Origin of the sequence: Mesorhizobium sp. M1C.F.Ca.ET.210.01.1.1 (genome assembly GCF_004791585.1) — a bacterium.
In the GTDB taxonomy this organism is placed as follows: Bacteria; Pseudomonadota; Alphaproteobacteria; order Rhizobiales; family Rhizobiaceae; genus Mesorhizobium.
Window position 1 is genome coordinate 56,830 of record NZ_SRUU01000018.1, and the last position, 56,737, is coordinate 113,566.

The window sequence follows — 56,737 nt, forward strand, 5'->3', positions numbered from 1 at the left end:
CAGATCGGCTACTACGTGCTCGACCTAAAGGAACCGGTCGAGGCCAGGGTCAGCCATCTCGCCGCCTATCTGCGCGCCTTCACCGGCCAGGAGCCGACCGAGGCGGATGTTGCGCATTTCATGCGCTTCATCGCAGCGCGGTGATAGAGCTCCAAATATTTGCTTTTTGCGCAATTACGGACGGAAAACCGGCGCACACCTTTCGTGGAATTGCTCCAGGCAAAATCAACCTTGGCGTTCAACAAAGCTTGGGTGTGGCTTCGCTGCCCTTGTGAGCGGTGCTAAAATGGCCGATTAGTCTTGCAGGGGTGGCGCCCGAAACTGTCCATGCGGGTTTCGGTCGAAAGCGCGTTGGGGCGGAAGTCTGGAATGGCAAGTCCTTCGAAACCACGCAAGAGGAGAGGCCGGATCGCCTCGGCGGCTCTCGCTGTCGACGCGTGGCTCGATTCGTCTCTCTATGAGATCGGCTTCAAGGCGCGCGAATTCTGGGAAGCGGCAACCATCTTTTCCCGCCGTTTCCGCCTGCACGGCTGGCGGCGCGCCATCATCGAGGTGCTGAGCGAGGGCTTCACCATGGGCGCCGGCGGCTTCGTGGTGCTTTTGGCGCTCGCCATGCCGGCCTTCGAGATTACCGGCGGCGACTGGCGCAACCAGGGCGACTTCGCCGTCACCTTCCTCGACCGCTACGGCAACGAGATCGGCCAGCGCGGCATCATCCAGCGCGATTCCGTGCCCGTCGACGAGATGCCGGACATCGTCATCAAGGCGGTGCTGGCGACCGAGGACCGGCGCTTCTTCGATCATTACGGCATCGACGTGCTCGGCCTGTCGCGCGCGATCTTCGAGAATGTGCGCGCCAATTCGGTGGTCCAGGGCGGCTCCAGCATCACCCAGCAACTCGCCAAGAACCTGTTCCTTTCCAACGAGCGCACCTTGGAGCGCAAGATCAAGGAAGCGTTTCTCTCGCTATGGCTTGAGGCAAACCTCTCCAAGAAGGAGATCCTGCAGCTCTACCTCGACCGTGCCTACATGGGCGGCGGCACGTTCGGCATCGAGGCGGCGGCGGATTTCTATTTCGGCAAGAGCGTCAAGGACCTGAACCTCGCCGAGGCGGCGATGCTTGCCGGCCTGTTCAAGGCGCCGACCAAATACGCGCCGCACATCAACCTGCCGGCCGCCCGCGCGCGCGCCAATGTTGTGCTCTCCAATCTGGTCGATTCCGGCTTCATGACCGAGGGACAGGTGCTGCAGGCGCGGCTGCATCCGGCCGATGTCGTCGACCGCGGCGAACAGAAGAGCCCCGACTATTTCCTCGACTGGGCCTTCGACGAGGTGAAGAAGATCGCCAAGCCAGGCCAGCATTCGCTGGTTGCCCATACGACCTTCGACGCCAATATCCAGAAGGCGGCGGAAGAGTCGGTCGAGTACCACCTTCGCCAGTTCGGCAAGGAATACAACGTCACCGAAGGCGCGGTGGTGGTGATCGAGACCAACGGCGCGGTGCGCGCCATCGTCGGCGGCCGCGACTATGGCGCAAGCCAGTTCAACCGCGCCACCAAGGCACTGCGCCAGACCGGGTCGTCGTTCAAGCCTTATGTCTATGCCACGGCGATGGAGCATGGCTTCACGCCGGACTCGGTGGTTTCCGGCGGCCCCGTCAGCTGGGGCAACTGGTCGCCGCACAATTACAGCGGCGGATCGGCGGGCAATGTCACGCTGCTGACCGCAATCGCCAAGTCGATCAACACCGTGCCGGTGCGGCTCGCCAAGGATCATCTCGGCATCGCCCCGATCAAGGCTATGGCGGAATCGATGGGTGTCGAATCGCCGCTGGAATCGCACAAGACCATGGTGCTCGGCACATCCCTCATGACGGTGATGGATCAGGCGACGGGCTACAGCGTCTTTGCGCAAAACGGCTTCGTCGGCTCCAGGCACGGCATCACCCAACTCGTCACCCGCACCGGCGACGTGGTCTATGACTGGACCAAGGACGCGCCGCCGCCCCACCGGGTGCTGTCGGAAAAGGCGCTGAAATACATGAACACCATGCTGGCCGCGGTGCCGGTGATCGGCACGGCCAGGCGCGCGCAGCTTCCCAACATCGTCGTCGCCGGCAAGACCGGCACCACGCAATCCTACCGCGATGCATGGTTCGTCGGTTTCACCGGCAACTACACGGCCGCCGTCTGGCTCGGCAATGACGACTTCACGCCCAGCAACAAGATGACCGGCGGTTCGCTGCCGGCGATGGTGTGGCAGCGGCTGATGGTCTATGCGCACCAGAACATCGACCTGAAGCCGATCCCAGGTATCGATCATCCGTTCGTCGACCCGGAGGTGGCGGCCAAGGCCGAGGAGGCGGCGAAGAAGGAGGCCGCGGATGCCACTGCGCAAGCGGAGGCCGAGCGCCCGCCGGTGCTTTCCAGCCGCACCACCCAGATGCTGAGGGACATGACCAAGGCATTCCAGGCAGCGCCGGTCCTCGACGCGCCAACCCTGCCGGAGACGCTGTCGGCGCTTTAGGTTTTGATCGTGCGCACGTCCTTGTCCCGAAGCCGTTAACCGGGAGACATGTTTTATATCCTGCGCATATCTTTGTCCCGAAACCCGGTTCCCACTTTCGGGAGGCATGCTTAGTGGAGACTGGGCAATCTGAGACGGGCCCATTCGCCGGGTGGGATCTCAGCGCCGACACGGAAGTTGAATGACAAGACCCTCGTCGCATCGGCGTCGACCTCACACCGGAAGCTTAGGCGGTACCATGTGGTTGTCGTGCTGAAGGCGGCCTCTGGAGGGCTAAGAACATTGCCCACCTTCAGCGGAATCGATGGCAGCCATTTGGGAGAATAGGAGGCGTCCCGCAATTCCTGGTTCAAAACGCTGCCGCAAAGGTTGGCAACCCGCTGGTCGCGAGACACACCAGTCGTGGAGCTTGCGGCCAGCGCATCACCGGTAGCGCCGCGCGAGTACAGCTTTCGAACACCCGGGAGGCCCGCATAGATCGGCGATGCAGACACGGCGGCACTGGTGGAACTTGGCGCCCCGGCACTCTTGCTTCGGGACTTCGAGAGCCTCGCAGGCCTGAACTTCAGCGCATTTGCGAGTTTGGACTTTGGCTTTTCGGTTGCAGCCGGAAGCTCGACTTTGCCATCGCTCTCAGCACCCAACGGCGTTGGCGCCACGGCGGTCTGCTTTTCGGCGATTTGCGCTCCTGCCTCTTGTTTGTCTGCCTGCTGCTTATCCGCGTCCTCAGTTGCCTGCTTCTCCTCACTCTGTGTGGGTTTGGCATCCGCGGCGGCGGTTGCCGGCTTCTCGAGGTCTGCCGGGCCGGCAGGCTGGCTGTCCGCAGGCTTCGGCACGGCAGGCGTCTTCGAATCGCTATCCTTGGCCGGCGGCGCGTTGTCTCGATCACCGCCCCCATCCGGGGATTTCCTCGGCCCGGTATCCTTGTCGCCGTAATGAAAAACCGGCTCCAGCACAGCGATTGGCGGTGGCTTCGGTGGTTGCTTTTCCGGCGGAGGCGGCTTTTCGACTTTCTGCTCGGGCGGCTTTTCCTTTGGCTGCGGTGCGGGCTGAGGTTTCGGTTTCGGCGGCTCGGGCGGAGGCACAAGCGCGACATTGATCGGCTGTTCCTGGTCCGGCTGCTGGGAAGGTCTCGGCAGGCCATAGACCAGAAACGCTGCCATGCAGGATCAGCGACGCGGGCAAGGCCCAAGCCAAATTCCAACGCCGTTCTTCTGTCTCGCCCTTCATCCCGATCGATGTGGAGCGAAATGGCGGCGGCTTCAAGCACAGGCCTCGGATTGGATGGCCACCCACGGCGCCGCAGGAGGAAGCCGCCATTTGCATGCCGGTATCACCTGAATATCGCCACGCCATAGAGCGAGCCGGCTTGCCACGAGGCCCCGCGCCGCGATATCCCCGAGCAACTCCTCTTTTTCCGGCCTCATGCTCAGAAACGCATTCCTCACGCTGCTATCGCTTGCCATAGCCATCGGGCTGGGCGGCGGCAGCGTCTGGTATGCGTTGAACGCGCAGGACGGCGTCGGCGCGATCCGCATCGGCCAATGGACCGCCTTCCCCGAAATCGGCACCCAGACCGCCGACCCCTATTCGAAGGCGCGAGTGGCCCGCGAGGGGGTGCTGGCGCTCGGCCGGGCGGAGGGGCTCACATTCGTCGCCGAGCGCGACGAGACCGGCGAGCCGCTGAAGCGGCAATGCGCCTATACGATCGAGGGCAGCTATCCGACCGCCCGATTCTGGACGCTTTATGCCGCCGACCAGTCGCTGGGCGTCATCGGCACCGGCAAGGCGAGACAGGCAGCGTTGCAATCCTACGAGGTGCTGCGCCAGCCCGACAATGCGGTCGCCATCTCGGTCGGCGACCGCCCTGCCCCCGGTAACTGGCTGCTTACCAGCGGTTTCGGCAGGATGTATTTCGTGCTGACCTTCTACGACACGCCGATCGCCTCGAGCACGGGCCTCTCCGACGTGACGCTGCCGCGCATCCTGAAGGCGGGCTGCCATGCGTAGGCTGCTGCACGCCCTGATCCTCGGCCTGCTTGGCGCCGGCATCGTGCATATCGTGGTGCTGTTCCTGGTGCCGGAGTTTTCGGAACGCGATGCCTGGTCACGGCTGGCGATGGCCTCCGACCTCTACAAGATGACGCGTCTGGACGCCGAAGCCGGCGGCGCGCCGGTGGTGAAGTCGGTCGACCCGATGTTCTACGCGGCCGCCTGCCGCTTCGACCTCGCCGACGGGCTGGTGCGGATCCGGGCGCCGGGCGACGTGCCGTTCTGGTCGGCTTCGGTCTATGACCGCAGCGGCCACAACATCTATTCCTTCAACGACCACAACGCGAACAGCGAGAAGCTCGATGCCGTTGTGCTGACGCCGGCGCAGATGATCGACGTGCGGCGCGATCTTCCGGAGGAATTGCAGGGCGCGATCTTCGTCGAGGCGCCGATCGAGGAAGGCATCTTCGTCGTCCGCGCCTTCGTGCCGGACGACAGCTGGAAGCCGATCGTGTCACGCTTTCTCGAGCAGAGCGCCTGCGAGTTGCAGGACTACTGAGTCAGCATCAGTGATGCGGCACTGGAGGCCGCGGCGACCCCGGCTTGTCCGGCCCGTCCGGGCGCGCCGCGCCGGCTTGCGGCTGCTGCTCGTAGCGGACGCCGGGGAAGATGATGACCGCGGCCGCCGTATCGGCAGCGTGATTTACTCGATTGACCGGTGCCGTTCTCGGCACAAAAGACAGGACCATGCCCATGGTTCGCGCATTCCTCTCGGTTGGACCGGAGCACAACGCAACGCCTCCAAAGTTGATTAAGGCGGGCAGAGGGTTAACGGAGCGCTAACGGATCGCGGCTAATTTGATCTTTGTTCCCTGGAGACGCGTAACCCGGCCAGGCCGGATGGCGCGAAGCAGGGTCTGTGTCGAGTGTCGGGCGTATCCTCCGTGTCTTCTTCGGATTTCAGGCAAATCGCTATCCGGACCGAAGCGGGAAAAGCTGAAAGGCTGTTCCGCGCCGCCGTGTCGGCCTTCTGCTCGCTGACGCGGCCCTCGCGCCGTGAGATCGCCCAGCTTGAGGATCTGACGCTGCCGCTGTTCGACGAGGTCTCGGTCGAATCGCGCCGCTATGTTGCCGCCGCCCTTTCCGAATGCGAGTACGCGCCGGCCGCGCTGGTGCGGCGGCTGGCCGAGGAGCCGGTCGAGATCGCGGCGGCGCTGCTCACCCGCTCGAAGGCGCTGAGCGACATCGACCTCATCGCGCTGATCGGTCGCCACGGCCTGCCGCACGCGCGCGCGATCGCCCGCCGCAAGGAGCTCAATCCGACCATCGCCCAGCTGATCCGCGCGCTGGAGAAGCCGACGCTGGTCAAGACGCGGCCACCGGACACGGTCACCAAGCTCGCGCCGGCGAAAACGGAGCCCGCTTCCACGACGCAAGACCGCCGCCCGGATCCCGGAGTCGCCGAAGAGGATGCGCGACGCCGCCTGCGTTCGATGATGCGCCCCGCCGGCGAAGGTGTCGCCGTCAACCTTTTCCTCGGCCAGCCAACCTATGTGAGGCTGCGCGAGACGGCGCTGACCGGTAACGCCGCCTTCTTCCAGACGGCGCTTGCCGATGCCCTGGACATCGATTTCGCCACGGCCCGCTCGGTGACCGAGCAGTCGAGCTACGCCGCGCTGCTTGCGGCGCTCAAGGCGCTCGACCTCAGCGAGGACAGGGCCTTCCTGATCGCGGTTGCGGTCTACGCGAGCGAGTTCCCGCATCCGCAGGCGATCCGGCTGTTCCTCGACCGCTACCGGCTGCTGCATCGCGAGGCGGCGCTCGACAAGGTGCGGGCCTGGAAGGCCGAGACCCTGTCGCGGGCGATCCGCGGCAACGCCGCCGAGACGGCAAGCGCCGAGCGCCAGGCGTCGAACAGCGGCGGCACGACCCCCAGCCTCAAGGCATCCTGACCGGCTTAAAGCGCCTCGCGCTGAAAGATCCAGGCGACACGCTTTAAGTCTTTGTTTTGATGTCGTTGTCCCAGAACCGCAGCACACATCCGGGCGACATGCACTAGGCCGTGAACCCATAGATGCGGCATGACCAACTTTGGGTGATATGCGGTCAGGCCGCTTCAGGGCTGGCAGATGATAAAGCGGCGCTCCGGTGTCGCAAAAGTCGTCGCGTAGGGCCGACTTTTCTACCTGACATTTGCGACAGATTTTTCGCTTGAAAATCAACGAGCCGATGTCGTCGCGACTCGGTATTTCCGCGACACGACAAAGTGACAAGCACCTCTTGACTTAGAGCGCACTCTAACTCGTAGCTTTCTGAGCGTCGTGACGAAAGAAGGGCGTTGATGAAGATTGGCGAGCTGGCGAAGCGTTCGGGACTGTCTGCCTACACTATCCGTTACTATGAGCGGATCGGGCTGTTTCCCTATGCCGACAGGGACCAATCGGGCCAACGCGACTACGACGCATCAATCCTGATCTGGATAGAATTTCTCGATCGTCTCAAAACGACCGGGATGCCTATTCGGGAAATGCTGCGTTACGCGGCCTTGCGGGAGCGCGGCGTCGACACGGAAGCGGAGCGCAGCGCGTTGCTCGAAGAGCACCGTGAGCGTGTCCGTGCGCATGTGGCCAAACTGCAAGCCTGCCTTCTCGTCCTCGACACCAAGATTGCCGGATATGCCGGCAAGGAACAGAGGATGAAGGACCATGACGCACCAATCCCCGAACGTCGGCGAAAGCCGGCTGGAACGCGGCAAGCGGGCGCTCGCTGAAATCGACGGCCAAGCCGGGCACAATGTCATTGCCGCTCTGGCTGACATTGCACCCGACTTCGCAAACTACGTGTTCGAGTTCTCGTTTGGCGACATTTACAGCCGCCCCGGCCTCGATCTGCGCGCCCGTGAGATCGCGACCATCGCGGCGCTGACAGCGATGGGGACCGCGACCCCGCAACTGAAAGTCCATATCGAGGCGGGACTGAATGTCGGGCTGACCAAGGACGAAATCACCGAAACCATCATACAGATGGCGGTTTATGCCGGCTTTCCAGCGGCGCTCAACGGGCTGTTTGCGGCCAAAGAAGTCTTCGCCGCCCGGTTTCCCATCCAGAAGGGGGAAGCGGCATGATTGCGGGGCGGCACGGTCGAGCGGACCGCTCAAGACGGACACGCTCGACCGTTCTGGAAGGTATCGGAACCTGATCGAGCGTTCTTTTCTAAGCTCAAACACTTCCCGCTGCGTCGCCACCCGCTACTACAAGCTGGCCGCCAACTTTCTCGCAATGGTCCAGCCTGCCTCAGTGCGGCTGTGGCTGGCGGGCTTATCAGTCGACGGCCTAGTCGGTCTTCACCGAAAGAAGCTCTTCGACCGGAACAGTCCCTGCCTCGATCTCGACAACCCAAATGTCGGGGTCGAATTTCTTCTCCCGCTCCAGCCGCGCATCGAACGCCGAGCCATCCTCGCTAGTATCGAACTGGATGAAGAAGCGCTCGTCGGGTTTGGCCGAATCGTAGCTCGTCTGCGGCGCCGGCCCATAGAGGACTACCTCTCCCATCCGCCCGCGCGACAGCACGAAGACGGCGCCCGCCTCGGTGGCGCCGCGCTTGACCACGGCGGCAAAGCCGCCGGCGCCGAAGACGCGGCGCACAAGGGCCGACACCCAAAGGTCGGTGGTTACGCGCATGAGAAGGTTCCGGGCGACATGCGCGGTCCTTACAGCATCGGCGGCGGAACCGGAATGGCCGGAGAAGGCCTCAGTTCGTCAGGCCGATCTCGCGCATCTTGACGTAGACCGCCTCGTCCGGCTCGCCGGTCTCGGGCAGGCCGAACAGCGCCTGGAACTCCTTGATGGCGGCCTTGGTGCGGGCGCCGACGACACCGTCGAGCTGCATGTCGTCATTGCCGAAGGCTTTGAGCCCGGCCTGGATCTTGACGATGCGGGCGTCGGGCGCCTGCGTTGCGCCGTCGGCAGGCGCGGAGACCGGAACTGGAGCCGGCGCGGCCGCTGGGACCGCGGCTGCCGGCCGGGGCGCTGGATGCGGGATGGCCGAGGTCGTCTGCCGGGCGCCGAGCTGGTCGAGCAGCGCGCCGTCGATCTCGCCGGATGACGGCAGCCCGACCTTGAGCTGATACGCCTGGATGGCCTTCCGCGTGGCCGGGCCTGTGAGGCCGTCGACGGTGCCGTCGTAGAAGTTGAGGTCCTTCAGGATGCCCTGCACCTGCTGGACGACCGGATCGGGCTTGGGAGCCGGCTGCGCCGGCGCCTGCCGCACGATGTTGATTGTCGTCTCCGGCTCGTCGGAGACGACGTGCGGGAAATTTTCGATGCTCCTGGTGGCGAAGAAGGCGCTCGTATGCGGAAAAGGCTGGTACCAGAGCGCATTGGCCGAAACGTAGAAGAGCGTCACCAGGAAGGCGGTCGAGCCGCCGACCATAACCGGATTGCGCGAGATCATCTGGCCTACGGCCACAGCGCCCTCTGCAAGCACGCCGCGCTCGGGTTCGACCACCTTAGGCCGTCTTGCGGAGCGAGCCATTGCTGTCCCCATCTGCATCCCCCTTCGGCTTTGCGACCGGCATCGGCAGCACGCCCGCCGGCGCGCCCGAGCGCCGCTTCGGTCCGTTCACCGGCAGGCTGATCGTCACCGTGGTACCTTCGCCCGGGGCGCTCTCGATCGACATCGTGCCCTCGTGCAGCGCCACAAGACCCTTGACCAGCGACAGGCCGAGCCCCGTTCCCTCGAAACGGCGCGTATAGTCGTTCTGGATCTGCATGAACGGCTGGCCGAGATTGGCCATATCCTCCTCGGCGATGCCGATGCCGGTGTCGCTCACCCAGAAATGCAGTCGCGAGCCGACGCGCTTGGCGCCGATCACCACACTGCCGCCGTCGGGCGTGAACTTCACGGCGTTCGAAACGAGATTGATCAGGATCTGCTGCATGGCGCGGCGGTCGGCGTTGATCTCGCCGGTATCCGGCGCGATCTGCGCGCCGAGCGCGATGCTCTTGGCCTCCGCCAGCGGCCGCATCATCGAGCGGCACATATCGACCGCGTCGACAAAGCGGAACGGTTCCAGCTCGGTCGCATAGGCGCCGGCCTCGATGCGCGAGACGTCGAGGATCGAGGTGACGACTGACAGAAGATGCTGGCCGGACTCCCTGACCAGCCCGACATATTCCTTCTGCCGCGGGTCGCGGAAGGCGCCGAACATTTCGTGCAGCAGCATGTCGGAGAAGCCGATGATGGCGTTGAGCGGCGTGCGCAGCTCATGGCTGACCACCGCCAGGAAACGACCCTTGGCCACTTCGGAGGCTGCCGCGGCGTCCTTAGCCGAGGCAAGCTCTTCGCGCAAGGCCGCGACGTCGTCGTTCTCGCGCAGCACCAGGGTGAAGACGTCCGGCTCGAGCTCGCCGCGCATCAATTCCAGGCGGAACGGGCGGAAATTGTCGGCCGAGCCGCCACCGTCGCGCGGCAGCCGGATGCGCAGGTCGAGCCGGCGCTTCGGCGCGCCCTCGCGCATGTCCGCGAGCGCGGTGAGATAGGCGACGCGGTCGGCAAGATGGACGCGCTCGAACAGGCCCGTGCCGAGCAGGAGCTCAGGCGCCAGCTTCAGAATGGAACGCGCCTTGGCCGAGGCATCGAGAACTTCGCCCTGGCGGCCAATGCGCAGCACGACGGCGTCGATGATCTCCTCGAGACGGTCGGCCGCAGGCTCCGCCTGCTGCGCGCCAGACGGATGGGCGAAGGCCGCCGCGCGCGGCAGCAGCGTAAGCGCCCAGGCGAGTGGCAGGAGCCAGTGCCAGGCGGCGATCCCGGTGGCGCCGAGTGGCAAGAGCTGGTTCGCGAAAGGCTGCAGCAGGATGGCGGCGAGAGCCGCCAGCGCGCCCGAAAGCGCTGCGCGCCGCGATCCAGTGATCCACCAGGCCTCGACCGGCAAAGCGATGGCAAGCAGCGCGACCGGTGAGGCCAGACCGCCTGCCGCGGCGATTGCGCCGGCAAGAGCGAGGCCGCCCATCGCGATCGCCGCACGGCCGGCGAGCGCCATGCGGCCGGTGGCGGCAACCAGAAGCGCTGCGAACCAGCACAGGCCGAAAGCGCCGAAGATCGCGGCCACGGTAACGGCCGCACCGAGACTTGAGGTGACCAGCGTCACCGCAGCGCCCGCGGCGAGAAAAGGAGCGGCGAGCATGACGCCGATGAAGCGGCGCTGACGCAGGCGCTCAGCCTCGCCCGTGACGGTCGGGTGAACCATGCGTTCGCAGCCGGCAGCCATTGCGCCGGGCAATTGAACGTAACTGGCCGTAATCGAACTCACCGCACGCATACCCGGTCGTGAAACTGCCCTGCTTTGCAGGTGACTCTTGATTGGCTTGAAACTCGCATCCAGCGTTTAAGGAATGGATAAGGCAAACGAGGCGAGCGCCTCGGGCACGGCAAATATTGGGACGCCGGCATAGGAAAGCCCGTCGATCTGCCGCCATGGTAAATGGAGCGTTAGCCGAAACCGGCGCGCCAGGTCTGCTGAAAACCCCGCGTCGAAGCTGCATACTTTTTAGATTTCCCTTTTAAAACAACTATATAGATGGTTATCGCAAAGTTAACGCAATCGATGAGATTTGAATGAAATCGGTCTCGAAAACCGATCCTTTCGGATTTGCCTAAAATTTGAAGAAAATTCGCGGCTTCGGCTCAAGCCGTCCTTTGCGCGGCTCATGCCACTATCCTGCCCATAAAAGAGGTCATGCCGACGGATGCATGATCCGGTCACGGACGAGAGGCATTGGGATGGGTTTTCTGATCAGGATGGCTTTCTGGTTTTCGCTGGTGCTCCTGGCACTACCGCTCAGCGTCGGCCCCGATGAAGACGGCCGCGAGGCGGTCGGGCCGATCCAGGCGCTGTTTGCGGCGCGCGAGGCGGTCGGCGACATAGCGGGCATCTGCGAGCGCAAGCCGGACGTCTGCGAAACCGGCAAATCGGCCATGCACACCATCACCGTCCGAGCCAAGGAAACCGCCAAGATCGCAGCCGCCATGCTTGACGACCAGCAGTCGGGGCAGCCGGCCGCCACCGAAGCGAAGGTGGCGGAAACCTCCGCCGAGACCACCGGCAGCGTCGCCGCAGACATCGTCTTGCCTACCAAGGTCAACATCCCGGTGATGCTGACGACGAAGAACTGACTTTCCTTTCAGCCGTTCGCTCGGCTTCTTTAGTTTTGGCGCAATTCCGTATGGAATATCGTTTCACACTTTTCCTGGAATTGCTCTAACGCCGCGGGCCCGTCTGACCTCTCGACGCCCGCGGCGTCTTTCTTTTTCCGTGACGTGGCGGCGCCGGGTCACTATATGCGGGCAATGACGACCTCGATCGAAACGATCCGCGACGACTTTTCCCTGCTCGATGAATGGGAGGACCGCTACCGCTATGTGATCGAGCTCGGCGAGGCGCTGCCGCCGTTTCCCGAGGCCGAACGCACTGCGGCCAACAAGGTGCCGGGCTGCGTCAGCCAGGTGTGGCTGACGACCGAACAGGGGCCAGGCATCGATCCGGTGATCAGCTTCCAGGGGGATTCGGACGCCCACATCGTGCGTGGCCTCGTCGCCATCATGCTGGCGCTGTTCTCGGGCCGGCCAGCCAGCCAGATCCAGAACACCGACGCCGAAGTGACGCTGAAGGAGCTCGGCCTCGACGAGCACCTGTCGCCGCAGCGCGCCAACGGCCTGCGCTCGATGGTCAAGCGCATCAAGCGCGATGCAGATGCGGCGCTGAAGCAGACCGCCTGACGTAACTCCTCGCCTTCCTGAAAAGCAAAACGGCGCCGCAAGGGCGCCGTCGAATTTGCTTGGTCCGATATCCGCCTATCGGCGGCTCTTGGGCTTGCGGCCGAGCCCCATCTTCTTGGCCAGTTGCGAACGGGCCGCGGCGTAGTTGGGCGCGACCATCGGATAGTTGGCGTCCAAGCCCCACTTCTCGCGATATTCTTCCGGAGTGAGATTGTAGTGGGTCATCAAATGGCGCTTCAGCGACTTGAACTTCTTGCCGTCCTCAAGACAGACGATGTAGTCGTCGTGCACGGAGCGCTTCGGATTGACGGCGGGCTTCTGCTTCTCGGCCGACGGCTGCTCGCTCGAGCCGCCGACGCGGCCGAGCGCGGCATGGACATCGGCGATGAGGTTCGGCAGTTCGCCGACCGGCACCGGGTTGTTGCTGACATAGGCCGCGACGACGTCGGCGGTCAGCTCGATCAGCGCGTCACTATTCCTTGAAGGTGTTTCGACGATATCCATTGTGTTCAGGCCCCAACGAGAGTTTGTTTCTAGACTGTGCCCTTTTTCTGAGATCGGGCATCGCGCGAACTTCATGCAGGCAAACCCTGCGATTCGCGTCGCATCATCTTAATGACGCTGTGCTGCAAGTAAGTCAATTCACCAATTGAATTATATTCGGCGATATTCATCAAATATTGCCGATTCAGCTTCAAAAATTCGTGCGCCGTGTAACTTAGCGAGATTTTTCTGGTCAGACCAGCGCAACCTGACGTCACGGCAAGTACGCTTTACACCTCAGGCGAGGCCGAACAAGGCTCTTAATGCTTGACTAATGCTTGACCACCCACGGCGGCCGGCACGAAGAATCCTACGGATCACAGGCTGCAAGAACACTCATCCTCGCGGGGCGTGCAATCAGATGGGCGCGACAACGCTCTCAATAGGGGGTGATGTACTTGCCGTAGACCCAACCGGTGGCGAAATGGCCGTTCTGCGCCGGATCATGCCAGACCTCGCACCAGCGGTGGCGGATCGTCTGCCGCTGCTTTCAGTGCGGCTGCCCGGCAATGTCGAGCAGATCTATCCCGCCCGTGCAGCGGCCGGTCATCTGCAGGACGGTGCCGTTCGGATAGCCCGCCTGCTTTTGCGACGTATTGGACGGATATTTGCGCGCGTTGAGCGTGTCGCCGAACGGCACTCCCGCCACTTGCCAGGCGGCGAATGCAGTTGCATTTGACTGGCCGGAGAAGGTCAGGACTGTCGAGGCGACAGTCAAAGCCAGCGCGGCGCGAACATAGGATTTCATCTTTTCCCCCTTCGACCTAACTTCTGTAAGCTACCTTGAACCCCGCCCCTTGAACCGCCGCTGAGCGACGTGTTCATCCGCCATTCAAGCCAATTTCGGGCAAATTCCACAGCGAGACGTAATGACCAGATCCTCCGCCTTCCCGACCGCCAACCCGCCGCGGCCCGAGAAACATCCTGTCTTCGATGTGCATCACGGCATCGCCCGCACCGACGACTATGCCTGGATGCGCGCCGACAACTGGCAGGCGATGTTCAGGGACCCTTCGCTCCTCGACGGTGCGATCCGCGCTCATCTCGAGGCCGAGAACGCCTATCAGGCAACGCTGATGGCCGGTACGGCCGAGTTGCGGAGCGGACTGTTCGTCGAGATGAAGGGGCGCATCAAGGAGGACGACTCGACCGTGCCGATGAAGGACGGCGCCTATGCCTATGGCTCATCCTTCAAGCTCGGCGGCGAACAGCCGCGCTACTTCCGCACGCCGCGTGACGGCGGCACCGAGGAGATCCTGCTCGACGGCGACGCGGAAGCCGCGGGCAAGCCGTATTTCCGTCTCGGCGGCGTCGACCATTCGGCCGATCATCGCAAGCTGCTTTGGGCCTTCGACGACAAGGGCTCGGAATTCTTCACGCTGCGCGTGCGCGACATCGCAGGCGGCAAGGAACTCATCGACCGGATCCCGGATACGGGCGGCGGCGGGGTGTGGAACGCCGGTGACGACGGCTTCTTCTACACCCGCCTCGACGACAGCCATCGCCCGTCCAAGGTGTTCTTCCATGCGCTCGGCGGCGCTCCGGAGAACGACCGACTGATCTATGAGGAGACAGATCCGGGCTTCTTCATGGACGTCAGCGGCACGCGCTCCAACGACTGGATCATGATCGGCATCAACGATCATGAAACCTCGGAATACCGCCTGCTGCGCGCCGACGAACCTGTCGCCGAGCCGAAGCTGGTGGCGGCGCGCGAGACCGGCCTGCAGTATGACCTGGTAGAAGGCGGCGACGTCTTCTTCATCCTCACCAACGCCGACGGCGCCAAGGACTTCAAGATCATGACGGCGCCGGTCGAAAACCCGGTGCGTGCCAATTGGACGGAACTGGTGCCACACGAACCCGGCCGGCTGATCCTGTCGGTGCTCGGCTTTAAGCATCACATGGTCAGACTGGAGCGCAAGGAAGGCCTGCCGCGCATCGTCGTGCGCGACCGCCTGACCGGCGAGGAGCATTTCATTTCCTTCGACGAGGAGGCCTTCTCGCTCGGCCTCTCCGGCTCCTATGAATACGACACCGAGGTGATGCGCTTCACCTATTCGTCGATGACGACGCCGGCGCAGGTGTTCGACTACAACATGCGCACCCGGGAGCGCGTCCTGCTGAAGACGCAGGAAGTGCCTTCAGGCCACGATTCGGAACACTATGTGACACGCCGGCTGATGGCGCCGGCTGCCGACGGCGAGTTGGTGCCGATCTCGCTTATCCACCATCGCGACACGCCCCTCGACGGCTCGGCGCCCTGCCTGCTCTACGGCTACGGCTCCTATGGCATCACGGTGCCGGCGGCCTTCAACACCAACTGCCTGTCGCTGGTCGACCGCGGCTTCGTCTACGCCATCGCGCATGTGCGCGGCGGCAAGGACAAGGGCTATGGCTGGTACGACGACGGCAAGCGGGCGAAGAAGATGAACACCTTCACCGACTTCATCGCCTCAGCGCGCCATCTGGTGGCTGAGCGCTACACGCAACACGACCGCGTCGTCGCGCAGGGCGGCTCGGCCGGCGGCATGCTGATGGGGGCGATCGCCAACATGGCGCCCGACAGCTTCGGCGGTATTGTCGCCGAGGTGCCGTTCGTCGACGTGCTCACCACCATGCTCGATGAAACCCTGCCGCTGACGCCGCCGGAATGGCCGGAATGGGGCAATCCGATCGCGTCAGCCGACGACTACAACACGATCGCGGCCTATTCGCCCTACGACAATGTCGCGGCGCTCGACTATCCGCCGATCCTGGCGCTGGCCGGGCTAACCGACCCGCGCGTCACCTATTGGGAGCCGGCCAAATGGGTGGCGCGGCTGCGCGAGCGAAAGGCTGGCGACAATCCAGTGCTGTTCAAGATCAACATGGAATCCGGCCATGCCGGCGCGTCGGGCCGGTTCTCGCGCCTGGAGGAGATCGCGTACATCTACGCCTATGCCCTGAAAGTGACCGGCAAGACCTGATTTTTCCCTCGCAATCGTGAAGGCCAGGCGTTAGGCAATGCTCGGTTGGGTTCGGTTCTTTGGGTGCGGTCTCTCAGGCCGCGTCACCTGTCATCCGTAGGGTTCGTCATGCTGCTCGTCGACGTCTATCTCGACAAATCGTCTATCCAGGGCATCGGCGTCTTCGCCAAACACCGCATTGCGCGGGGCACGCTGATCTGGAAGCTCGATCCGAGGTTCGACCGGCGCATTCACGTCGACACCTATGAGGGCGAATCCGGCCCGGTGAAGAACTATCTCGACCGTTATTCCTATCCGGACCGACGCGATCCCAACTTCATCGTCTTCGAGGCCGATGACGCCCGCTACATGAACCACGCCGACGAGCCGAACTGTGACGTCTCTTCGCCCGAGGAAACCTACGCGCTGCGCGACATCGCGCCGGGCGAGGAACTGACCTGCGACTACAACCATTTTTTCGAGAACGGCTTCGATTTTCTCGGCGACCGTCACCCTTAGAGCCTGGGACTATTTGGACGGCTTGCGCGCAGGATAACCGTTGGGGTGCGCCGGAAGGGCCTTGAGATAGGCGGCGATCGCGGCGCGGTCGTCGGCCGTCAGCAGGGCCATGTTGCGCTGCACATCGACCATGGCGCCGCCGACGGAATCGAAATCAGGCGTGAAACCGGTTTCGAGATAATTGGCGATGTCGGATTCGGACCAGCTTTTGATGCTGTTCCCGCCGGGGGTGATGTTGGGCACGACGCCTGAGCCTTCGGCGGCCACGGCGCCCGCGAGCCACTCGGCCTTCTTCACGCCGCCGGCGAAATCGCGCGGCGTGTGGCATTCACCGCAATGGCCAGGACCTTCGACCAGGTAGCGGCCGGCCAGCACCTTGTCCGGCGTGCCGTCGGGCAGCGCGATCACCGGATTGGGGCTGAGGAAGAGAAGCTTCCAGAGGCCGATGCCGCGACGGATGTTGAAGGGGAACGAAAGCTTGTGACCAGGCGCCTTGCCGGCGACCGCCGGCAGCGTCTTCATGTAGGCGTAGAGGTCGGCGATGTCGGCCGGCTTCATGCGCGCGTAGGAGGCGTAAGGAAAGGCCGGATAGAAATGCTCGCCGGAAGGCGAGACGCCCTTCAGCATGGCATTGGCGAAATCGTCCTCGCTCCAGGCGCCGATGCCGTCCTTTTGATCCTGCGAGATGTTGGGCGGCACGAAGGTGCCGAACGGCGTCTTCAACTCCAGCCCGCCGCCAAGCTCCAGGCGGGCATCACCCTTCGACCCCGGTTTGGCGTGGCAGGAGGTGCAGCCGCCAGCGTAGAAGATCCGCTTACCCCTGGCCGCGTCGCCGGGGCCGAGCTGTGCGACGACCGCGGCATCGAGCCTGACGGGCGTGGACAGCGCCCACCCGGCAACCGCGCCGGCGCCGCCCAGCACGATGACGGCGCCGACGAGCTTCTTCAGCCAGGCCATGTCAGGCGATCAGCCCTTCTTGATCCTGTAGCTCTGATGGCAGGCGCCGCAGTCGCCGCCGATCGTGTTGAGCTGCGCCTTCAAGCCATCGACATCACCCGGCGGCGAAGCGACCGCTTCCCTTGTGTTGGCAAGGAACTTGTCCGCGGCCGCCTTGAAGCCCGCCATATCTTCCCAGATCTTCGGCGCGGCTGTGGTGTCGCCCTTGTCGCTGCCGGCGGGGAACAGCCTGTCAGCATCGAACTTCTCGGCATTGGCCTGCAGCGCCTTCAGCGTTGTCAGCACGGCGGAGGCGTCGAAATCCTCCTCGCCCTTGACGACTTTGGACAATTGGCCGGCGAGCTTGCCGCGCTCCTTCATCAGGGCCTGGCGATCCTGGATCGGATCGGCAAGAGCGGCCGAACCGGCAAGAGCGAGCAGAGAGATGGCGAGGACAAGCTTTCTCATTCAATTGGCTCCATGGTGAAGGAAGTTCGCGACTAAGCCATTTCACCGTTCACGGTGAGATGCTCTATCTCCTTGTTGGCGCAATTTCGGATGGAAAACCGTTCGACGCTATTCCTCGAATTGCCCTGGGTGTTAACGGACCTGACGGCGGGAATATTCCCCTGTGCCGTCACGATTTTCCCGATGGTGATCAATCTCCTGTGTTGGCCGGAAAAGAAAAGCCCCGGCATGCCGGGGCTTTTCCTTGAGAATAGTCAGGCTTTCGCCTTTTCGTAGAGTTCCAGGACATAGTCCCAGTTGATGAGGCTGTCGACGAAGGCTTCGAGATATTTCGGCCGCGCGTTGCGGTAGTCGATGTAGTAGGAGTGCTCCCACACATCGACGCCGAGGATCGGCGAAGCGCCGTGGACCAGCGGGTTCTCGCCATTGGGGGTCTTCGAGATCGCGAGCTTGCCGTCCTTGACCGAGAGCCAGGCCCAGCCGGAGCCGAACTGGGTGGTGCCGGCGGCGATGAAGTCCGCCTTGAACTTGTCGTAGCCGCCGAGATCGCTGTCGACGGCCTTCTGCAACGCGCCCGGCAGCTTGTTGCCGCCGCCGCCCTTCTTCATCCATTTCCAGAAATGGATGTGGTTGTAGTGCTGGGCGGCATTGTTGAAGAGCCCGGCATTCTTGCCGAAGGACTGTTTCACGGCCTCTTCGACCGACAGGTCGCCCATTCCTGCCTCGGCGGCCAGCTTGTTGCCGTTGTCGACATAGGCCTTGTGGTGCTTGTCGTGGTGATACTCCAGCGTCTCCTTCGACATGTAAGGCTGCAGAGCCTCATAGTCGTAAGGCAAAGCGGGCAACTCAAAAGCCATGGATGGTACTCCCTCAGGAAAAGTCCGTTGCAATTACGGACTAAGATAGGTCTGGAATGGATTGGGGCAACTCCGGAATGAAGCGCCGGTCGCCTTTTTATCCGCTCAGGCGGCGGAAGTCGAATGCGCCCAATCCCAGTAGAGCTCGCGCGCCTTCTTGGCCACCGGCCCGGGCTGAAGATCGCGGCCCTCGATGCGGGTGACCGGCACCACCTACGAGTGGTTGCCGGTCGAGAAGATCTCGTCCGCCTCGAGGAAATCGCGCACCGACAATGCCTTCTCGATGGTCCTGAAGCCGTAGTCGCCGAGCAGGCTGATCGTGCGCGAACGGGTGATGCCGGAAAGGAACGTGCCGTTCGCCGCCGGGGTCATCACATGGCCGTCCTTGACCAGGAAGATGTTGGAGCTGCCGGTCTCGGCGACATTGCCCAGCATGTCCAGCACCAGCGCATTGTCGAAACCGCGGTTCTTGGCCTCGAGGATAGCGCGGCCGTTGTTGGGATAGAGGCAGCCGGCCTTGGCGTTGGTCGGCATCGTCTCGATGGTCGGCCGCCGGAACGGCGAGACGCCGATCGAAAAGCCGGAAGGCGGAATCATCGGCGATTCGTAGAGGCAGAGACAGAAGCGGGTCGAGGACGGGTCCGCTGGCACGCCCATATAGCCGCCATGCTCGGCCCAGTACATCGGCCTGATGTAGACCGCGGTCTTGCCGTCGAATTTCTTCAAGCCATCCCAGGTCAGCCCAACGATCTGCTCCGTCGCCATGGAAGGGCCCAGGCCGAGCGCGAGCGCCGAGTCGTTGACGCGCGCGGCGTGACGGTCGAGATCGGGCGCCACGCCCTCGAACCAGCGGGCGCCGTCGAAAACGCTGGTGCCCAGCCACATGGCGTGGCTGCGCGGTCCGAGAATGGCGACGTTGCCCTCGTACCAGTCGCCGTCCACATAGGTCCATGTCGCGGATTGTGCCGCCGCCGCCAGTGTCATCGTTTGCCGTCCAAATACGTCATTTCAGGCCGCCATAGGACGATGCTTTGACGGCCTGCGTCAACCGACATGGGGAAAAATCGTTGAGGCCAGAGGCACTTGACCGCAATCAATGCTTGCACGACAAGCCTTGGCGCCGCAAAACTCAAGCCATGCATCATGCGGCCTATGTGTTCGACGCCTATGGCACGTTGTTCGACGTGCACGCGGCCGTGCGCCGCCATGCCGGCGAGATCGGGCCGGATGGCCAGCTTCTCTCCGAAATCTGGCGGGCCAAGCAACTCGAATATTCCTGGGTGCGGACGTTGATGGGCGCCTATGCCGATTTCTGGCAGCTCACCGAGCAGGCGCTGGACTTCGCGCTGCGCAAGGTGCCCTCGGCCGATCCGGCGTTGAGGGCCAGGCTGCTGGATGCCTATTGGCATCTCGACTGCTATCCGGAAGTGCCGGCGGTGCTGAAGGCGCTCAAGGCATCCGGCGCAAAGCTCGCGATCTTATCCAACGGCTCGCCGGAAATGTTGCGGGCGGCGGTGAAATCCGCGGCCCTCGACCAGATACTGGACGACGTTTTCTCGGTCGACGAAATCAAGCGCTTCAAGACCGACCCGTCGGTCTACGACATGGTGGTCACCGGCTGGCGGCTCTATCCGGAGGCGGTGTCGTTCCAGTCCTCCAACCGCTGGGACGTCGCGGGCGCCGCCAAATTTGGCTTCCGCACCGTCTGGATCAATCGCACCAACCAGCCCGACGAATACCGGGACTTTCCGCCGGGGCTGATCCTGCCTTCGCTCGAAGGTCTTCTGGCAGGCGCCTGAGGCCGATGTTGCTGCAGCGCAACAGACGTGTCGCGGTCACAGCTTCGCCTTTGTTTGTCCACCCTGACGCCAGAATTGGAACCGCCTATCACCGCCGACTGTTATCGGAGCTGCCGGCGGCCAGCCTGCGGATTCATGCATTCTTGCGAATTGAGACCTAGAAAAGGCAACCATGTCAGACGCTTCCTTCCGCATCAACCGCCGTGGCTTCCTCAATCTCACAGCCCTCGGCGCTGCTTCGGCCGCGGTTTCCGCCTGCACCACCACCGGCCCAGGCCCCGAACCCGTGCAGCCGCCACCGCCGGCCTATGTGGAGCCGCCGCTCGGCGATTATGAGACGATGTATGGAGCGATGTCGGACAACGGCTTCGACCTGCCGGCCATCCCCGTGAACAAGATCGATCACCGATTCCTGCGCCAGATCGTGCCCGATCCGACGGGTCAGCGGCCGGGCACCATCGTGGTCGATACCACCAACCACTTCCTCTATCTGGTGCGCGAGGGCGGCCAGGCGATCCGCTACGGCGTCGGCCTCGGCCGCGCCGGCTTCGAATGGTCGGGCGACGCCGTGGTGCAGTGGAAGCAGAAGTGGCCGAAGTGGACGCCGCCGGACGAGATGGTCTCCCGCCAGCCGGAACTGACGCAATTCAGCGCCAAGAATGGCGGCATGCCGGGAGGCCTGAAGAACCCGCTCGGCGCCCGCGCGCTCTATCTCTTCCAGGGCAATCAGGACACGCTCTACCGCCTGCACGGCTCGCCCGAATGGTGGTCGATCGGCAAGTCGGTGTCTTCGGGCTGCGTGCGCCTGATCAACCAGGACATCATAGACCTCTATGACCGCGTGCCCACCAAGTCGCCGGTGATCGTGACGGCCGATGTCGGCGCGCCGGTGGTTGATATGCCGGAGCGCCGGGCCATTCCGATCGACAATGGCGTGCCGACAGGTTCGATCCTGCTCGGCCCGGTAAGGCAGATCACAAACGAGATTTTCTGAGCTGTCAGCCAGTCAGCTGGCGGCAACAAGATGTCTTCCGCGCGTGGAACTCATGTGCGCAACGCCTCGCCGATCGCATCGTCGAGGCGTTCGACGATCGCATCGATGGCCGGCACATCGCAGATGAATGGCGGCGCCAGAAGCACGTGGTCGCCAAGTGCTCCGTCGATCGTTCCTCCCATGGGGTAGACGAGCAGGCCGCGCGCCATGGCCGCCTTCTTGATGCGCGCATGCAGCTTCCGCTTCGGATCGAAAGGTTGTTTGGTCGAGCGGTCCTCGACCAGTTCGACGCCCATGAACAGGCCACGGCCGCGAACGTCGCCCACATTGGGACGGTTGCCGAAGCGCTCGCCGAGCCGACGCGCCAGATGCGTGCCCATGGCTTTCACGTTTTCGAGCAGCCCGTCGCGGGCAATGACCTCCTGAACGGCAAGTGCCGCGGCGCATGCCATCGGGTGGCAGATATAGGTATGACCGTGCTGGAATAGCCCCGAGCCATTCGAAAACGCGTCGAATATCCTCCGGCTCAGCAGCACCGCGCCGATCGGCTGATAGCCGCCGCCCAGCCCCTTGGCGATCGTCATCAGATCGGGGGCAACGCCATCCTGTTCGCAGGCGTGAAGCGTTCCGGTGCGGCCCATCCCGCACATCACCTCGTCGAGGATCAGAAGGACGCCGTACCTGTCGCAGATCTCGCGGATGCGGCGCAGATAGTCGGCGACCGGCGGCACCGCGCCTGCCGTCGCGCCGACGACAGTCTCGGCAACGAAGGCCATGACCGTCTCCGGTCCGAGGTCGACGATCTTGTCCTCCAGCGCCCGCGCCGCTCGCCGGGCATAGTCCTCGTCCGTTTCGCCGGCTTCCTGGAAGCGATAGGCGAAGCAAGGGTCGATGTGGTGCGTTTCGATGAGCAGCGGCCGGAACTGCGCGCGGCGCCATTCATTGCCGCCTGTCGCGAGCGCGCCGAGTGTGTTGCCGTGGTAGCTTTGCCGGCGCGCGATGATGTTGCGGCGCTGCGGCTGGCCGATCTCGACGAAATACTGCCGCGCCATCTTGAGCGCTGCCTCGACTGCCTCCGAACCGCCCGAGACGAAATAGCAATGGCTGATTCCGGCCGGCGCGTCCGCGACAAGCCGGTCGGCCAGAGCTTCGGCGACGTCGCTGGTGAAGAAACTGGTGTGGGCATAGGCAAGCCGGTCGGCCTGCCTGTGCATGGCGGCCAGGATATCGGGATGGCCGTGGCCGAGACACGAGACGGCGGCCCCGCCTGACGCGTCGATATAGGCACGGCCATTGCTGTCGAAGAGCTCGATGCCCTTGCCGCCGCTGGCGACAGGAAGCGAGGTGTGGATCTGGCGATGCAGGATATGGGTCATGCTTTCCTCCGGCCGCGCGGCGGCAAGATGTGGATGTCGAGTTGAGACAGCTGGTCCTCTGTGCGGCGGACAGCGGCCAGCGACTTTTCCCCGCCCTTGCCGGCGATCAGTGCCGCGAGCACCTCACCGATGACGAATGCCGGCGACATGGTGTGGAAGAAGGACGGGCTTTCCGTTGGAACCAGGACCGATTGCGCGGCCAGACCGACGAGCGGCGACACGATACTGTCGGTGAGCGCGATCACAGGCACGCCATTGGCAGCGGCGCGGCGGGCAAGATCAACGGTCAGCTTGGTGTAGGGAGCGACGCTAACCGCGAACAGGACGTCCTCCGCGGTCGCCAGGCGGATGGCGTCGGTGCCGGCTCCCGATGAGCCGTCCAGCATCACCGCCTTTTCGCCAAGGAAGGACATGACATAGGCGAAATGCGCGACGACCGGATGGCTGGAGCGCAGACCGAGGCAGAAAATCCGACGTGCGGCGTGGAGCCGCTCGGCCGCGGCGGCCAGGGAATCGAGCCGTTCTTGATCGGCAAGCTCGGCGATCTGGCTCGACAGCGACTTCATCATTTCAGCAGCCAATGCCCGGTCGCCGACCTCCTGCTGGTGCGCGAGCTGTGTGCCCGCCTTGCCGGCAAAGCCGAGCTCGCCCTGCCGCATGGCGTTGGCATAGAGCGAGCGCACCGGCTCATAGCCGTCAAAGCCCAACCGCTTTGCCAGACGCACCATCGTCCACGGTTGCAGCCCGGCGCGGCGCGCCTGCTCGCGCATCGAAAGCAGCGCGACGTCCTCGGGATTGTCGAGAAGATAGCGAGCCGCGTCCTGGAGCTGCGATGGCAGCGTGTCGAAAACTTCTACGATGGCATCGGTGAGCGGCGCGCGGATCATCTTGCCACCATAGACGCGATAGCGAGATTGTGCAATAGATGTTGCAATACTGACTATTGTGCTACAAATGGAGCCGACCGTGCAAGATGGGACATATCAAGGGCGTTCTGATCCTGTTGCGATCGCCGTCGCGCCAAATGGCGGCAGACGCACAAAAGCGGACCATCCGGCCCTGCCGGTGACACCCGATGAGTTGGCGCATGTGGCCGCGGCCTCGCTGGACGCCGGCGCCGCGATGATCCATGTCCATGTTCGCGACCGCCAGGGACGCCATCTCCTAGACGCAGAAGCGTACCGGGCGGCGATGGCGGCGATCAAAGCTCGCGTCGGCGAACGGCTCGTCATCCAGATCACCAGCGAGGCGCTGGGCATCTATCGACCCGAAGAGCAGATGCGAGTGACGCTGGAGACCCGCCCCGAAGCGGTCTCGCTCGCCTTGCGCGAACTCGTGCCCGACGAAACGCATGAGGCGTCTTTCGCCTCGTTCCTCGAAACGTTGCGCACGGAGAAGATCGCGCCGCAGATTATCCTCTACTCGCCGCAGGAGGCCTCATACCTTGCGACGCTTGCAGGTCGCGGCATGATTCCCTTCGACAATCTGCCGGTTCTTTATGTGCTCGGGCGCTACACGGTCGGCCAGACATCCCGTCCCGCCGACCTGCTTGCGTTCATGGCACCCGCCATTTCGGCGCCGAGGCACTGGATGGTTTGCGCTTTCGGCCGCCAGGAAACGGCATGCGTCGCCGCCGCCGCGCTCCTCGGCGGGCACGCGCGTGTCGGATTCGAGAACAATCTTTTCCTGCCCGATGGGGCATTGGCTTCCGGAAACCACGAACTGGTAGCGGCCACCAGACGAGCCGTCCAAACCTGCGGGCTGGCTCTCGCCGACGCAGACACATTGCGAGGCCAATGGGCCGTTGCCTAAAGCGTCGGCTCTCAGATGCAGGTATCACCAGCGCACTCAACCGATTCCACATCTTGCAAATGCTAAATGCATTTCATTCATAGATGCATTTTGAATTTGCGAAACGCTTAAGGCGCTGCTAGAGTCCCGGGGCAATTCCAACAAAAGGGGAACCCGAAAAATGAAATTCGCACTCGCAAACCTCACTGCCGCCGCGGCCGTCGCGGCAACGCTTCTCCTTAACCAGCCCGCCCTTGCCGACGATCTGATCGTGGCAACGGACACAGCCTTCGTTCCGTTCGAGTTCAAGGAAGGCGACAAATATGTCGGCTTCGACATCGACCTGTGGGCCGCCATCGCCAAGGATATTGGGGTGACCTATACGCTGCAGCCGATGGACTTCAACGGCATCATCCCGGCGCTGCAAACCAAGCAGGTTGACGTCGGCCTGGCCGGCATCACCATCAAGGACGAGCGCAAGAAGGTCATCGACTTTTCCGACGGCTACTACGACAGCGGCTTCCTGCTGATGGTGCCGGTCAACAGCACGATCAAAGGTCCGGAAGATCTCATCGGCAAGACACTTGCCGTGAAGACCGGGACCTCGGCGACCGACTACGCCAAGGAGCACTTCAAGGGCACGGATCTGCGGCTCTTCCCGAACAGCGACAACGCTTATCTGGAAGTCGCGACCGGACGCGCGGATGCCGCCATGCACGATACCCCGAACGTGCTCTACTACATCAAGACCAACGGCCAGGGGAAAGTGAAGACCGTCGGCCCGCAGATGATGGCCCAGCAATATGGCATCGCCTTCCCGAAAGGCAGCGAGCTCGTCGCCAAGGTCAACGCCTCGATCGCCAAGCTGAAGGGCGACGGCACCTACAGCACCATCTACAAAAAATGGTTCGGCACCGAGCCGCCGAAGAGCTGATCACCGGGGTTCCTCGCGCGCGCCGGCCTGGCCGGCGCGCCTTCCTTGAAGGAAAGCTCTCATGGATTTCGACTGGTCCGTCATCTGGCAGGCCCTGCCCGAGCTGTTGAAAGGCGCCCGCCTCACCGTGCTGATCGCGCTTGCCGGCCTCGCCGGCGGGCTGGTGATCGGTGCCGCCGCCGGTCTCGCGCGCGCCTATGGCAATGCCGTCCTCAATGCCATCGCCTTCATCTATGTCGAGCTCATCCGCGGCACCCCTATCATCGTCCAGGTGATGTTCATCTATTTCGCGCTGCCGATCCTCGCGAATGTCCGGATCAACCCGCTCGCGGCCGCCATCATGGCGATCATCATCAATGCCGGCGCCTATATCGCCGAGATCGTGCGCGGTTCGTTTCTGTCCGTGCATCGCGGATTGCGCGAAGCCGGCCTGGCGCTCGGCCTGCCGTTCTGGAAGGTGCTTTTCTACATTATCGGCCCGCTCGCCTTCCGCCGCATGATTCCGGCGCTCGGCAACCAGTTCATCGTCAGCCTGAAGGATACCTCGCTGTTCATCGTCATCGGCGTCGGCGAACTCACCCGGCAGGGCCAGGAAATCATGGCGGCCAATTTTCGCGCCGTCGAAATCTGGTCGGCCGTCGCGATGTTCTACCTGATCATGACCGGCGCGCTCACGCTGATCCTCAGACTGACCGAAAAGAGGATGCGCATCCTGTGAGCATCGTAGAATTCAGGAAGGTCACGAAGCGCTTCGGCCAGGTCACCATCCTCGACCAGGTCGACCTGTCGATCGAGCCCGGCGAGAAGGTGGTCCTGATCGGTCCCTCCGGTTCCGGCAAGTCGACGCTGCTTCGCTGCATCAACGCGCTGGAGGAGATCAACGGCGGAGACCTCGTCGTCGACGGCATCAGCGTCAAGTCCAGCGGCCGCATGGTCCGTATGATCCGCCAGGAAGCCGGCATGGTCTTCCAGCAATTCAACCTCTTTCCGCAGATGACAGCGCTTGAGAACGTCGCCTTCGGCCCGCGCCGAGTGCGCCACGAACCGCGACAGGAGGCGCGGAAGCAGGCGCTGGAAATGCTCGCCAAGGTCGGCCTGGCCGACCGCGCGCATCACTATCCGAGTGAACTCTCCGGCGGCCAGCAACAGCGCGTCGCCATTGCGCGCGCGCTTGCCGTCAAGCCGAAGCTGATGCTGTTCGACGAGCCGACCTCGGCGCTCGATCCCGAACTGCGCCATGAGGTGTTGCGCGTGATGCAGGCGCTGGCCGAGGAAGGCATGACGATGATCGTGGTCACCCACGAGATGGCGTTTGCCCGCAAGGTGGGGACCAGGCTGATCTTCATGGAAGGCGGCAAGATCGCTGTTGACGGCGAGCCGCGGGAACTGCTTGCAAATCCGCAAAACCCTCGGCTGAAAGAGTTCCTGCAGCATGTCGCATAATGCGGACCACCGGCTTTCCTTCATCAATGTGGCGGGCTCGCCATATGATGTCGGAGCCGCCCTCGGCCGCTTCGGCCAGGCGGCACTGCATGAGCACTTCCGCACGTCCGCGGCATGGCGCGAACTGACCGCGCGCCGCGCCGATCCCCGCATCGGCATGATGGCGACAATCGTGCGGGAACGCTTTCCACGCTACTGGGCCGAGTTGCAGGGCCTTGCCGAAGGGCTCGAATTGCCCTTCGACGACGTTTTCCTTTGGAATTGCCGGGGCGACATCTGGGCAATGGCGCCGGATGGCTGCACCACCGTCCAATTGCCTGGTTCCCTGCATATCATCGGCCACAACGAGGATGGCGACCCGGATTTTGCCGGCCGCTGCGCTTTGGCCTATGTCGATTCCGCAGGGGGCACTCCGTTCACCGCCTTCGTCTATCCCGGCTCGATGCCCGGACATACATTCGCCGCGACCTCGAAAGGGCTGGTGCAGACCGTCAACAACATCAGGCCGCTGGCCGGAGGCGCCGGCACGCCGCGCATGGTGCTCGCCCGCGCTGTGCTCGATGCACCGGACCTCGACGCGGCGCTGGCTCTGCTCAGATCGGCGCCGCGTGCCGGCGCTTTTCATCTCACCCTGGCGCAAGCCGGCGACGAGCGACTCCTCAGCGTCGAATTCACGGCCCAGGCGCTGTCCGTCGACCGCGTCGAAGCGGCGCGTGTCCACTCGAACCATCTCATCCATGCCGACACCGGACGCATGTCGCAGGTCGTCACGGGTTCGTCCGGCGTGCGCCAGCGGCGGGGCGAGCTGCTGCTCGGCCAAACCGTCCAGTCGGATCCGCAAGGCCGCGTGCTGGGCATATTGTGGGACGCGGAGGACCCGGAGCTGCCTATCTACCGCACCGACCCGGCCGACAGCGACATCGAGAACACCCTGGCAAGCGCTGTCTTTTGCATCGGGGCTGACAAGGTCGAGTGGGCTGTCTACGATGGTGCGTTCGAAGCAGCGCGCTTCGACATGCGGGATGGGCTGGTCCCTCTCGGGGGGTGAACAGGAACGTGGGCGATGCCAGAGGAAGCCTATGCAGAGCCGCCACGCACCATCGAGGATCTGAGGGCGCTGGCGCTCTCTGTCGGCCGCGACGAAGCAGGCTTTTCCCTCGGCTCCAAGGCGCATGATGTCTTCGCCAAGCTGGTCGAGGCGCCCGAACAATCGGCCGTCCGCACAATCTCGGAACTCGCCGATCAGTTCGGCATCAATCCGTCGACGCTGACCAGGCTGGCGAAGCGTCTCGGCTTCGAAGGTTTTAGCGATTTCCAGGCCGTCTTCCGCAAGGCAATCGCCGACGACCAGCAATATTTCTACAGCCGCCAGGCCGGAAGGCTGATGACGACACCGTCGGCGGGCGGCGCCGAAGTCGAGGTCTTCGAGCGGCTGGCGCGCGAAACGGCAGCGAATGTCGACGGCTTCCTCGGTCAGCTGGACAGCGTCTCGCTGAAGGGCGCGACCGCGCTGCTGGCCAGCGCGCGGCGCGTGCGCGTTCATGGCGTTCGCCAGTTCCATTCGCTGGCGAGCTTCCTCACCTATTGCCTGGGCATGGTGCGCTCGGACGTGGCTCTGCTCGATGCGCCACGCCTGGGCGTAGCCGAGGCGCTGTCACAGCTCGAACCTGGCGATGTCGTCATCATAGCGAGCTGCGCGCCCTATACGCGCAGCGTCGCGGAGGTCGGCCGCATCGCCGCGGCAAACGGCCAGAGCGTGATCGCGATCACCGATTCCCGATCCTCGCCGCTCGTCCCTCCGGCCGAGCATGCCTTCTTCATCCCTCACGCCAGCAGCTTCTACTCGAACAGCATGGGCGCCTACATCGTCTTTTGCGAAGCGCTGCTCAACCTTGTCGCCCGCGAACTGGGCGACAAGGCGCTGAACTCGCTCGCTGGGCGCGAGCGCCTGATCGCCGAGATGAACATCGAGGTCGGCTGACTGCCGTCGCCGAATGACGATCGCTCGACGGCCACTCTTGCCGGCCGCGTGCGCCTGATCAACCGGGACCTCATAGACCTCCAAGCCCGTCTCAAGAACGCAGCTGCTGCTCGGCCAATAGCGTCGCCAGCACCGCAACGCCGCGTCGCAGCGCTTCCGTGTCGAGCCCGGCATAGCCCAGAATAAAGCCGGCGGTTCCGGGTTGCGGCTCACCCGGATCATAGAGCGGCGACACCGGATAGAGACCGATCCCGTCGGCGCGCGCCGCCGCAATGATCTCCGGCTCGCGTTCGGCGGTGATGCCGTTCATCCAGGCAACGACATGCAGTCCTGTGTCGGCTCCGGCGACAGTGACCCTTGATCCCAGATGATCGGCCAGCGCCTGCAGCAGGACCTGTCTGCGCTCGGCGTTCTTCCTGCGGATGCTGCGGACGTGACGCTCGTAAGCGCCGCTCGCCAGGAGGTCGGCCAGCACGTCTTGTTCCAGCGTTGGAGCATGCCGGTCGGTCAGGCGCTTCGCCTCGCTGAACGCCCGGCGCAGGCTGGCGGGGACTACGAGATAGCCGAGCCGCAAGGTGGGCGAGAGCGTCTTGGACAGCGTGCCGACATAGATGACGGAGTCCGCGTCGAGCGCCTGCAGAGGCGGTATGGGGCTGATGTCGTGACGGTATTCGCAGTCGTAGTCATCCTCCACAACATAGGCCCCCGTGCCGGTGGCCCAGGCCAGCAGGGAACGCCGCCGCGTCGCCGAAAGCACGCCGCCGAGCGGAAACTGGTGCGACGGCGTCACGCAAGCCAGGCGGGCCGGCGGCAGCAGATCCGTCCTTAGCCCGTCCGCGTCGACTGCCACCGGCGCGGCAATGCCGCCGGCTGCCGCGAAGACATTGCGGGCAAGCGGATAGCCCGGGTTCTCGATCACGAACGCATCGCCGGGGTCGAGCAGCAGCCGCGCGCAGAGGTCGAGCCCTTGCTGCGAGCCATTGACGATGACGATCTGGTCCGGCGTGCAACTGATGCCGCGAGCGCGCCAGAGATAGGTTTGAAGCGCGCTGCGGAGAGCAAGGGACCCTTGCGGGTCGCCATAACGCAGCCGGGCGCCGCGCTGGAGAATGGCCTTGTTCGACGCCCGCCGCCAGGCCAACACCGGGAAGTCCGCTCCGGACAGGTCGCCATAGCGGAAATCCGCCACCCTGGCCGGTTGCGCTTCCGGTGGCGAAGGCATGGCCAGCAGCCGGCGCGCCAATGCCGAGAGGTTCCGGGGCGAAGCGGTCGGGATGGGCACCTCCCCTGACGCCCTTTCCAGCCCAGGTGCCACGATCGCGCGCGCTCCCTGCCGGATGATCAGATAGCCTTCGGCGTTGAGCTGGTTGTAGGCCGCCGTCACCGTGGTTCGCGACGCGCCCCATTCGGCGGCAAAGGCCCGCGACGACGGCAAACGGTCGCCAGGCCGGTATGCGCCGCTGTGTATCTGCGCCTTGATCGCCGCGATGATGCTGCGCGCGATACCATCCTGCCTCAACTGGACCACCGAAACCCTTCAAAACTGGATGTTTCCAGCAAGCCAGAATTGAGGCATCTTCCGTCGCGACGCAAGGAGTTTTCGCCATGTACATCCCACCCGCCTTCCGCGACGACGATCATGAGAGCCTCGCGGCAACGATCCGTGCGGCGCGACTGGCGACCCTGGTCACCGCAACCACTGAAGGGCCGCTGGCGACGCCGTTGCCGCTTTTCCTCGACGAGAGCGAGGGTGAGCATGGCGTGATCTACGGCCATGTCGCGAAAGCAAATCCGCAGTGGCGTGTTCCGCCGCTGGGCGACGGCCTGGCGATCTTCATGGGGCCGGATGCCTATGTGACCCCGGCCTGGTACCAGACCAAGCTGGAAACCGGAAAGGTGGTGCCGACCTGGAACTATGTCGCCGTCCACGCCTACGGGCCGGTCGAATTCTTCGAGGACGCCGACAGGCTGCTCCAAGTCGTCACGCGCCTGACCAATCTCCATGAAGGCGAGCGCGCCTCGCCCTGGTCCGTATCGGATGCGCCGCCGGATTTCATCCAGTCGCAATTGAAGGGGATCGTCGGCCTGCGCATGCCGCTCGCGCGGCTCGAAGGCAAGCGCAAAATGAGCCAGAACCGCAACGCCGCCGATCGCGCCGGTGTCGTGTCTGGCCTTTCGGCGAGCGACCGGCCTTCGGACCGCGAGGTCGCGCCGCTCATCCCCTCGTGAAACCCACCCCTCCATCCTGAAGCCACGTGTCCATCATGCCGGATCTGACCCAGTTCGCCTTGTACTTCGCCGCCGCGTTCCTGCTCGCCATCACGCCCGGGCCGGGTATCTTCTACGTCGCCGCACGCACGCTCGCCGGCGGACGCGCGGAAGGCATTGCCTCCAGTTTCGGGACGGCCCTCGGTGGCATGGTTCATGTGCTTGCCGGCAGCCTGGGCGTTTCGGCGATCGTGCTTGCAAGCGCGGAACTGTTCACCGCGCTGAAGCTGATCGGCGCGGCCTACCTCGTCTGGCTCGGCTTCCGTACCTTCCAGGCCGCACGACGCGAGGCAAAGACGATGCTGGAGGATGGCAAGGCAACGCCCGCTGTCGGCGCGGGCAGAGCGTTTCGCGAAGGGGTGCTGGTCGAGGCGTTGAACCCGAAGACGGCCGCCTTCTTCCTGGCCTTCATTCCGCAGTTCGTGGACCTCGGTGCCGGCCACGTCGCCTTGCAGTTCATGGTGCTCGGCTTCGTGTCGGTGACGCTCAACACCCTTGCCGATGTCGTGGTCGCTTTCGCGGCGAGCCGCATCCGGGAAGGCGCGGTCGGCCGGTCCGGCATGATACGTCGGCTGCGCGAGGCGTCCGGCGGCGCGATGATCGCGCTCGGCATCGGGCTCGCCATAGCCAAGCGCCCTGCCTGATTGTCGACCAGGCTGGTTGCCCGACCGCCGAGAGGACTTTCTACCGCCCCCTGGCCAGGCTACCCAGGATGCCGCGCACGATGGCGCGGCCGACGGACGAGCCGACCGAGCGCACCACCGACTTGATCGCGGCTTCGGCCACCGTCTGGCGATTGGAAGACCGCCGGTTGCCCGTTCCCAAAACGTCGTCGAAGCCGGGAATGGTCCAGCGCGAGCCGCCGCTGTTCTGCTGCTGCGCCTGCGCCTCGGCGTCCTGCGCCTCCTTGGTCTTCTTCTGCAGGATCTCGAAAGCCGATTCGCGATCGACCAGCTGGTCGTACTGGCCAGCGACAGGACTCTCGGCGATGACCTTGCGGCGCTCGTCCGGCGTGATTGGCCCTAGCCGCGAGGACGGCGGCCGGATCAGCGTGCGCTGGACCATGGCCGGCACGCCCTTGTCCTCCAGCATCGAGACCAGCGCCTCGCCGGTGGCGAGCTGGGTGATGGCGGTGGCGCAGTCGAAATCGGGATTGGGCCGGAAGGTCTCCGCCGCCGTCTTGACCGCCTGCTGCTCGCGCGGCGTATAGGCGCGCAGCGCGTGCTGGACGCGATTGCCAAGCTGGGCCAGAACTTTTTCCGGGATGTCCAGCGGGTTCTGGGTGACGAAATAGACACCGACGCCCTTGGAGCGGATCAGCCGCACCACCTGCTCGACGCGGTCGACCAGCACCTTCGGCGCGTCCTCGAACAACACATGCGCCTCGTCGAAGAAGAAGACCAGCTTCGGCCGGTCAAGATCGCCGACCTCGGGCAGCTCCTCGAAGAGTTCCGACATCAGCCAGAGCAGGAAGGTGGCGTAGAGCCTGGGGTTCATCATCAGCTTGTCGGCGGCCAGAACGCTGACCGCCCCGCGGCCGTCGCGGGTCGTGCGCATCAGATCGGCGATGCGCAGCGCGGGCTCGCCGAAGAAGTTGGCGGCGCCCTGCTGCTCCAGCACCAGCAGCGTACGCTGGATGGCGCCGACCGAGGGCTTCGTCACATTACCGTAGCGGGCGCTGAGCTCGTCGGCGCGATCGGCGATGTTGGCGAGCAGCGACTGCAGGTCCTTGAGGTCGAGCAGCAGCAGGCCCTCTTCGTCGGCGATGCGGAAGGCGATGTTCATGACGCCTTCCTGCGCTTCCGTGAGGTTCATCAGCCGCGACATGAGCAGCGGCCCCATTTCAGAGATGGTGGCACGTATCGGGTGGCCCTGCTCGCCGAACAGGTCCCAGAAGATGACCGGGAATTCCTGGAACTGGTAAGGATCGAGCTTCACCTCCCCGGCGCGCTTGACCAGGAAATCCTTGGCTTCGCCCATCATGGCGATGCCGGAGAGGTCCCCCTTGATATCGGCGCAGAAAACCGGGACGCCGGCGTTGGAAAAGCCCTCGGCCAAAACCTGCAGACTGACCGTCTTGCCGGTGCCGGTGGCGCCGGTGATCAGCCCGTGGCGGTTGCCGTAGCGCAGCAGCAATTCCTCCGCGCGCTGATAGGAATCGTCGGGCTTGCGGCTGGCGCCGATGAAAATGCTGGTGTCGTCGGCCATATATCGGTCTCCGCAATCTGTCGCGTCAAAACGCGCCCGGCCCGCGTTCGAGGCATAGTGAGGTATAGTAACGCTATCGCCGGGCGACAATGGTTGCCACCGAAATCGACCTTTCGGAGCTTGCGGATTTCGAGCATGTTTGGCAATCGGTTGGCGGTCCTGAAAAACGACCGCGGCGGATGTCGCATTGTGATATCCGGCCGAGGACCTTAGACTGGCGGCTGATGCGGCAATGAGACGAGGAATGCGATGGGCGCCGGCACCTTGACCAGGGATGTCGACCTTCCGAACCCGGACGCCAAGCGTTGGCTGGCGCTGGCGGAAAAGGCGCTTGCCGGCGGCTCCTTCGAGGAGAAGCTCGTTTCGCACACCGATGACGGCATCCGCATCGAACCGCTCAGCGAACGCTCGGTCGGTGCCGAGCCGCTGGTGCGCACCAACCCGAAGGCGCCCTGGATCGTCAGCCAGCGCGTCGACGATCCGGACATAGCCCGCGCCAGCGCCCAGGCGCTGCAGGACATCGCGCAGGGCGCGACCGGCCTGTCGCTGGTCTTCGAGGGCGCGCCGAATGCGTTTGGCTACGGCCTGCCCAGGACGGCGCAGGCGCTGGAAACGGTGCTCGATGGCGTGCCGCTCAACCGCGTGCAGGTGCGTATCGACGCGCATCCCTGGAGCCGCGCCGTGGCCGACTGGCTGCTTGCCTTCCTGACGCGGCGCCGTTCCGACCCGACAAAGCTCAACCTCTCCTTCGGCATCGATCCAGCGGCGATCTTCGCCGGCACCGGACGGCTGCGCACCTCGATCGAGGCGCTGCAGGAATCGATGCCGCAGTCGCTGGCGCATTTCTTCTCGATGGGCGTGCCGGGCGCGCTGCTCGAAGCCGACGGCCGCGTCTTCCACAATGCCGGCGCCACCGAGGCGCAGGAGCTCGGCACGATGATGGCATCGGCCGTCTCCTATCTGAGAATGTTCGAGAAGGCGCGGCAGCCGCTGGTCTATGCAGCGCCCTATATCGGCTTCGCGCTCAGCGTCGACCAGGACCAGTTCCTGTCGATGGCCAAGGTGCGGGCGTTGCGCAAGCTCTGGGCGCGGATCCAGGAAGCCTGCTCGATCCCGGCCTCGACGGCAAACATCCACGCCGAGACCTCCTATCGCATGATGACAGTTGCCGACCCGGAGACCAACATCCTGCGCACCGCGATTGCCGCCTTCGCCGCGGCCGCCGGCGGCGCCGATTCGATCTCGATCCTGCCGCACACCGTCGCGCATGGACTGCCGGCCGGTTTTGCCCGCCGCGTCGCCCGCAACGCGCAACTGATCATGGCGCATGAGAGCCATCTCTATCATGTGGCCGATCCGGCCAGCGGCTCCGGCGCGGTCGAGGCGCTGACCGACGATCTCTGCGCTGCAGCCTGGGAGGAGTTCCAGCGCATCGAGGCCGAGGGCGGCGTGCTCGCCAGCCTGCAGCAGGGCTATATCCAGAACCGCGTGCAGACCGCCGCCGCGAAGCGCAACGCGGCGTACCGGGCAGGCGAACGCGGCATCATCGGCACGACACTGTTCCGTGCCGGCAGCGAACGCCCGGTCGAGACGCTGCCCGCCGAGCGGCAGCCGGCACTGACCGAAGGCGTGGCGACATGCGAGCCGCTGTTTCCTGTGCGCATCGACCAGTCGATCGGAGCCGGATCATGATCCCGGATTTCAGCAAGATCGGCTGGTCGGCGCCGCGCCGGGCGCCGGTCGAGCTCAAGGGCCAGCGGATGACGCCGGAAGGCATCGCGCTCAAGCATCTCTACGGCCAAGGCGACCTCAAGGGGCTGGCCAATCTCGACACCTATCCCGGCCTGCCACCCTTCGTGCGCGGCCCCTACCCGACCATGTATGTCCGGCAGCCCTGGACCATCCGGCAATATGCCGGCTTCTCGACGGCCGAGGAATCCAACGCCTTCTACCGACGCAATCTCGCGGCCGGCCAGAAGGGGCTTTCGGTTGCCTTCGACCTCGCTACCCATCGCGGCTATGACAGCGACCATCCGCGCGTCGCCGGCGACGTCGGCATGGCGGGTGTGGCGATCGATTCCATTCTCGACATGCGCCAGCTGTTCGACGGCATCCCGCTCAACGAGATGACGGTGTCGATGACCATGAACGGCGCCGTGCTGCCGATCATGGCTTTGTACATCGTGGCAGCGGAAGAGCAGGGCGTCGCGCAAAAGGATCTTGCCGGAACCATTCAGAACGACATCCTGAAGGAGTTCATGGTCCGCAACACCTACATCTATCCGCCGAAGCCATCGATGCGGATCGTGTCGGACATCTTCGCCTACACCTCGAAGCACATGCCGAAGTTCAACTCGATCTCGATCTCCGGCTATCACATGCAGGAAGCGGGCGCGACGGCCGACCTGGAGCTCGCCTACACGATCGCCGACGGCATCGAATATGCGCGCGCCGGGGTTGCCGCCGGGCTCGACATCGACCGCTTCGCGCCGCGGCTTTCCTTCTTCTGGGCGATCGGCATGAACTTCTTCATGGAGGTCGCCAAGCTCAGGGCGGCGCGACTGCTCTGGTCGAGCCTGATGAAGAAGAATTTTGCGCCGAAGGACGAGCGCTCGCTGTCGCTGCGCACCCATTGCCAGACGTCCGGATGGTCGCTGACGGCGCAGGATCCCTACAACAACATCACCCGCACGATGATCGAGGCGATGGCGGCGACGCAGGGGCACACGCAGTCGCTGCACACCAATTCCTTCGACGAGGCGATGGCGCTGCCGACCGACCATTCGGCGCGCATCGCCCGCAACACGCAGCTCATCCTGCAGAAGGAATCCGGCACCACGCGCATGATCGACCCGTGGGGCGGCTCGGCCTATGTCGAGCGGCTGACGCACGATCTGGCGGCCCGCGCGCTCGCCCATATCGAAGAGGTCGAAAGCCTCGGCGGCATGGCGGCGGCGATCGAGAAAGGCATTCCGAAGCTGCGTATCGAGGAAGCGGCGGCGCGCACGCAGGCGCGCATCGATTCCGGCGAGCAGGTGCTGGTCGGCGTCAACGCGCACCGCCCGGAAGCCGATATCGAAGTGGACGTGCTCAAGATCGACAATGCCGAGGTCAAGGCCCGGCAGCTGGCGAAGCTGCAGCGGCTGAAAGGCACGCGCGACGTCGCCGCACTCGAGGATGCGCTCGCTGCCCTCTCCCGCGCGGCCGAAAGCGGCGACAACCTGCTCGAGTTCGCGATCCGCGCCGCGCGCGCCAATGCGACCGTCGGCGAGATCTCGCTGGCGCTGGAGAAGGTGTTCGGCCGGCATACGGCGGCGGTGCAGACCATCTCCGGCGTCTATCGCGACGCGCTTGGCGACAGTCCGGCGGTCGACAGGCTCAAGGAAAAGATCGAGGCGTTCGAGAAGAAGACCGGCGACAAGCCGCGCATCCTGGTTGCCAAGATGGGACAGGACGGCCACGACCGCGGCCAGAAGGTGATCGCCAGCGCCTTTGCCGATCTCGGCTTCGACGTGACCGTCGGGCCGATGTTCCAGACCCCGGACGAGATCGCCAAGCTGGCAGTGCAGCACGATGTCGACATCATCGGCGCTTCCTCGCTTGCCGCCGGACATCTGACGCTGATCCCCGAGCTCAAGGATGCGCTGAAGAAGCTCGGCCATGGCGACATGCTGATCGTCGCCGGCGGCGTCATCCCGCCGCTGGACTATGACGCGGTGCTGAAGGCTGGAGCTGCTGAAATCTTTCCGCCGGGCACCGTCATCCCGCAGGCAGCGGACCGTCTGATGGATCGGTTGCTGGCGGCTCAGTGAACGTTGCTGCATCGCTGAAGGCTGCAGCGGAGCAGAATTCTGCACCGCAGTAGCGCTCCAAAGTCACGGCATGGATCCTTGGGTCTACGCGGTACGCTTCGCTTCCCGCTCCGCCCAAGGATGACGACAGAGGGGCGTTTCGGTCAATATCCACGTACATGCGACCTGCCAACGCAAGCATGGCCGACCGGTCAAATTTCTATGCTAGGGAACTAATTCTCAAGCTTGTCCGAGAGCTTGGTGATTTCCCATTCCTTGCCGTTGACCTTGACGACCTCACCGACCTTCTTGCCGAAGAGAGCCACGGCCATCGGCGAGACATGGGAAATGCTGCCCTTCGACGGATCGGCCTCGTCCTCGCCGACGATCCGCCAATGCACCTTCTTGCCGTCGTCGCCTTCCAGCGTGACGCCCATGCCGAAGCGGACAACGTCGCTGCCCGGCTCCGGCGAGGAAAGCTCCGCGCTCTCGCGCCGCGCGGTCCAGTAGCGCAGGTCGCGCGACACGACCGCGAGGCGTTCGCGGTCGCCTCGCCTTTCCGCCTTGGCCATCAAGTCGCGGAGCTCGGCGAGAGTCTCCTCGATCATCGCCAGACCGCGCTCCGTCACCAGGTTGCGGTGCGAGCTGATCGGCCGTTCGCCAACGCCGGCGATGGCATTTTCGCTGTCTTCTTCGCGCGTGAAAGCTCTGCTCATGCAATGAACTTAGGCTTGGTGAGGCAACTGCACAAGCGATTTGCCGATGAGCCGGCCCTGGCACGAATCCTGCGACACGCAACGCGATCGCCGGGACCTGTGCCGATGTTGAACAGACGAACGCTGCTTGCCCAAACCGCCGGCCTTGCCGTCGCCGGGCTCTTTGCCGGCAAGGCCTCGGCGAAGATGCTGCCCGGCATCGAAACGGCTGCAATGCGCGGCTCGATCAACGCCATCGAGATCGGCGTGCAGCCTGGGGCGCTGGACGATCAGAGCAAGACCTTCGCCAAGATGCTGGCCGAGGCCAGCGACCGCGACGCGCCGGTGTTCCTGCCGCCCGGCACCTATCTTGTCTCCAACCTGAAGCTGCCCGCGCGCGTTCGCCTGTCCGGCGTGCCGGGCGCGACCCGCATCGTCTATGGCGGCAACGGCCACCTGATGATGGCCGAGCAGGCCGAGCATATCGAGCTCAACGGGCTGGTGCTCGACGGTTCGAACCGCTGGCTGTCCGACTATACGCAAGGTCTGCTCGATCTGCGCCGCGTCGCGCATCTCACCATCGACAATTGCCAGGTGACAGGCAGCGGCAAGAACGGACTGGCGCTGGAGCATGTCGCTGGCCGCGTCGGCCGGTCCGACATTTCCGGTGCCGCGGACGCCGGCATCTACTCGGTCGAAGCGGGGGGCTTGGAGATTTCGGGCAATATCGTCTCCGACTGCGCCAATGGCGGCATCCTAGTGCATCGCTGGCAGCAGGCGGAGGACGGCACCATCGTCAGCGGCAACCGCGTGCAGCGAATCGGCGCCAGGAGTGGCGGCACCGGCCAGAACGGCAACGGCATCAACGCCTTCCGTGCCGGCAATGTCATCATCTCGGGCAACGTCGTCTCCGACTGCGCCTTCTCGGCGATCCGCGCCAACAGCTCGAGCAACCTGCAGATCACCGGCAACACCTGCTCGCGTTCCGGCGAAACGGGAATTTACTCCGAGTTCTCCTTCGAAGGCGCGATCCTCAGCAACAATCTCGTCGACGGCGCCGCCAACGGGATCTCGATCGTCAACTTCAACGAAGGCGGCCGCATGGCCGTGTGCTCGAACAACATCGTGCGCAACCTGTCGACGGTCGGCCCTTACACCGCCGACCCGCCGGGCTTCGGCGTCGGCATCAGCGCCGAGGGCGACACCACGGTCGCGGGCAACGTGGTCGAAAACGCGCCGCTCTACGGCATGCAGCTCGGCTGGGGACCCTACCTGCGCAATATCGTGGCGACGGGAAACGTTATCCGCAAGGCGGGCACGGGCATCGTCGTCTCGGTCGTCGAAGGTTCCGGCAGCGCCGTCATCTCGGATAATGTCATCGACGGGGTCACCAACGGCGCTATCATCGGTCAGCGCTGGGCCGATCCGGTGACCGGCGACCTGGCCAAATCAAACGATACGGGTTACGCGCATCTGACCGTCGAGCGTAACAAGGTGAGCTAGCTCAACGCCGCAGTCGGCCGCAGCGAACCGACCTTGGCGCCGATGCGACTTTCGACCGGCGGATTGGCGAGCTTGGTGAGCTTCGCGGCGAGCGCTTCGTCGCCGCGAAGCAGTTTTGCCAGCACCGCGGCGATCATCACCTCGGCCCCTCTGCCGGCGCCGTCGTCGCATTTCAAGGCAATACCGAGGCCGAGCTCGGGCAACGCCGCGCAATAGACGCCTTCTGCGCCTGTCTTGACGAAGATGCGGCCGGGGGCGGCCTGCATCAGCGCGAGATCCGCCTTGCCGGTGCCGGCGACCAGGAACGGCTCGGCCATGCAGGCCGAGAGCAGCCGCTTCGCGGCCTTGGCGCGCTGGGGCGCAAAGCCCCTGCCGGTCGCCATACGCGCAAAGCCCAGCGCAAAACTCTTCAGCGGCACGGCGTAAGTCGGGATCGAGCAGCCGTCGGTTGCGCAATGGTCGGCGTCATGGGCGGCGCCGGTCACGGATTGCATGGCGTCGCGCACCATCTCCTGCAGCGCATGGCCGGCCTTGACGTAGCCGTGATGCGCAACACCCGTGTGCACGCAGGTGCAAAGGAAGCCGGCATGCTTGCCGGAGCAGTTGTTGTGGAGCGGATTCGGCATGGCGCCTGCATGGGCAAGCGCGATCGTCGCATCGTGGCTCGACGGCCAGTGCGCGCCGCATTCGAGCGCGTTTCTGTCGAGGTTCGCCTTGGCGAGCATCGCGGCGGCGAGTTTGGTGTGCTCGGGCTCGCCGGAATGCGAGGCGCAGGCCAGCGCCAATTCGCGGTCGCCGAAGCCGTAGGCATCGGCAGCACCCGATTCGACCAGCGGCAGCGCCTGGATCGCCTTCACCGCCGAGCGCGGGAACACCGGCCGCGCTGTGTCGCCGATCTCCCAGACGGACTTGCCGTCGGCATCGAAGACCGCGACCGCGCCGCTATGAGCGCTTTCGACCACCGCCCCGCGCAGAACCTCGACCAGAACCGGATTGGACATGCTGCCTCCCGCACGCGCCGCCCAAGGGGGCGCGCTTTAAAGCGCGTCGTGCTAAAACGGATTCAGGCGACGCGCTTCAAGTCTTTGTTTTTGATGCATGCCGTTGTCCCAGAACCGCTGCACGCTTCTGGGCGACATGCTTAAGTGCGGGCCGCTTCTACCTGATCCTGTCGAGGATGGAAACGTAGTTGGCGACGGCAGCACCGCCCATGTTGAAGATGCCGCCAAGTTTTGCGCCCGGCACCTGGATGCCGCCGGCCTCGCCGGTGAGTTGCATGGCGGTCAGCACATGCATCGACACGCCCGTGGCGCCGATCGGATGACCCTTGGCCTTCAAGCCGCCGGATGGATTGACCGGCAGGCGGCCGTCCTTCGCCGTCGTGCCGTCAAGCGCGAGCTTTGCGCCCTCGCCGGGCCTGGCCAGACCCATCGCCTCATATTCGATCAGTTCGGCGATTGTGAAGCAGTCATGCGTCTCGACGAACGAGAGGTCATCGAGCGTGACGCCGGCCTTCTTCAGCGCCTGCCCCCAGGCCCGCTCGCAGCCCTCGAAGGCAAGGATGTCGCGCTTCGACATCGGCAGGAAATCCTGGACATGCTCATTGGCGCGGAAGGTGACGGCGCGGCGCATCTTCAGCGCCGTCGCGGTGTCGGTGAGCACGAGCGCCGCCGCGCCGTCCGAAACCAGCGAGCAGTCGGTGCGCTTCAGCGGACCGGCGACAAACGGGTTCTTCTCGCTCTCCTGGCGGCAGAACTCGTAGCCGAAATCCTTGCGCATCTGCGCATAGGGATTGTCGACGCCGTTCTTGTGGTTCTTGGCGGCGATCATGGCAAGCGCGTCCGACTGGTCGCCATAGCGCTGGAAATAGGCCTGCGCGATCTTGCCGAAGACGCCTGCGAAGCCCGCCGGCGTGTCGCCGTCTTCCGGCAGATAGGAGGCTTTGAGCAGGTTCTTGCCGATCTCCGGGCCGGGCGTCGTGGTCATCTGCTCGGCGCCGACCACCAGCACGATGCGGGCGGCGTTGGCGTCGATGGCGCGAACGCCTTGCCGCACCGCCGCCGAACCGGTGGCGCAGGCGTTCTCGACGCGCGTCGCCGGCTTGAAGCGCAGCCGGTCGTCGGCCTGCAGAACCAGGCTCGCGGTGAAATCCTGCGGGGAGAAGCCGGCGTTGAAGTGGCCGAGCACGATCTCGTCGACATCGTCCGGACCGATGCCGGCATGGTCGAGCGCGTCCACGGCGACCTTGGTGATCAGGCCCTCGAGCGTCTCGCCTTCGAGCTTGCCGAAGCGCGAATGCGCCCAGCCGACGATGCATGCGGTCATGGCAGCCTCCATTTGCCGCACAGCCTAGCACGTCCTGCAGCGGCATAAGATTCAATATTGTTCAACAATGAACCGTTTTCCAGCCTTTGGAATGGGCCAGAGCCACACGATCGCTTGATCCCGGCGCCGATTTTTTGTTGATTGATCCGTCAATAAAAAATAATCTGGCCCGGAACCGGATCCCCAAATGCCGAAAATCGGAATGGAACCGCTGCGCCGCAGGGCGCTCATCGACGCGACGATCTCGGCGATCGGCGAGCGTGGGTCGCTGGACGTGACCATGTCGGAGATCGCGGGCCGTGCCGGCGTGTCGTCTGCACTGGCGCATCACTATTTCGGCGCCAAGGACGAGCTGCTGTTCGCGACGATGCGGCATATCCTTGCCGAGCTCAACGCCGACACGCGGCGTGCGCTGCGCCTTGCCGCCACGCCGCGCCAGCGCGTCTCGGCCGTGGTCGCGGTCAGTTTCTCGGACGACCAGTTCCAGGCTGAAACGATAGCCGCGTGGCTCGCCTTCTATGTCGAGGCACAGCAGTCTTCCGCCTTGCGGCGGCTGCTTCGCGTCTATGCAAGGCGGCTCAATTCCAACCTGATGAGCGGGCTGACCGGCATCCTGCCGAGGGCCGAAGCGGATCGCGTCGCGGAAGCGACGGCGGCGCTGATCGACGGGCTCTACATCCGGCGGGCACTCAAGGACGGCGTGCCTAACGCGCTGACCGCGATCGCGCTCGTCGAAGACTATCTTGAAACCAAGCTCAACGGACGGAGCCTGCCTTGACGACCGGACGGCGAAATTTCCTGATCGTCATGGTCGATCAGCTCAACGGCACGTTCTTTCCCGACGGCCCGGCGGATTTCCTGCACGTGCCGAATCTCAAGGCGCTCGCCGCCCGCTCGGCGCGCTTTGCCAACAACTACACGGCCTCGCCGCTCTGCGCGCCCGGCCGCGCCTCGTTCATGAGCGGCCAGCTGCCCTCGCGCACCGGGGTCTACGACAATGCCGCCGAGTTCATGTCATCCATCCCGACTTTTGCCCATCACCTGCGGTCTGCCGGCTACTACACCTGCCTTTCCGGCAAGATGCATTTCGTCGGACCGGACCAGTTGCACGGCTTCGAGGAGCGGCTGACCACCGACATCTATCCCGCCGATTTCGGCTGGACGCCGGACTACCGCAAGCCGGGCGAGCGCATCGACTGGTGGTACCACAATCTGGGTTCGGTGACCGGCGCCGGCGTCGCCGAGACCACCAACCAGATGGAGTATGACGACGAGGTCACCTTCCTGGCCACGCAGAAACTCTACCAGCTTTCGCGCGAGCAGGACGATGCGAGCCGCCGGCCGTGGTGCCTCACCGTTTCGCTGTCGCACCCGCACGACCCGTACGTCGCGCGCAAGCAGTACTGGGACCTCTACGAGAACTGCCAGGCGCTCGATCCGGAAACGCCGTTCATCCCCTATGAGAGGCAGGACAGCCACTCGCAGCGGCTCTACCGCGCCAGCGATTACCAATCCTTCGAGATCACGGCCGAGCAGGTGCGCCGTTCACGGCGCGGCTACTTCGCCAACATTTCCTATGTCGACGACAAGCTCGGCGAGCTTCTGGACGTTCTCAAGCGCACCCGCATGCTCGACGACACCACCATCCTGTTCTGCTCGGACCACGGCGACATGCTGGGCGAGCGCGGCCTGTGGTTCAAGATGAGCTTCTTCGAGGGGTCGGCGCGCGTGCCGCTGATGATCGCCGGCAAGCATGTGCCGCCCGGGCTGATCGAGGCGCCGGTCTCCAATCTCGATGTGACGCCGACGCTGTGCGACCTCGCCGGCATCGACATCGCGGCGATCGCGCCGTGGACCGACGGCCAGTCGCTGCTGCCGCTGCTCGACGGCAAGGAGCGCGCGGCGCCTGTCTTGATCGAGTATGCGGCCGAGGGTTCCTACGCGCCGCTGGTCGCCGTCCGCGAGGGCAAATACAAGTTCGTCCATTGCGAACTCGACTCGCCGCAATTGTTCGATCTCGACGCCGATCCGCTCGAACGCGACAACCTCGCCGACGATCCGGCGAACGCTGCCTTGGTGGCGGCGTTCACGGGAAAGATCCGGGCGCGCTGGGACATGGCCGCCTTCGACGCCGCCGTGCGCGAAAGCCAGGCGCGCCGCTGGATCGTCTACCCGGCGCTGCGCAACGGCGCCTACTACCCATGGGACTTCCAGCCGCTGCAGAAAGCCTCGGAGCGCTACATGCGCAATCACATGAACCTCGACAATCTCGAAGAGAGCAAACGGTATCCGCGAGGCGAATGATGGCTGACGTTCTGGTTCCCTCCCTCGACCATCTCAAACAGGCCTATGCGGTGACCTCGACCGCAACGCAGGTGACGCCGCTCTTGGAGTCGGAAGCGCTCGCCAAGGAGACGGGCGCCGCGCGCGTCTTCGTCAAACCGGAATCGCTGCAATGGGCAGGCTCCTTCAAGGTGCGCGGCGCCTACTGGCGGCTGAAGCGGCTCGCGCCGGATGCGGCGAAGACGGGCGTCGTCGCCTATTCCTCCGGCAATTTCGCGCAAGGACTGGCGGCCGCCGGCCAGGCGCTCGGCATTCCCGTCACCATCGTCATGCCGATCGATGCTCCTGCCGCGAAACGCGACGCGACCGCCGGCTATGGGGCGCGCGTGGTGCTGACCGACCATGGCGACCGCGCTCGCGAGGAAGTCGCGGCCGCCAAGGCGCGCGAGATCGCCGAGACCGAGCACCTCACCTTGCTACACCCCTTCGACGATCCGGAGATCGTCGCCGGCCAGGCCGGCGCCGGGCTGGAAGCGCTCGAGCAACTGGCGGCGAAGAAGGCGCATGCCGATCTGGTGTTCTGCTCGGTCGGCGGTGGCGGGCTGATCGGCGGTGTGTCGCTCGCCTTCCACTATCTGTCGCCCAAGACTGAGATCATCGCCGTCGAGCCGGAAGGTTTCAACGGCATGGGCTCGTCGCTCGCGCATGGCGCGATCGAGACCATGCCGATCGGGCCGAAATCGATCTGCGACGGGCTGATGGCGCGCAAGCCCGGCGAGGCGCCCTTCGCGGCGGTGACCGCGGCAGGCGTTCGTGGCGTCACCGTCGACGACACGGCGGTGCGGCGTGCCATGAAGATCGCCTTCGAGCGGATGAAGCTGGTGCTGGAGCCGTCGGGCGCGGCATCGCTCGCGGCGCTGCTCGGCGGCAAGGTGAACGTGGCGGGCAAAACCGTCCTCGTAGTGGCAACCGGCGGCAATGTCTCGCTCGCCGATTTTATGGCGCATATGAACAATGCTTGAAGCGGATTTCGTCATCATCGGCTCCGGCTCCGCCGGCTCGGCCATGGCCTACAGGCTGTCGGAGGACGGCAAGCACTCGGTGATCGTCATCGAGTTCGGCGGCACCGATATCGGGCCGCTGATCCAGATGCCGTCGGCGCTGTCGATCCCGCTCAACATGAACCTGTACGACTGGGGTTTCGCCAGCGAGCCCGAGCCGCATCTCGGCGGCCGCGTGCTCGCCACGCCGCGCGGCAAGGTGATCGGCGGCTCGTCCTCGATCAACGGCATGGTCTATGTGCGCGGCCATGCGCGCGACTTCGACCACTGGGCCGAGCAGGGCGCCGCCGGCTGGGGCTTCGCCGACGTGCTTCCCTATTTCAAACGCATGGAGGATTCCGACGGCGGCGAGGACGGCTGGCGCGGCAAAAGCGGCCCGCTGCATGTGCAGCGCGGCACGCGCAAGAATCCGCTCTATGGCGCCTTCGTGGAGGCCGGCCGCCAGGCCGGTTTCGAGCTGACCGACGATTACAACGGATCGAAGCAGGAAGGCTTCGGGCCGATGGAGCAGACCATTCTGGGCGGCCGCCGCTGGTCGGCCGCAAACGCCTATCTGAAGCCGGCTCTCAGGCGAAAGAATGTGAGTCTGGTCAAAGGCTTCGCCCGACGCGTGGTGATCGAGAATCAACGCGCTGTCGGTGTCGAGATCGAAGCTAACAAAAAGATTCAGGTCGTTAAGGCGCGACGTGAAGTGATTGTGGCCGCATCCTCGATCAACTCGCCCAAGATCCTGATGCTGTCCGGCATCGGGCCCGGCGCGCATCTTCAGGAAAACGGCATCCCCGTGGTCGCCGACCGGCCGGGCGTCGGCGGCAATCTGCAAGACCATCTGGAGCTCTACATCCAGCAGGAAGCGACCAAGCCGATCACGCTGAATTCGGTGCTCAATCCCTTCTCCAAGGCATTGATCGGCGCGCAATGGCTGTTCTTCAAGACCGGCCTTGGCGCAACCAACCATTTCGAGGCGGCCGCCTTCGTGCGCTCGCAGGCCGGCATCGACTATCCCGATATCCAGTATCACTTCATCCCGGCGGCAGTGCGCTATGACGGCAAGGCGGCTGCCAAGTCGCACGGCTTCCAGGCGCATGTCGGACCGATGCGGTCCAAGTCGCGCGGCTCGGTGACGCTGCGCTCGCCCGACCCGAAATCGAAGCCGGTGATCCGCTTCAACTACATGTCGCATCCGGACGACTGGAGCGAGTTCCGCCATTGCATCCGGCTGACGCGCGAGATCTTTGGCCAGAAGGCCTTCGACAGTTTCCGCGGCAAGGAGATTTCGCCGGGCAGCCATGTGCAGTCCGACGATGAGCTCGACGCCTTTATCCGCGAGCACGCCGAAAGCGCCTATCATCCCTGCGGCACCTGCAGGATGGGTCGCGCCGACGATCCGACAAGCGTCGTCGACCCGGAATGCCGGGTGATCGGCGTCGAGGGCCTGCGCGTCGCCGACTCCTCGATCTTCCCGCGGGTGACCAACGGCAACCTCAACGCGCCGTCGATCATGACCGGCGAGAAGGCGTCCGACCACATCCTCGGCCGCACGCCGCTGGCGCCGTCCAACCAGGAACCCTGGATCAATCCGCGCTGGCAGGTGGCGGACAGATAGCGCATGATCCGGCGGGCGCCCCTCCCCAGCCCCAGCGATTACGAACGGAGAAGACCCATGCGCGCCCAGCCCACGGCATCGCATTATGTCAACGGCCGCTACATCGAGGACGAAGGCGGCGCGCCTTTGCCGGTGATATATCCGGCGACCGGCGAGACCATCGCGACACTGCATTCGGCGACGCCGAATGTGCTGGAACTGGCGATCGAGGCCGCGCGCGCCGCCCAGCCGGCCTGGGCAAGATTGAAGCCTGTGGAACGCGGGCGCATCCTGCGCCGAGCAGCCGACATCCTGCGCGCCCGCAACGCCGATCTCGCCCGTCTCGAGACGCTCGATACCGGCAAGGCGATCCAGGAGACGCTGGTGGCCGATGCGCCTTCGGCCGCCGATTGCCTCGAATATTTCGCCGGCGCGGTCGCCGCCTTCAACGGCGAGATGATCGATCTCGGTGGGCCCTTCGCCTACACAAGGCGCGAGCCGCTTGGCGTCTGTGTCGGCATCGGCGCCTGGAACTATCCGATCCAGATCGCCGGCTGGAAGTCGGCGCCGGCACTCGGCATGGGCAACGCCATGGTGTTCAAGCCATCGGAGAACACGCCGCTGTCGGCGCTGGCGCTGGCCGAGATCTACTCGGAGGCGGGCCTGCCCGACGGACTGTTCAACGTCGTGCAAGGATATGGCGATGTCGGCGCCGGCCTTGTCGGCCACGATGTCGTCGCCAAGGTCTCGGTCACCGGTTCGGTGCCGACCGGCCGAAAAGTACTGTCGCTCGCCGGTTCGAAGATGAAGCACGCGACGATGGAGCTCGGAGGGAAATCGCCGCTGATCGTCTTCGATGACGCCGATCTCGAAAACGCCATCGGCGGCGCCATGCTCGGCAATTTCTATTCGAGCGGCCAGATCTGCTCCAACGGCACGCGCGTCTTCGTGCAGAAGGGCCTGCACGACCGTTTCGTCGAGCGGCTGGTCGAGCGCACCAAGAAGATCCGCATCGGCGATCCGCTCGATCCGGAAACGCAGATGGGGCCCCTGGTCAACAAGGCGCAGCAGGACAAGGTCGTTTCCTATATCGCGGCCGGCAAGCAGGACGGCGCGACGCTCGCCTGCGGCGGCAACGTGCCATCACTGCAGGGCTTCGGGGGCGGCTTCTTCGTCGAGCCAACGGTGTTCACCAATGTCACCGACGGCATGCGCATCGCGCGCGAGGAGATCTTTGGGCCGGTGATGAGCGTGCTGAAGTTCGATAGCGAGGACGAGGTGATCGAGCGCGCCAACGGCACCGAGTTTGGCCTTGCCGCCGGCGTGTTCACGCGCGACCTGCCGCGCGCCCACCGGGTGATCGCCGAGTTGCAGGCCGGCACCTGCTGGATCAACGCCTACAATCTGACGCCGGTGGAAATGCCGTTCGGCGGCGTCAAGCAGTCGGGCATCGGCCGCGAGAACTCGCTTGCCGCGCTGGCGCATTACTCGCAGCTGAAGGCGGTGTATGTCGAGACGGGGGACGTGGCGAGCCCGTATTGACGGATCACGAAGGAATGAGACGTATGGTCTCTTTCCATCACCCCTCCCCCGCCGTCCCGTCGAGATACTGCATCAGCGCACAGACGAGGTGATAAAAAATGCTGGCGGGCACGTCGGTCGCCAGTGAGCGGCCGCGCTCGTCGATGCGATCGATCCAGAGGCCGAGCGGCGCCGGGTCGATGTGCCAGCGAAACAGCCGGCCGACGCGCGCCTCGATCTCGGGCTTGAGGTCCGGCCCGCCCGAGCCGTCGAGCGCGAGCGCCGCTTTCACGGCTTCGGCCTGCGGCCAGCTTCGCGATACTGTGTCGAGCGGCAGCCCCTGGCGCGAGACGGCGCCGTAAGAAAGGCCGGTGGCGCGGTTGAGGCCGTTGGCGACAGCCGAGGCATAGAGCTTGCGGGCGAAGGCGGTGAGATCGGTCTGCCCGCTGCGGGCGGCGAAATCGGTGAGCAGCGAGGCCCATTCGAAATGGTGGCCGGGTTCGGTCCAGGTGCCCTTCTCGCCCGCCACCGGCTTCCAGCCGTCGTCGAAATATTCGCCCAGCGTCCAGCTGTCGGCATCGAAGAAATGGCTGCGGAACAGGTCGATGATGCGCGCTGCGCGACGCAGATAGCCGCGCTCGCCGGTCGCCTGGTGCCAGGCAAGAAAGGCTTCGAGCAGGTGCATATGCGGATTGGAGCGCCGCTCGCCCGCGCCATCGGAGGTTTCGAGGAAGCCGGTCATGCGGCTGTCCTCGAGATGGGCATCGAGAAAGGCGAAGGTCTCCTCGCCCAGCCGCAAGGCGTCCGGATGTCCGGACATATGGGCATGCGCGAGCGCCAGCAGAACACAGGAATGATCGTAGGCGTCCTCCACGGGGTCGGCGACCGAGCCGTCGATATTGAGCGTGCGCACCCAGCCGCCCCTGTCGGTGCGGCCCTTGCCGGCCATGAAGTCGATGCCGTGGGCGATCAGCTTGTCGGCGGGGCCGTCCCACCCACGCTCCTTGGCGACGGCGAAGGCATAGACCTGGCGCGCCTGTGTTCGCATGCGCTTCGGCTTCATCAACGGTGACCCATCGAAGCCGAGCGCTTCGTGAAAGCCGCCATGGCGCTCGTCGACGCCTGACGTCGACCATAGCGGCAGCGTCTCGTCGAACAGCCAGTGATGCACACGCTGCCGCCAGGCGCCGCTCTCGATCACACGGTCCGGCGCCGGTGTGAACTTCGTCTCCAGCCGTCCGGACTTCTCCAACTGCTCGACGATCTTCTTGACGTGCTGGCTGTGGCTGACTGGCGCGACGAAGGTAGCGTCGGCGGTCGAGACGATGGCGACGTCCTTCATGCCGATCGCCGAAAGCAGGCGGCCCTCGCCGCGGATGTAGGAGTTCTCGCAATCGATGGCGACAACGTCGCCGACGATGACATTGCCTTGCCTGTCGGACGGGCCGACATCGAGCAGCGATTGCCAGGAGCCGAGATCGTTCCAGCGGAAGCCGGCCGGCACCAAGGCGATATCCTTCGCGCGCTCCATGATGGCGTAGTCGATCGAAGTCGACGGGATCGCGGAGTAAAGCTCCTGCGGCATGTAGAGACCGGAGAGATCGCTGGTCGCCGCCTTGTAGGCGGCTTCCGTCGCCTGCCAGATATCGGGCGCAAAGGCCGCGAAGGTATCGCGCATGGCGGCGGCGCGAAACAGGAAGATGCCGGTATTCCAGTAGAAATTGCCAGCGTCGAGATAGGTCCGCGCGGTGGAGAGATCGGGTTTCTCGACAAAGCGCGAGACGTCGAACACGCCGTCCCGGTCGGCCGCGACCTCGATGTAGCCGTAGCCGGTTTCTGGTTGGGCCGGCTTGATACCGAACACCACCAGCCGGCCGGCAAGAGCCGCTTCGGCACCTGCCTCGATGCTCTGCCAGAACTGGAGGGCGGTGGAAATCTCGTGGTCGGAGGGTACCACGAGAACCAGCGTGTCGCCAAAGTCAGAGAGCGTGCGCAGGCTGGCCAGCGCCACGGCAGCCGCGGTGTTGCGCCCTACCGGCTCGAACAGCGGGCCGCCGCCGGAAAGATCGATGCCGGCAAGGTCGGCATGGACGCGCTCGGCGTGGCGCTCCGATGCGATCAGGAAGATCGGTGTGGCGCCTCCCGGCCGCGCCGCCAGCCGGCGCAAGGTCTTGGCCAGCATCGAACCGTCGCCGGAAAAATCGTGGAACTGCTTGGGATTGTCCTCGCGCGACAAGGGCCAGAGCCGCGAGCCGACGCCGCCGCTCATGACGAAACTGACGATGCGCTGGCTCATTCGGGTCTCGCTCGGAAGTTGGTCGATAGATAGCATGCCTGCTTTCAGGTGGTATTACCCGATTCGAAATCCGCGCGGGCCACGATACAAAACCAAGCCGTTTGGGCCAAAATCCGGCATGGTTTCGCGGCCGGACCCGAACAGCTTTCGCGAAAGCCGACGAAATGCGACACAAGTGCAGCCATTGGCGCTTGCAGTATCGAACAGCGGCGGCTATAAGCCCGCGGTCTGGTCACGGAGTGTAGCGCAGTCTGGTAGCGCACATCGTTCGGGACGATGGGGTCGCAGGTTCAAATCCTGCCACTCCGACCAGAAAAAACAATGGGTTAGCGATAGGGCATTTCGGCTACCCCACAGATTTCCCCACAGAATGGTTGGAAAGTTCCTGCTGCTCGGTACAGCTTCAAGAAGCTGGCAATCGGTGGATGCCGTTGTTGCCGGAACGGCAGTTCATGAGCGGGTGTAGGGGTGAAGCTGCCCTTGCTAACCGGCCCAAATAGGATTTCTGCCCGCACGCCTCGAAGCACATCTGGATTGAGAACAGTTGGCCACGGCATCCAAGCTAATGGTCCTGCCGCCAGCGCGAAGGCTCGAGCCAGCGTTCGCGGTCACCCGCTTGTTAGAGTTGCGAAGACTGCGTCAGCAGTGGACCAGGCGCAGGCGGTCTGTGTGCTCACGATCAATCGAGCTTCAACCTCTGCGACCCTATCGCCTTGAGGCACTGGGCGAAGAAAACGGCGGTGAAGCGTCCGCGTGAGAGCTTGTTGGCGATGTTCGCCTCTTTTTCGTCGACCCCTATGGCGGCCAGTTTTTCGACCAGATCGGCGTAGCTGAGCCCCCGGAGCTTCAGCTCAGCTTTCACGAGCCCGCTTAGCAGCCGCTCCCACTCGGTCTGGGTCATCCGAACTTTCTCCGCCAAAAAATGCCCGGTCCATTGCACGTCTCATTTTCGTAGCTATATATCTCAAGCATTGTATTTATACTGAAAACAGTATAATTTGACTAATCTCGAATAGGAACACACGACATGACCCTGAACCAAACAACGGCTACGTGCTGACGGATCTCGCACACTCTCCTCGGAGTTGGACCTTCACTACGATGACGAGGATCTCCACGCCCTCAAGCCAACGATCGAAACCTTGCGACGTGCCGCTACCGTGATGAGGGACGTCGGCTACGCAACTCCTCAAGTCTACCATCACGTCGTGGACCGTTTCGAACGGACGAATCGCCCCTAACATAGCGATCCGGCAGCAAAATTCCACGGCGCCCGACCACCTCTCTTCACAGGACTTTCCGAGATGCTTCAGCCATTCGATCCCTCCATCTCGAGCTCCGATTACCTAGCTCCGGCGCCCGAGTGCCATCGAGCCGGAACGTCCAAACTGATCGAAAAGCTGGCGTGGATGCCGGACTACGACGGCTACGACTGCGGGATCAAAAGGAGCATGTCGCCATCCTGATCGATCAACCCAACTGGAGCGCCGCCGTAAGCGATGGGCGCACCTGAGCCTCTGTGTGGAGCGGGATGCGGGACGAGTAGTAACCCAAAATGATCGCCGGGAAAGACTACGCCACCGTGGCCGCGATCGCCGAGATGAGGAAAAGATGTCGAGGACTTCGAAAGGAGCCCGCCTTGTGTGGCGCGATGAAAGCAGGAAGCAGGACGGAGCCCTGCGCAGCCGGGCCGGCTGGTTCATCCGCGATGGCGGCACCTTCATCAGCGCTTGCGGCGGCACTGGCAACCGCGAACGCGCTGAAAAGCGGCTCGCCAGTTACATCACCGAAAAGTACCAGCCGGTCCGCCAGCGCGGTCGTGATCCCGCTACCGTCGCGATAGTCGACGCCGTTAGTGTTTACCTAACAGATGTCGCGCCCTGTCACGCCAAGCCCAAACAGACTTCTGGCCGCATGGTCGCGGTGATGAACTGGTTCGGCGATATGATGATTGGTGACATCCACGGCAAGATCTGCCGTGACTATGCCAAAGCGCACGGGGGCGGTGCCGCCGCCAGGCGACAGTTGGAGGACCTGCGGGCGGCGCTGAACCACTATCACCGAGAAGGCTATGTGACCTCGACGCCGGCGATCGTGCTGCCGCCGAAGTCCGCGCCAAGGGACCGCTGGCTTACCCGTGACGAGGCAGCAGCATTGCTTCGCGCTGCTTGGCGCATGCGGCAGTCCTGGAAGGGCCAGCCTAGCGACCGTCGCACAGGGCGCCACGTCGCGCGTTTCATCCTCGTCGCGCTGTATACCGGCACTCGTTCGGCCGCGATCTGCGGTGCCGCCGTGCGACCGACGGACGGGGTAGGCCATGTCGACCTCGAACGCGGCGTGTTCTATCGTCGCGCAGCTGGTCGCCTCGAGACGAAGAAACGCCAGCCGCCGGTGCGCCTGCCCGATCGTCTGCTGGCCCATATAGGGCGATGGGCGGTCACCCCGCTGGAGATCAAGACCAAGGGCCGCGGTAAAAGCGCAAACATCGGCCGAATGATTGCCCACGACTATGTCGTGGAGTGGAACGGCAAGCCTATCCAGTCGATCAGAAAAGCTTTCCGTTCAGTGGTCGAGGCTGCCGGGCTCGGCTGGTACAAAGATGTTTTGGCGCCGGACGGCAGCATCAAGCGTGAATTCCGCACGGACGTGACCTTGCACATCTTCCGCCACACGGCAGCCACCTGGCTGATGCAACAGGGCTCTGATCCCTGGGCAGCCGCCGGCTTCCTCGGCATGACCGTGGACATGCTGATCCAGACCTATGGGCACCATCACCCCGATTTTCAGGCCGAAGCCACCCGTGCGATCGTATCCAAGGCGCGTTCGCGAAACCTCCCAGCTCATGATCGTGCGAAATCCCTGCGCACGATCAAATGAAATGAGTGCTCACCATCGCGTGAAATGACTGCTCATCACCAACGAATGCGCAGCCAACAAACTGTCATTGGATCGCGCCGGGGGCGAGGCACCTATGCCCGAGGCATAGAGAAGATGCTATAGCTCATTATCTGTGGCAATCTGAGTTATAGAAAGGTGTCCTATAACTCATGGCATGGAATTGGGAGCAGGCTGACTGGCCGCATTTTACCTACGAAAAGAAGGTATTGGAACCGCTGGAAAGCGAGTTTCTATTGCGATCGGGCGAGTTTCTGGGCGTCTTTCGTCACGTCGGTTCCGACGATCGCGATCAGATTCGCATCGATCTTATCAGCGAAGAGGCCTTGAAGACGTCCGCAATCGAGGGGGAGTATCTCAACCGCGAGAGCCTGCAATCATCCTTGCGCCAGCAACTTGGGCTGGGTTGCGAGACCAGACGCATTCCGCCGGCCGAGCGCGGTATCGCCGAAATGATGGCCGATGTGTATTTGCATTTTGCCGATACGCTCTCGCATCGCACGCTCTATGCTTGGCACAAAATGGTGATGTCGGGTGAACGGCGTATCGAGACCATCGGCAACTATCGCCAGCATGCCGATGCTATGCAGATCGTTTCCAATCGGCTGGATAAGCCCAAAGTGCATTTCGAAGCGCCGCCCTCCGCGCGAGTGAAAACCGAAATGGACGCCTTCGCCGCCTGGTTTAACGATACCGCCCCCAAGGGCAAGACGCGGCAACCGGCGTTGACGCGTGCCGGTATCGCGCACCTCTATTTCGAGAGCATTCACCCGTTCGAGGATGGCAACGGTCGCATAGGGCGTGCCATTTGCGAAAAGGCGCTGGCACAAAACCTGGGAGAACCCAGCCTCATCGCTTTGGCGTACACAATCGAACGCCACCGCAAGGCCTATTACGACATGCTAGAAGCCAGCAATAAGAGCAACGCGATTACAGAGTGGCTGCTCTATTTCGCTAACATGATCCTTGAAGCCCAGCGTGTAACGCTGGCCCGTGTTGAATTCGCCGTCGCCAAAGCCAAGTTTTACGAACGCCACCGCGATCAGTTCAACGAGCGGCAGGAAAAGGTTATCGCTCGTATGTTCCGTGAAGGGATCGACGGCTTCAAGGGTGGTTTCAGCGCCGAAAACTACATCGCCATCACGCAGGCTTCACGCGCCACGGCAACCAGAGATTTACAGGATTTGGTTATCAAGGGCGCGCTTGCAAGGACCGGGGAGCGTAGGCACACGCGTTACGCACTCCGCGTGTCCAATTCTAACGGTTAGGCCTTCTACTCCTACCCATGATCTCGCACGAAATGCCGCATGCGGTCGGTGACCGTCAAGGAATGCATCACCCATGGCATCTGACTGAGATAGTGCCGAGCGTCGATCAACGCCCCTCCTACCCGCCGAGGTCGCCGACATCGCCTTCCACAACGAGGCGGCGGTCTATGACCTGCTGTTTCGTGCGGCATCGGAGACGATGCTGACGATGACGTGCTCCTGTTCAACCGGAACAAGAAGCAGGTGACCCTGATCGTCCAGGGTCAGAGATTGCTCGAGATAACGCACCGCAAGTTCGAGACGGAGCAGCAGGCACTTGAACTGCTGACGGAATCCGCGCGCTGCGCTCCGGCACGCTGCGGATCGTCGCCGACGCCGCGCACCACCTTCTGCACATTCTGGGTGCCTTTCGTACCCCGTTATCCGGGCGTCCACGTTTCGCTGCGCTGCGGCAACACCGAAACAGTAATCAATAGCCTTTACAGCTATGAGGCCGACATTGGCGTCCTTGGCGAAGTGCCCACCGGTCGTGATTTCGAGATGCTCAAACTCAACTCGACGCCGATCATCGCCTTCGTCTCCAGCGCCCACCCGCTGGCGGCCAGGAAATCGCTGACCCTCAAACAACTTGCGCAGGAACCTCTGGTGATGCGGGAACGCGGCTCGAAGACACGCAAGAAGCTGGAGGATCTCGCCGCGGCCTCGACCATCGAGCTTAAGCCCGCGATCGAGGCCGAGGGCCGCGAGGCTGTTCGGGAGATCGTTGCCTCTGGCGCCGGCATTGGTTTCGTCTCGGCGGCCGTTCGGTCATGATTCTCGGCTTGCTCCGATTTCGATCAACGCTCCAGAAACCCTGATGGACGAAGCCTACACAAGCCTTGGCTCTTTGCGAATGGCCTATTCCAGAAACATTAGGGCTGTGGCCAGAAACCCCATTCCGAAGCAAGAGGCCATCGAATAGGCGATCATCCCAACAGGCAGATAGGCGCCACTGCCTGACGGTATATGACTGCCGACGGTGCCAGAAGCCACCAACCAGCACGCTACGGCCAACCCGATGATCGCCCCCATGGCGAGGTTCTTGATCACAAAGAGCAACAGTGGAGGCATGAACTATGCTCCCTGAGAGCATTCGCTGCGCTGTCCACGCCTTGCGGCGTGGGTGAGTTCAGCTACGGCCACATAACGCAACAACATGCATCTGGGTTGCTTCCCTCCCATACCCCCTAGGGTTTTCAATCGAGGTTTGGACGCGCAAACGCTTGCCTTGCCGCGCGGCAGCCCACGTCATAAGCCCCCTCAACGCAGCAGGCATCGAGCGGATCAAGATTGGCAATTTGGACGCGAGTGGACGAGACATGCAACCATCGATGCCGATATTCGCTGATCGTGGCGATTTGAGCGCGCGTTCGGTCCTGGCTAGTAGCGCCGATTAGCGCACACCGTCTCTGAGACCATAAGGATCAAGCTCTACGGCGCTGGTGAGGAGGGCCAGCTTGCCCGAAAACAGCACGATAGCTCCGCGGGGGCTCGGCCTTTCGCTATTCAAGATCAGATTATAGACTGATTTATTAGGAAGAGATTCAGGCTGTGGCTTGCTTTCAGGAGCACCGGGGACCGGCCGGCCCGTCGTGGTCTCCCGAAGAACCATTGTCATCCGGTTTGAGACATCCGGACCCGCAAACCAAGAAGCAGAAGAATGGAACTGCAGACTTTGGAATTGGCTAGCGGCAGGCTACGCCTCAACAGGCCGAACTCGCGCTCCTGCGTGCTGAGGAAATGCTCGATGAGAAGTGTGGTGCTGTCGTCGGTGTTGCGTTGTGTTGCCGGATTAGCGGAGCGCAGCGGCGGTGAGCGAGGCAAGAGCGCGCCTGGTCAAGATCGATCCTGCCAGCGCGGACAGACTTCGCGCAGGTTAAACCTTCCGGCCCTTTAGCAAAGTTAAATGTCACTCCATCGGCGGTTGTGTTAGATAACGACTGCTGCAGTAGGTCTCTCGGGAGGAGTCCTTGGACATAAAGTCGAAGCTCGCCAAAATGTCGGCGGCGTTGCTCGCCAGACGTGCGGTCGCCGCTCAATCCGCCGCTACCGTCAAGCCGACTCGAACGTCGCTCGCCGATGTTCCACTTAGGCGCCAGACACCTCCGTACA

At 63.9% G+C, this 56,737-nt stretch carries 51 protein-coding genes, 1 tRNA gene and 3 pseudogenes (1 of these 55 cut by a window edge); 34 read left to right on the forward strand and 21 right to left on the reverse strand.

The features are described 5' to 3' along the window. On the forward strand, positions 1–144 hold the final stretch of the coding sequence (locus EN853_RS20375) for a TetR/AcrR family transcriptional regulator (protein ID WP_127861267.1). 495 nt of this gene lie to the left of the window's left edge; the window shows 144 of its 639 coding nt (coding positions 496–639); the start codon falls outside the window, past its left edge; its stop codon occupies positions 142–144. 225 nt (positions 145–369) lie between these two features. After that, positions 370–2,526, forward strand: coding sequence for a penicillin-binding protein 1A (locus EN853_RS20380; RefSeq protein ID WP_127861266.1), 2,157 nt, complete (start codon positions 370–372; stop codon positions 2,524–2,526). Positions 2,527–2,636: 110 nt separating this feature from the next. On the opposite strand, the gene EN853_RS20385 is transcribed toward EN853_RS20380, so the two are convergent. Continuing rightward, a complete protein-coding gene (locus EN853_RS20385; RefSeq protein ID WP_348631595.1) occupies positions 2,637–3,689 on the reverse strand; it encodes a DUF930 domain-containing protein in 1,053 nt (350 codons plus the stop codon). Between the two features lie 262 nt (positions 3,690–3,951). Here EN853_RS20385 and EN853_RS20390 point away from each other — a divergent pair, with 262 nt between their 5' ends. Together EN853_RS20390 and EN853_RS20395 are read left to right on the forward strand one after the other, a co-directional pair. Continuing rightward, positions 3,952–4,536 carry a DUF1214 domain-containing protein gene (locus tag EN853_RS20390; RefSeq protein ID WP_127861265.1) on the forward strand — a complete coding sequence of 195 codons (585 nt, stop codon included), beginning with the start codon at positions 3,952–3,954 and terminating at the stop codon, positions 4,534–4,536. Then, positions 4,529–5,077: a DUF1254 domain-containing protein gene (locus EN853_RS20395; RefSeq protein WP_127861264.1), complete on the forward strand. Its 549-nt coding sequence runs from the start codon at positions 4,529–4,531 to the stop codon at positions 5,075–5,077. The genes EN853_RS20390 and EN853_RS20395 overlap by 8 nt, the downstream gene beginning before the upstream one ends. A 7-nt stretch (positions 5,078–5,084) precedes the next feature. Here the strand turns inward: EN853_RS20395 and EN853_RS20400 are convergent, their stop codons facing one another. Continuing rightward, the gene (locus tag EN853_RS20400; protein ID WP_245517132.1) at positions 5,085–5,267 is read right to left on the reverse strand and encodes a hypothetical protein; all 183 of its coding nucleotides are present in this window, start codon (positions 5,265–5,267) and stop codon (positions 5,085–5,087) included. Positions 5,268–5,462: 195 nt separating this feature from the next. On the opposite strand from EN853_RS20400, the gene EN853_RS20405 reads away from it, so the two are divergent. From EN853_RS20405 to EN853_RS20420, 4 genes and pseudogenes are all read left to right on the forward strand, one after another. After that, the gene (locus EN853_RS20405; RefSeq protein ID WP_127861262.1) at positions 5,463–6,470 is read left to right on the forward strand and encodes a hypothetical protein; all 1,008 of its coding nucleotides are present in this window, start codon (positions 5,463–5,465) and stop codon (positions 6,468–6,470) included. Between the two features lie 389 nt (positions 6,471–6,859). Then, on the forward strand, positions 6,860–7,288 hold the full coding sequence (locus EN853_RS20410) for a MerR family transcriptional regulator (RefSeq protein ID WP_127861261.1): 429 nt from the start codon (positions 6,860–6,862) through the stop codon (positions 7,286–7,288). Further along, complete coding sequence (locus tag EN853_RS20415; protein ID WP_127861260.1) at positions 7,224–7,643, forward strand: carboxymuconolactone decarboxylase family protein; 420 nt, start codon at positions 7,224–7,226, stop codon at positions 7,641–7,643. Before EN853_RS20410 ends, EN853_RS20415 begins: the two co-directional genes overlap by 65 nt. 64 nt (positions 7,644–7,707) lie before the next feature. After that, positions 7,708–7,855, forward strand: a pseudogene (locus EN853_RS20420) (IS5/IS1182 family transposase); the annotation flags it as partial. Here the strand turns inward: EN853_RS20420 and EN853_RS20425 are convergent. The 3 genes from EN853_RS20425 to EN853_RS20435 all read right to left on the reverse strand — a co-directional run bounded on the left by EN853_RS20425 (position 7,852) and on the right by EN853_RS20435 (position 10,769). Then, complete coding sequence (locus EN853_RS20425; RefSeq protein ID WP_127426225.1) at positions 7,852–8,199, reverse strand: DUF1491 family protein; 348 nt, start codon at positions 8,197–8,199, stop codon at positions 7,852–7,854. The pseudogene EN853_RS20420 and the gene EN853_RS20425 sit on opposite strands and share 4 nt — an antisense overlap. Before the next feature lie 70 nt (positions 8,200–8,269). Next, positions 8,270–9,052, reverse strand: a complete 783-nt coding sequence (locus EN853_RS20430; protein ID WP_127861259.1) for a peptidoglycan-binding protein — start codon at positions 9,050–9,052, stop codon at positions 8,270–8,272. Beyond that, on the reverse strand, positions 9,027–10,769 hold the full coding sequence (locus tag EN853_RS20435) for a PAS domain-containing sensor histidine kinase (protein ID WP_127861258.1): 1,743 nt from the start codon (positions 10,767–10,769) through the stop codon (positions 9,027–9,029). The genes EN853_RS20430 and EN853_RS20435 overlap by 26 nt, the downstream gene beginning before the upstream one ends. Before the next feature lie 533 nt (positions 10,770–11,302). Between EN853_RS20435 and EN853_RS20440 the strand changes: the two genes are divergently transcribed. Together EN853_RS20440 and EN853_RS20445 are read left to right on the forward strand one after the other, a co-directional pair. Continuing rightward, on the forward strand, positions 11,303–11,695 hold the full coding sequence (locus EN853_RS20440; RefSeq protein ID WP_127861257.1) for a DUF5330 domain-containing protein: 393 nt from the start codon (positions 11,303–11,305) through the stop codon (positions 11,693–11,695). 174 nt (positions 11,696–11,869) lie between these two features. Next, complete coding sequence (locus tag EN853_RS20445; protein WP_127861314.1) at positions 11,870–12,298, forward strand: SufE family protein; 429 nt, start codon at positions 11,870–11,872, stop codon at positions 12,296–12,298. 75 nt (positions 12,299–12,373) lie between these two features. On the opposite strand, the gene EN853_RS20450 is transcribed toward EN853_RS20445, so the two are convergent. Next, positions 12,374–12,802, reverse strand: a complete 429-nt coding sequence (locus tag EN853_RS20450; protein ID WP_127861256.1) for a MucR family transcriptional regulator — start codon at positions 12,800–12,802, stop codon at positions 12,374–12,376. A 529-nt stretch (positions 12,803–13,331) separates the two neighbouring features. Further along, a complete protein-coding gene (locus EN853_RS20455; RefSeq protein ID WP_348631596.1) occupies positions 13,332–13,589 on the reverse strand; it encodes a hypothetical protein in 258 nt (85 codons plus the stop codon). A gap of 121 nt (positions 13,590–13,710) precedes the next feature. Here EN853_RS20455 and EN853_RS20460 point away from each other — a divergent pair, with 121 nt between their 5' ends. After that, positions 13,711–15,810, forward strand: coding sequence for a S9 family peptidase (locus EN853_RS20460; RefSeq protein WP_127861255.1), 2,100 nt, complete (start codon positions 13,711–13,713; stop codon positions 15,808–15,810). 108 nt (positions 15,811–15,918) lie between these two features. Next, positions 15,919–16,308 carry an SET domain-containing protein-lysine N-methyltransferase gene (locus EN853_RS20465; RefSeq protein ID WP_127861254.1) on the forward strand — a complete coding sequence of 130 codons (390 nt, stop codon included), beginning with the start codon at positions 15,919–15,921 and terminating at the stop codon, positions 16,306–16,308. 9 nt (positions 16,309–16,317) lie between these two features. On the opposite strand, the gene EN853_RS20470 is transcribed toward EN853_RS20465, so the two are convergent. From EN853_RS20470 to EN853_RS20490, 4 genes and pseudogenes are all read right to left on the reverse strand, one after another. Next, the gene (locus EN853_RS20470; RefSeq protein ID WP_127861253.1) at positions 16,318–17,265 is read right to left on the reverse strand and encodes a cytochrome c; all 948 of its coding nucleotides are present in this window, start codon (positions 17,263–17,265) and stop codon (positions 16,318–16,320) included. Between the two features lie 9 nt (positions 17,266–17,274). Further along, a complete protein-coding gene (locus EN853_RS20475) occupies positions 17,275–17,712 on the reverse strand; it encodes a cytochrome c (RefSeq protein ID WP_127861252.1) in 438 nt (145 codons plus the stop codon). 254 nt (positions 17,713–17,966) lie between these two features. Beyond that, positions 17,967–18,569: a superoxide dismutase gene (locus EN853_RS20485; protein WP_127861251.1), complete on the reverse strand. Its 603-nt coding sequence runs from the start codon at positions 18,567–18,569 to the stop codon at positions 17,967–17,969. Positions 18,570–18,674: 105 nt separating this feature from the next. Continuing rightward, positions 18,675–19,553: pseudogene (locus tag EN853_RS20490) on the reverse strand (branched-chain amino acid aminotransferase). A gap of 152 nt (positions 19,554–19,705) precedes the next feature. Between EN853_RS20490 and EN853_RS20495 the strand changes: the two are divergent. Beyond that, positions 19,706–20,368, forward strand: a complete 663-nt coding sequence (locus EN853_RS20495; protein ID WP_127861250.1) for a haloacid dehalogenase type II — start codon at positions 19,706–19,708, stop codon at positions 20,366–20,368. Positions 20,369–20,540: 172 nt separating this feature from the next. Then, positions 20,541–21,362 carry a L,D-transpeptidase gene (locus EN853_RS20500; protein ID WP_127861249.1) on the forward strand — a complete coding sequence of 274 codons (822 nt, stop codon included), beginning with the start codon at positions 20,541–20,543 and terminating at the stop codon, positions 21,360–21,362. A gap of 50 nt (positions 21,363–21,412) precedes the next feature. Here the strand turns inward: EN853_RS20500 and EN853_RS20505 are convergent, their stop codons facing one another. Further along, the gene (locus EN853_RS20505) at positions 21,413–22,738 is read right to left on the reverse strand and encodes an aspartate aminotransferase family protein (protein ID WP_127861248.1); all 1,326 of its coding nucleotides are present in this window, start codon (positions 22,736–22,738) and stop codon (positions 21,413–21,415) included. Continuing rightward, the gene (locus EN853_RS20510; RefSeq protein WP_127861247.1) at positions 22,735–23,625 is read right to left on the reverse strand and encodes a MurR/RpiR family transcriptional regulator; all 891 of its coding nucleotides are present in this window, start codon (positions 23,623–23,625) and stop codon (positions 22,735–22,737) included. The genes EN853_RS20505 and EN853_RS20510 overlap by 4 nt, the downstream gene beginning before the upstream one ends. Before the next feature lie 79 nt (positions 23,626–23,704). Here EN853_RS20510 and EN853_RS20515 point away from each other — a divergent pair, with 79 nt between their 5' ends. From EN853_RS20515 to EN853_RS20540, 6 genes are all read left to right on the forward strand, one after another. Further along, a complete protein-coding gene (locus EN853_RS20515; protein WP_245517133.1) occupies positions 23,705–24,550 on the forward strand; it encodes a 3-keto-5-aminohexanoate cleavage protein in 846 nt (281 codons plus the stop codon). A gap of 160 nt (positions 24,551–24,710) precedes the next feature. Then, complete coding sequence (gene glnH / locus EN853_RS20520; RefSeq protein WP_127861245.1) at positions 24,711–25,463, forward strand: glutamine ABC transporter substrate-binding protein GlnH; 753 nt, start codon at positions 24,711–24,713, stop codon at positions 25,461–25,463. Positions 25,464–25,524: 61 nt separating this feature from the next. Then, a complete protein-coding gene (gene glnP / locus EN853_RS20525) occupies positions 25,525–26,181 on the forward strand; it encodes a glutamine ABC transporter permease GlnP (RefSeq protein ID WP_127861244.1) in 657 nt (218 codons plus the stop codon). Continuing rightward, positions 26,178–26,906: a glutamine ABC transporter ATP-binding protein GlnQ gene (gene glnQ, locus EN853_RS20530; protein WP_127861243.1), complete on the forward strand. Its 729-nt coding sequence runs from the start codon at positions 26,178–26,180 to the stop codon at positions 26,904–26,906. The genes glnP and glnQ overlap by 4 nt, the downstream gene beginning before the upstream one ends. Beyond that, positions 26,896–27,954: a C45 family peptidase gene (locus EN853_RS20535; RefSeq protein ID WP_127861242.1), complete on the forward strand. Its 1,059-nt coding sequence runs from the start codon at positions 26,896–26,898 to the stop codon at positions 27,952–27,954. Before glnQ ends, EN853_RS20535 begins: the two co-directional genes overlap by 11 nt. 15 nt (positions 27,955–27,969) lie before the next feature. Continuing rightward, positions 27,970–28,887, forward strand: coding sequence for a MurR/RpiR family transcriptional regulator (locus EN853_RS20540; RefSeq protein WP_127861241.1), 918 nt, complete (start codon positions 27,970–27,972; stop codon positions 28,885–28,887). A 91-nt stretch (positions 28,888–28,978) separates the two neighbouring features. On the opposite strand, the gene EN853_RS20545 is transcribed toward EN853_RS20540, so the two are convergent. After that, complete coding sequence (locus tag EN853_RS20545) at positions 28,979–30,415, reverse strand: PLP-dependent aminotransferase family protein (RefSeq protein ID WP_348631597.1); 1,437 nt, start codon at positions 30,413–30,415, stop codon at positions 28,979–28,981. A 77-nt stretch (positions 30,416–30,492) separates the two neighbouring features. Between EN853_RS20545 and EN853_RS20550 the strand changes: the two genes are divergently transcribed. After that, positions 30,493–31,116, forward strand: coding sequence for an FMN-binding negative transcriptional regulator (locus EN853_RS20550; protein ID WP_127861240.1), 624 nt, complete (start codon positions 30,493–30,495; stop codon positions 31,114–31,116). 35 nt (positions 31,117–31,151) lie between these two features. Next, on the forward strand, positions 31,152–31,799 hold the full coding sequence (locus EN853_RS20555) for a LysE family translocator (RefSeq protein WP_127861239.1): 648 nt from the start codon (positions 31,152–31,154) through the stop codon (positions 31,797–31,799). A 40-nt stretch (positions 31,800–31,839) separates the two neighbouring features. Here EN853_RS20555 and EN853_RS20560 read toward each other — a convergent pair whose 3' ends face one another. After that, positions 31,840–33,363 carry a helicase HerA-like C-terminal domain-containing protein gene (locus EN853_RS20560; RefSeq protein ID WP_127861238.1) on the reverse strand — a complete coding sequence of 508 codons (1,524 nt, stop codon included), beginning with the start codon at positions 33,361–33,363 and terminating at the stop codon, positions 31,840–31,842. Between the two features lie 249 nt (positions 33,364–33,612). On the opposite strand from EN853_RS20560, the gene EN853_RS20565 reads away from it, so the two are divergent. Together EN853_RS20565 and scpA are read left to right on the forward strand one after the other, a co-directional pair. After that, on the forward strand, positions 33,613–35,055 hold the full coding sequence (locus tag EN853_RS20565; RefSeq protein WP_127861237.1) for a methylmalonyl-CoA mutase subunit beta: 1,443 nt from the start codon (positions 33,613–33,615) through the stop codon (positions 35,053–35,055). After that, positions 35,052–37,175, forward strand: a complete 2,124-nt coding sequence (gene scpA, locus EN853_RS20570) for a methylmalonyl-CoA mutase (protein ID WP_127861236.1) — start codon at positions 35,052–35,054, stop codon at positions 37,173–37,175. The genes EN853_RS20565 and scpA overlap by 4 nt, the downstream gene beginning before the upstream one ends. Before the next feature lie 212 nt (positions 37,176–37,387). Here the strand turns inward: scpA and greA are convergent, their stop codons facing one another. Beyond that, positions 37,388–37,870: a transcription elongation factor GreA gene (gene greA, locus EN853_RS20575; protein ID WP_127861235.1), complete on the reverse strand. Its 483-nt coding sequence runs from the start codon at positions 37,868–37,870 to the stop codon at positions 37,388–37,390. A 105-nt stretch (positions 37,871–37,975) separates the two neighbouring features. Here greA and EN853_RS20580 point away from each other — a divergent pair, with 105 nt between their 5' ends. Then, entirely contained in the window at positions 37,976–39,352 is a 1,377-nt protein-coding gene (locus EN853_RS20580; RefSeq protein ID WP_127861234.1) for a TIGR03808 family TAT-translocated repetitive protein, read from the forward strand. Here EN853_RS20580 and EN853_RS20585 read toward each other — a convergent pair. Continuing rightward, positions 39,349–40,353 (reverse strand): asparaginase, encoded by a 1,005-nt coding sequence (locus tag EN853_RS20585; protein WP_127861233.1) that lies wholly within the window; start codon positions 40,351–40,353, stop codon positions 39,349–39,351. The two genes, EN853_RS20580 and EN853_RS20585, sit on opposite strands and share 4 nt — an antisense overlap. Positions 40,354–40,510: 157 nt before the next feature. Then, on the reverse strand, positions 40,511–41,677 hold the full coding sequence (locus tag EN853_RS20590; protein WP_127861232.1) for an acetyl-CoA acetyltransferase: 1,167 nt from the start codon (positions 41,675–41,677) through the stop codon (positions 40,511–40,513). Positions 41,678–41,864: 187 nt separating this feature from the next. Here EN853_RS20590 and betI point away from each other — a divergent pair, with 187 nt between their 5' ends. From betI to betB, 5 genes are read left to right on the forward strand one after another with little or no spacing between them, the layout of a single operon-like run. Then, entirely contained in the window at positions 41,865–42,455 is a 591-nt protein-coding gene (gene betI, locus EN853_RS20595; RefSeq protein ID WP_127861231.1) for a transcriptional regulator BetI, read from the forward strand. Continuing rightward, complete coding sequence (gene betC / locus EN853_RS20600; protein WP_127861230.1) at positions 42,452–43,981, forward strand: choline-sulfatase; 1,530 nt, start codon at positions 42,452–42,454, stop codon at positions 43,979–43,981. The genes betI and betC overlap by 4 nt, the downstream gene beginning before the upstream one ends. Next, positions 43,978–44,982: a threonine/serine dehydratase gene (locus EN853_RS20605; RefSeq protein ID WP_167524540.1), complete on the forward strand. Its 1,005-nt coding sequence runs from the start codon at positions 43,978–43,980 to the stop codon at positions 44,980–44,982. Before betC ends, EN853_RS20605 begins: the two co-directional genes overlap by 4 nt. Further along, on the forward strand, positions 44,975–46,627 hold the full coding sequence (gene betA, locus EN853_RS20610) for a choline dehydrogenase (protein ID WP_127861228.1): 1,653 nt from the start codon (positions 44,975–44,977) through the stop codon (positions 46,625–46,627). Before EN853_RS20605 ends, betA begins: the two co-directional genes overlap by 8 nt. 57 nt (positions 46,628–46,684) lie before the next feature. Beyond that, positions 46,685–48,148, forward strand: a complete 1,464-nt coding sequence (gene betB, locus EN853_RS20615) for a betaine-aldehyde dehydrogenase (RefSeq protein ID WP_127861227.1) — start codon at positions 46,685–46,687, stop codon at positions 48,146–48,148. Positions 48,149–48,185: 37 nt separating this feature from the next. Here betB and EN853_RS20620 read toward each other — a convergent pair whose 3' ends face one another. Further along, positions 48,186–50,423 carry a mannose-1-phosphate guanylyltransferase/mannose-6-phosphate isomerase gene (locus EN853_RS20620; RefSeq protein ID WP_127861226.1) on the reverse strand — a complete coding sequence of 746 codons (2,238 nt, stop codon included), beginning with the start codon at positions 50,421–50,423 and terminating at the stop codon, positions 48,186–48,188. Positions 50,424–50,658: 235 nt separating this feature from the next. On the opposite strand from EN853_RS20620, the gene EN853_RS20625 reads away from it, so the two are divergent. Further along, positions 50,659–50,735, forward strand: a tRNA-Pro gene (locus tag EN853_RS20625). Between the two features lie 367 nt (positions 50,736–51,102). On the opposite strand, the gene EN853_RS20630 is transcribed toward EN853_RS20625, so the two are convergent. Next, positions 51,103–51,324, reverse strand: coding sequence for a DUF6471 domain-containing protein (locus EN853_RS20630; RefSeq protein WP_127861225.1), 222 nt, complete (start codon positions 51,322–51,324; stop codon positions 51,103–51,105). A gap of 740 nt (positions 51,325–52,064) precedes the next feature. Between EN853_RS20630 and EN853_RS20635 the strand changes: the two genes are divergently transcribed. The 3 genes and pseudogenes from EN853_RS20635 to EN853_RS20645 all read left to right on the forward strand — a co-directional run. Beyond that, positions 52,065–53,300, forward strand: a complete 1,236-nt coding sequence (locus EN853_RS20635) for a site-specific integrase (protein ID WP_189343901.1) — start codon at positions 52,065–52,067, stop codon at positions 53,298–53,300. 170 nt (positions 53,301–53,470) lie between these two features. After that, positions 53,471–54,586, forward strand: a complete 1,116-nt coding sequence (locus EN853_RS20640; protein ID WP_127861223.1) for a Fic family protein — start codon at positions 53,471–53,473, stop codon at positions 54,584–54,586. A 171-nt stretch (positions 54,587–54,757) separates the two neighbouring features. Beyond that, a pseudogene (locus EN853_RS20645) lies at positions 54,758–55,454 on the forward strand (LysR substrate-binding domain-containing protein); the annotation flags it as partial. Positions 55,455–55,483: 29 nt separating this feature from the next. On the opposite strand, the gene EN853_RS34045 reads toward EN853_RS20645, so the two are convergent. Then, positions 55,484–55,696: a hypothetical protein gene (locus EN853_RS34045; protein ID WP_167524538.1), complete on the reverse strand. Its 213-nt coding sequence runs from the start codon at positions 55,694–55,696 to the stop codon at positions 55,484–55,486. Positions 55,697–56,737 lie beyond the last annotated feature (1,041 nt).

Coding starts and splice junctions, on each gene's coding strand:
- EN853_RS20380 (WP_127861266.1), top strand. CDS start 370: ATGGCAAGTCCTTCGAAACCACGCAAGAGGAGAGGCCGGATCGCCTCG.
- EN853_RS20385 (WP_348631595.1), bottom strand. CDS start 3,689: ATGGCAGCGTTTCTGGTCTATGGCCTGCCGAGACCTTCCCAGCAGCCG.
- EN853_RS20390 (WP_127861265.1), top strand. CDS start 3,952: ATGCTCAGAAACGCATTCCTCACGCTGCTATCGCTTGCCATAGCCATC.
- EN853_RS20395 (WP_127861264.1), top strand. CDS start 4,529: ATGCGTAGGCTGCTGCACGCCCTGATCCTCGGCCTGCTTGGCGCCGGC.
- EN853_RS20400 (WP_245517132.1), bottom strand. CDS start 5,267: ATGGTCCTGTCTTTTGTGCCGAGAACGGCACCGGTCAATCGAGTAAAT.
- EN853_RS20410 (WP_127861261.1), top strand. CDS start 6,860: ATGAAGATTGGCGAGCTGGCGAAGCGTTCGGGACTGTCTGCCTACACT.
- EN853_RS20415 (WP_127861260.1), top strand. CDS start 7,224: ATGACGCACCAATCCCCGAACGTCGGCGAAAGCCGGCTGGAACGCGGC.
- EN853_RS20425 (WP_127426225.1), bottom strand. CDS start 8,199: ATGCGCGTAACCACCGACCTTTGGGTGTCGGCCCTTGTGCGCCGCGTC.
- EN853_RS20430 (WP_127861259.1), bottom strand. CDS start 9,052: ATGGCTCGCTCCGCAAGACGGCCTAAGGTGGTCGAACCCGAGCGCGGC.
- EN853_RS20435 (WP_127861258.1), bottom strand. CDS start 10,769: ATGGTTCACCCGACCGTCACGGGCGAGGCTGAGCGCCTGCGTCAGCGC.
- EN853_RS20440 (WP_127861257.1), top strand. CDS start 11,303: ATGGGTTTTCTGATCAGGATGGCTTTCTGGTTTTCGCTGGTGCTCCTG.
- EN853_RS20445 (WP_127861314.1), top strand. CDS start 11,870: ATGACGACCTCGATCGAAACGATCCGCGACGACTTTTCCCTGCTCGAT.
- EN853_RS20450 (WP_127861256.1), bottom strand. CDS start 12,802: ATGGATATCGTCGAAACACCTTCAAGGAATAGTGACGCGCTGATCGAG.
- EN853_RS20455 (WP_348631596.1), bottom strand. CDS start 13,589: ATGAAATCCTATGTTCGCGCCGCGCTGGCTTTGACTGTCGCCTCGACA.
- EN853_RS20460 (WP_127861255.1), top strand. CDS start 13,711: ATGACCAGATCCTCCGCCTTCCCGACCGCCAACCCGCCGCGGCCCGAG.
- EN853_RS20465 (WP_127861254.1), top strand. CDS start 15,919: ATGCTGCTCGTCGACGTCTATCTCGACAAATCGTCTATCCAGGGCATC.
- EN853_RS20470 (WP_127861253.1), bottom strand. CDS start 17,265: ATGGCCTGGCTGAAGAAGCTCGTCGGCGCCGTCATCGTGCTGGGCGGC.
- EN853_RS20475 (WP_127861252.1), bottom strand. CDS start 17,712: ATGAGAAAGCTTGTCCTCGCCATCTCTCTGCTCGCTCTTGCCGGTTCG.
- EN853_RS20485 (WP_127861251.1), bottom strand. CDS start 18,569: ATGGCTTTTGAGTTGCCCGCTTTGCCTTACGACTATGAGGCTCTGCAG.
- EN853_RS20495 (WP_127861250.1), top strand. CDS start 19,706: ATGCATCATGCGGCCTATGTGTTCGACGCCTATGGCACGTTGTTCGAC.
- EN853_RS20500 (WP_127861249.1), top strand. CDS start 20,541: ATGTCAGACGCTTCCTTCCGCATCAACCGCCGTGGCTTCCTCAATCTC.
- EN853_RS20505 (WP_127861248.1), bottom strand. CDS start 22,738: ATGACCCATATCCTGCATCGCCAGATCCACACCTCGCTTCCTGTCGCC.
- EN853_RS20510 (WP_127861247.1), bottom strand. CDS start 23,625: ATGATCCGCGCGCCGCTCACCGATGCCATCGTAGAAGTTTTCGACACG.
- glnH (WP_127861245.1), top strand. CDS start 24,711: ATGAAATTCGCACTCGCAAACCTCACTGCCGCCGCGGCCGTCGCGGCA.
- glnP (WP_127861244.1), top strand. CDS start 25,525: ATGGATTTCGACTGGTCCGTCATCTGGCAGGCCCTGCCCGAGCTGTTG.
- EN853_RS20535 (WP_127861242.1), top strand. CDS start 26,896: ATGTCGCATAATGCGGACCACCGGCTTTCCTTCATCAATGTGGCGGGC.
- EN853_RS20540 (WP_127861241.1), top strand. CDS start 27,970: ATGCCAGAGGAAGCCTATGCAGAGCCGCCACGCACCATCGAGGATCTG.
- EN853_RS20550 (WP_127861240.1), top strand. CDS start 30,493: ATGTACATCCCACCCGCCTTCCGCGACGACGATCATGAGAGCCTCGCG.
- EN853_RS20555 (WP_127861239.1), top strand. CDS start 31,152: ATGCCGGATCTGACCCAGTTCGCCTTGTACTTCGCCGCCGCGTTCCTG.
- EN853_RS20560 (WP_127861238.1), bottom strand. CDS start 33,363: ATGGCCGACGACACCAGCATTTTCATCGGCGCCAGCCGCAAGCCCGAC.
- EN853_RS20565 (WP_127861237.1), top strand. CDS start 33,613: ATGGGCGCCGGCACCTTGACCAGGGATGTCGACCTTCCGAACCCGGAC.
- scpA (WP_127861236.1), top strand. CDS start 35,052: ATGATCCCGGATTTCAGCAAGATCGGCTGGTCGGCGCCGCGCCGGGCG.
- greA (WP_127861235.1), bottom strand. CDS start 37,870: ATGAGCAGAGCTTTCACGCGCGAAGAAGACAGCGAAAATGCCATCGCC.
- EN853_RS20580 (WP_127861234.1), top strand. CDS start 37,976: ATGTTGAACAGACGAACGCTGCTTGCCCAAACCGCCGGCCTTGCCGTC.
- EN853_RS20585 (WP_127861233.1), bottom strand. CDS start 40,353: ATGTCCAATCCGGTTCTGGTCGAGGTTCTGCGCGGGGCGGTGGTCGAA.
- EN853_RS20590 (WP_127861232.1), bottom strand. CDS start 41,677: ATGACCGCATGCATCGTCGGCTGGGCGCATTCGCGCTTCGGCAAGCTC.
- betI (WP_127861231.1), top strand. CDS start 41,865: ATGCCGAAAATCGGAATGGAACCGCTGCGCCGCAGGGCGCTCATCGAC.
- EN853_RS20605 (WP_167524540.1), top strand. CDS start 43,978: ATGATGGCTGACGTTCTGGTTCCCTCCCTCGACCATCTCAAACAGGCC.
- betA (WP_127861228.1), top strand. CDS start 44,975: ATGCTTGAAGCGGATTTCGTCATCATCGGCTCCGGCTCCGCCGGCTCG.
- betB (WP_127861227.1), top strand. CDS start 46,685: ATGCGCGCCCAGCCCACGGCATCGCATTATGTCAACGGCCGCTACATC.
- EN853_RS20620 (WP_127861226.1), bottom strand. CDS start 50,423: ATGAGCCAGCGCATCGTCAGTTTCGTCATGAGCGGCGGCGTCGGCTCG.
- EN853_RS20630 (WP_127861225.1), bottom strand. CDS start 51,324: ATGACCCAGACCGAGTGGGAGCGGCTGCTAAGCGGGCTCGTGAAAGCT.
- EN853_RS20640 (WP_127861223.1), top strand. CDS start 53,471: ATGGCATGGAATTGGGAGCAGGCTGACTGGCCGCATTTTACCTACGAA.
- EN853_RS34045 (WP_167524538.1), bottom strand. CDS start 55,696: ATGCCTCCACTGTTGCTCTTTGTGATCAAGAACCTCGCCATGGGGGCG.